The 54078-nt window shown below is 64.3% G+C and carries 58 protein-coding genes and 2 tRNA genes (2 of these 60 cut by a window edge); 16 read left to right on the top strand and 44 right to left on the bottom strand.

Annotated features, from left to right (window positions below; all coding sequences use genetic code 11):
- The 5 genes from LQ954_RS12835 to LQ954_RS12855 all read right to left on the bottom strand — a co-directional run.
- On the bottom strand, positions 1–168 hold the start of the coding sequence (locus LQ954_RS12835; RefSeq protein WP_227772633.1) for a class I SAM-dependent methyltransferase. 555 nt of this gene lie to the left of the window's left edge; only the first 168 of its 723 coding nucleotides appear in the window; the start codon lies at positions 166–168; its stop codon lies off the left edge, out of view.
- Positions 165–1478 carry a hypothetical protein gene (locus tag LQ954_RS12840; protein ID WP_231023490.1) on the bottom strand — a complete coding sequence of 438 codons (1314 nt, stop codon included), beginning with the start codon at positions 1476–1478 and terminating at the stop codon, positions 165–167. Before LQ954_RS12840 ends, LQ954_RS12835 begins: the two co-directional genes overlap by 4 nt.
- 369 nt (positions 1479–1847) lie before the next feature.
- Positions 1848–2873, bottom strand: a complete 1026-nt coding sequence (locus tag LQ954_RS12845) for an NADP-dependent oxidoreductase (protein WP_231023491.1) — start codon at positions 2871–2873, stop codon at positions 1848–1850.
- 237 nt (positions 2874–3110) lie between these two features.
- Positions 3111–5798, bottom strand: coding sequence for a bifunctional diguanylate cyclase/phosphodiesterase (locus LQ954_RS12850; RefSeq protein ID WP_231023492.1), 2688 nt, complete (start codon positions 5796–5798; stop codon positions 3111–3113).
- Positions 5799–6518: 720 nt separating this feature from the next.
- Positions 6519–6595, bottom strand: a tRNA-Arg gene (locus LQ954_RS12855).
- Between the two features lie 81 nt (positions 6596–6676).
- Here LQ954_RS12855 and LQ954_RS12860 point away from each other — a divergent pair.
- Positions 6677–7180 carry a hypothetical protein gene (locus LQ954_RS12860; RefSeq protein ID WP_227772637.1) on the top strand — a complete coding sequence of 168 codons (504 nt, stop codon included), beginning with the start codon at positions 6677–6679 and terminating at the stop codon, positions 7178–7180.
- Between the two features lie 12 nt (positions 7181–7192).
- Here LQ954_RS12860 and LQ954_RS12865 read toward each other — a convergent pair whose 3' ends face one another.
- The 7 genes from LQ954_RS12865 to LQ954_RS12895 form a co-directional block, all read right to left on the bottom strand.
- Positions 7193–7702: a DUF2141 domain-containing protein gene (locus LQ954_RS12865; RefSeq protein WP_227772638.1), complete on the bottom strand. Its 510-nt coding sequence runs from the start codon at positions 7700–7702 to the stop codon at positions 7193–7195.
- 140 nt (positions 7703–7842) lie between these two features.
- Positions 7843–7918 (bottom strand) — tRNA-Val (locus tag LQ954_RS12870).
- A 101-nt stretch (positions 7919–8019) separates the two neighbouring features.
- Positions 8020–8967, bottom strand: a complete 948-nt coding sequence (locus LQ954_RS12875; protein ID WP_231023493.1) for a winged helix DNA-binding protein — start codon at positions 8965–8967, stop codon at positions 8020–8022.
- Between the two features lie 125 nt (positions 8968–9092).
- Positions 9093–10601 carry an NAD(P)(+) transhydrogenase (Re/Si-specific) subunit beta gene (locus LQ954_RS12880; RefSeq protein WP_227772640.1) on the bottom strand — a complete coding sequence of 503 codons (1509 nt, stop codon included), beginning with the start codon at positions 10599–10601 and terminating at the stop codon, positions 9093–9095.
- Positions 10602–10698: 97 nt separating this feature from the next.
- Positions 10699–10998: an NAD(P) transhydrogenase subunit alpha gene (locus LQ954_RS12885; RefSeq protein WP_066778800.1), complete on the bottom strand. Its 300-nt coding sequence runs from the start codon at positions 10996–10998 to the stop codon at positions 10699–10701.
- A gap of 126 nt (positions 10999–11124) precedes the next feature.
- Complete coding sequence (locus LQ954_RS12890) at positions 11125–12249, bottom strand: NAD(P) transhydrogenase subunit alpha (protein WP_227772641.1); 1125 nt, start codon at positions 12247–12249, stop codon at positions 11125–11127.
- Positions 12250–12252: 3 nt separating this feature from the next.
- Positions 12253–12387: an aa3-type cytochrome c oxidase subunit IV gene (locus LQ954_RS12895; protein ID WP_227772642.1), complete on the bottom strand. Its 135-nt coding sequence runs from the start codon at positions 12385–12387 to the stop codon at positions 12253–12255.
- 128 nt (positions 12388–12515) lie between these two features.
- Between LQ954_RS12895 and LQ954_RS12900 the strand changes: the two genes are divergently transcribed.
- The gene (locus LQ954_RS12900; protein WP_231023494.1) at positions 12516–13937 is read left to right on the top strand and encodes a sigma-54-dependent transcriptional regulator; all 1422 of its coding nucleotides are present in this window, start codon (positions 12516–12518) and stop codon (positions 13935–13937) included.
- A 50-nt stretch (positions 13938–13987) separates the two neighbouring features.
- On the opposite strand, the gene LQ954_RS12905 is transcribed toward LQ954_RS12900, so the two are convergent.
- The 20 genes from LQ954_RS12905 to motA form a co-directional block, all read right to left on the bottom strand.
- Positions 13988–14389 (bottom strand): Na+/H+ antiporter subunit G, encoded by a 402-nt coding sequence (locus LQ954_RS12905; RefSeq protein WP_227772644.1) that lies wholly within the window; start codon positions 14387–14389, stop codon positions 13988–13990.
- A gap of 5 nt (positions 14390–14394) precedes the next feature.
- Entirely contained in the window at positions 14395–14664 is a 270-nt protein-coding gene (locus LQ954_RS12910) for a K+/H+ antiporter subunit F (RefSeq protein ID WP_227772645.1), read from the bottom strand.
- Positions 14661–15149, bottom strand: a complete 489-nt coding sequence (locus LQ954_RS12915) for a Na+/H+ antiporter subunit E (protein ID WP_227772646.1) — start codon at positions 15147–15149, stop codon at positions 14661–14663. Before LQ954_RS12915 ends, LQ954_RS12910 begins: the two co-directional genes overlap by 4 nt.
- Entirely contained in the window at positions 15146–16651 is a 1506-nt protein-coding gene (locus LQ954_RS12920) for a monovalent cation/H+ antiporter subunit D (RefSeq protein WP_231023495.1), read from the bottom strand. Before LQ954_RS12920 ends, LQ954_RS12915 begins: the two co-directional genes overlap by 4 nt.
- Positions 16648–17010 carry a Na+/H+ antiporter subunit C gene (locus tag LQ954_RS12925; protein ID WP_227772648.1) on the bottom strand — a complete coding sequence of 121 codons (363 nt, stop codon included), beginning with the start codon at positions 17008–17010 and terminating at the stop codon, positions 16648–16650. The genes LQ954_RS12920 and LQ954_RS12925 overlap by 4 nt, the downstream gene beginning before the upstream one ends.
- A complete protein-coding gene (locus LQ954_RS12930; RefSeq protein WP_231023497.1) occupies positions 17007–19859 on the bottom strand; it encodes a monovalent cation/H+ antiporter subunit A in 2853 nt (950 codons plus the stop codon). The genes LQ954_RS12925 and LQ954_RS12930 overlap by 4 nt, the downstream gene beginning before the upstream one ends.
- Before the next feature lie 349 nt (positions 19860–20208).
- Positions 20209–21858 (bottom strand): methyl-accepting chemotaxis protein, encoded by a 1650-nt coding sequence (locus LQ954_RS12935; protein ID WP_231023498.1) that lies wholly within the window; start codon positions 21856–21858, stop codon positions 20209–20211.
- Entirely contained in the window at positions 21846–22169 is a 324-nt protein-coding gene (locus LQ954_RS12940) for a hypothetical protein (RefSeq protein WP_231023499.1), read from the bottom strand. Before LQ954_RS12940 ends, LQ954_RS12935 begins: the two co-directional genes overlap by 13 nt.
- Before the next feature lie 149 nt (positions 22170–22318).
- The gene (locus LQ954_RS12945; protein WP_231023500.1) at positions 22319–22762 is read right to left on the bottom strand and encodes a hypothetical protein; all 444 of its coding nucleotides are present in this window, start codon (positions 22760–22762) and stop codon (positions 22319–22321) included.
- An 11-nt stretch (positions 22763–22773) separates the two neighbouring features.
- Positions 22774–23637, bottom strand: coding sequence for a flagellar motor protein MotB (locus LQ954_RS12950; protein ID WP_231023501.1), 864 nt, complete (start codon positions 23635–23637; stop codon positions 22774–22776).
- A 2-nt stretch (positions 23638–23639) separates the two neighbouring features.
- A complete protein-coding gene (locus LQ954_RS12955) occupies positions 23640–23933 on the bottom strand; it encodes a hypothetical protein (protein WP_231023503.1) in 294 nt (97 codons plus the stop codon).
- 38 nt (positions 23934–23971) lie between these two features.
- Positions 23972–24484 carry a chemotaxis protein CheD gene (locus tag LQ954_RS12960; protein ID WP_231023505.1) on the bottom strand — a complete coding sequence of 171 codons (513 nt, stop codon included), beginning with the start codon at positions 24482–24484 and terminating at the stop codon, positions 23972–23974.
- A gap of 8 nt (positions 24485–24492) precedes the next feature.
- Positions 24493–24882, bottom strand: a complete 390-nt coding sequence (locus LQ954_RS12965) for a response regulator (protein ID WP_231023506.1) — start codon at positions 24880–24882, stop codon at positions 24493–24495.
- A gap of 16 nt (positions 24883–24898) precedes the next feature.
- On the bottom strand, positions 24899–25927 hold the full coding sequence (locus LQ954_RS12970; RefSeq protein ID WP_231023507.1) for a protein-glutamate methylesterase/protein-glutamine glutaminase: 1029 nt from the start codon (positions 25925–25927) through the stop codon (positions 24899–24901).
- Positions 25924–26817: a CheR family methyltransferase gene (locus LQ954_RS12975; RefSeq protein ID WP_443026631.1), complete on the bottom strand. Its 894-nt coding sequence runs from the start codon at positions 26815–26817 to the stop codon at positions 25924–25926. Before LQ954_RS12975 ends, LQ954_RS12970 begins: the two co-directional genes overlap by 4 nt.
- Positions 26814–27308 carry a chemotaxis protein CheW gene (locus LQ954_RS12980; RefSeq protein WP_231023508.1) on the bottom strand — a complete coding sequence of 165 codons (495 nt, stop codon included), beginning with the start codon at positions 27306–27308 and terminating at the stop codon, positions 26814–26816. Before LQ954_RS12980 ends, LQ954_RS12975 begins: the two co-directional genes overlap by 4 nt.
- Positions 27305–29461 (bottom strand): chemotaxis protein CheA, encoded by a 2157-nt coding sequence (locus LQ954_RS12985; RefSeq protein ID WP_231023509.1) that lies wholly within the window; start codon positions 29459–29461, stop codon positions 27305–27307. The genes LQ954_RS12980 and LQ954_RS12985 overlap by 4 nt, the downstream gene beginning before the upstream one ends.
- Positions 29458–29823, bottom strand: a complete 366-nt coding sequence (locus LQ954_RS12990) for a response regulator (RefSeq protein WP_231023511.1) — start codon at positions 29821–29823, stop codon at positions 29458–29460. Before LQ954_RS12990 ends, LQ954_RS12985 begins: the two co-directional genes overlap by 4 nt.
- Complete coding sequence (locus tag LQ954_RS12995) at positions 29820–30140, bottom strand: STAS domain-containing protein (RefSeq protein WP_231023513.1); 321 nt, start codon at positions 30138–30140, stop codon at positions 29820–29822. Before LQ954_RS12995 ends, LQ954_RS12990 begins: the two co-directional genes overlap by 4 nt.
- Entirely contained in the window at positions 30124–31008 is an 885-nt protein-coding gene (gene motA, locus LQ954_RS13000) for a flagellar motor stator protein MotA (RefSeq protein ID WP_231023515.1), read from the bottom strand. The genes LQ954_RS12995 and motA overlap by 17 nt, the downstream gene beginning before the upstream one ends.
- A 190-nt stretch (positions 31009–31198) precedes the next feature.
- Between motA and flaF the strand changes: the two genes are divergently transcribed.
- Entirely contained in the window at positions 31199–31585 is a 387-nt protein-coding gene (gene flaF, locus LQ954_RS13005) for a flagellar biosynthesis regulator FlaF (RefSeq protein ID WP_231023517.1), read from the top strand.
- Between the two features lie 102 nt (positions 31586–31687).
- Positions 31688–32365, top strand: coding sequence for a GAF domain-containing protein (locus tag LQ954_RS13010; protein WP_231023518.1), 678 nt, complete (start codon positions 31688–31690; stop codon positions 32363–32365).
- Between the two features lie 287 nt (positions 32366–32652).
- Here the strand turns inward: LQ954_RS13010 and LQ954_RS13015 are convergent, their stop codons facing one another.
- The 5 genes from LQ954_RS13015 to LQ954_RS13035 form a co-directional block, all read right to left on the bottom strand.
- Entirely contained in the window at positions 32653–33384 is a 732-nt protein-coding gene (locus LQ954_RS13015) for a TorF family putative porin (RefSeq protein WP_231023519.1), read from the bottom strand.
- The gene (locus LQ954_RS13020) at positions 33381–35252 is read right to left on the bottom strand and encodes a putative bifunctional diguanylate cyclase/phosphodiesterase (protein WP_231023520.1); all 1872 of its coding nucleotides are present in this window, start codon (positions 35250–35252) and stop codon (positions 33381–33383) included. Before LQ954_RS13020 ends, LQ954_RS13015 begins: the two co-directional genes overlap by 4 nt.
- 113 nt (positions 35253–35365) lie before the next feature.
- Positions 35366–36094, bottom strand: coding sequence for a flagellar type III secretion system pore protein FliP (gene fliP / locus LQ954_RS13025; protein ID WP_231023521.1), 729 nt, complete (start codon positions 36092–36094; stop codon positions 35366–35368).
- A gap of 11 nt (positions 36095–36105) precedes the next feature.
- Positions 36106–36525, bottom strand: a complete 420-nt coding sequence (locus LQ954_RS13030) for a flagellar biosynthetic protein FliO (protein ID WP_231023522.1) — start codon at positions 36523–36525, stop codon at positions 36106–36108.
- Positions 36525–36761, bottom strand: a complete 237-nt coding sequence (locus LQ954_RS13035; protein WP_231023523.1) for a FliM/FliN family flagellar motor switch protein — start codon at positions 36759–36761, stop codon at positions 36525–36527. The genes LQ954_RS13030 and LQ954_RS13035 overlap by 1 nt, the downstream gene beginning before the upstream one ends.
- A 120-nt stretch (positions 36762–36881) precedes the next feature.
- On the opposite strand from LQ954_RS13035, the gene flgC reads away from it, so the two are divergent.
- Genes flgC through flhB form a run of 5 tightly spaced genes read left to right on the top strand, consistent with a single transcriptional unit; the run spans position 36882 to position 39726 of the window.
- Positions 36882–37289, top strand: coding sequence for a flagellar basal body rod protein FlgC (gene flgC / locus LQ954_RS13040; protein WP_231023524.1), 408 nt, complete (start codon positions 36882–36884; stop codon positions 37287–37289).
- 14 nt (positions 37290–37303) lie between these two features.
- Complete coding sequence (locus tag LQ954_RS13045; RefSeq protein WP_231023526.1) at positions 37304–37630, top strand: flagellar hook-basal body complex protein FliE; 327 nt, start codon at positions 37304–37306, stop codon at positions 37628–37630.
- A 5-nt stretch (positions 37631–37635) separates the two neighbouring features.
- Complete coding sequence (gene fliQ, locus LQ954_RS13050; RefSeq protein WP_231023528.1) at positions 37636–37899, top strand: flagellar biosynthesis protein FliQ; 264 nt, start codon at positions 37636–37638, stop codon at positions 37897–37899.
- A 3-nt stretch (positions 37900–37902) separates the two neighbouring features.
- A complete protein-coding gene (gene fliR / locus LQ954_RS13055) occupies positions 37903–38655 on the top strand; it encodes a flagellar biosynthetic protein FliR (protein WP_231023530.1) in 753 nt (250 codons plus the stop codon).
- 3 nt (positions 38656–38658) lie between these two features.
- Positions 38659–39726 (top strand): flagellar biosynthesis protein FlhB, encoded by a 1068-nt coding sequence (gene flhB, locus LQ954_RS13060; protein WP_231023532.1) that lies wholly within the window; start codon positions 38659–38661, stop codon positions 39724–39726.
- A gap of 26 nt (positions 39727–39752) precedes the next feature.
- Here flhB and LQ954_RS13065 read toward each other — a convergent pair whose 3' ends face one another.
- Positions 39753–40544, bottom strand: coding sequence for an EAL domain-containing protein (locus LQ954_RS13065; protein ID WP_231023533.1), 792 nt, complete (start codon positions 40542–40544; stop codon positions 39753–39755).
- Positions 40545–40641: 97 nt separating this feature from the next.
- Positions 40642–41049, bottom strand: coding sequence for a flagellar assembly protein FliX (locus tag LQ954_RS13070; protein ID WP_231023534.1), 408 nt, complete (start codon positions 41047–41049; stop codon positions 40642–40644).
- Between the two features lie 96 nt (positions 41050–41145).
- Here LQ954_RS13070 and LQ954_RS13075 point away from each other — a divergent pair, with 96 nt between their 5' ends.
- The 3 genes from LQ954_RS13075 to LQ954_RS13085 are packed head-to-tail and all read left to right on the top strand — an operon-like array spanning position 41146 to position 42964.
- The gene (locus LQ954_RS13075; protein WP_231023535.1) at positions 41146–42252 is read left to right on the top strand and encodes a flagellar basal body P-ring protein FlgI; all 1107 of its coding nucleotides are present in this window, start codon (positions 41146–41148) and stop codon (positions 42250–42252) included.
- Between the two features lie 44 nt (positions 42253–42296).
- Positions 42297–42545 (top strand): rod-binding protein, encoded by a 249-nt coding sequence (locus tag LQ954_RS13080; RefSeq protein WP_231023536.1) that lies wholly within the window; start codon positions 42297–42299, stop codon positions 42543–42545.
- A complete protein-coding gene (locus tag LQ954_RS13085; RefSeq protein ID WP_231023538.1) occupies positions 42542–42964 on the top strand; it encodes a flagellar protein FlgN in 423 nt (140 codons plus the stop codon). Before LQ954_RS13080 ends, LQ954_RS13085 begins: the two co-directional genes overlap by 4 nt.
- 295 nt (positions 42965–43259) lie before the next feature.
- On the opposite strand, the gene LQ954_RS13090 is transcribed toward LQ954_RS13085, so the two are convergent.
- Positions 43260–43682 carry a flagellar basal body protein gene (locus LQ954_RS13090; protein WP_231023540.1) on the bottom strand — a complete coding sequence of 141 codons (423 nt, stop codon included), beginning with the start codon at positions 43680–43682 and terminating at the stop codon, positions 43260–43262.
- Between the two features lie 2 nt (positions 43683–43684).
- Entirely contained in the window at positions 43685–46408 is a 2724-nt protein-coding gene (locus tag LQ954_RS13095) for a hypothetical protein (protein WP_231023542.1), read from the bottom strand.
- Between the two features lie 104 nt (positions 46409–46512).
- Between LQ954_RS13095 and LQ954_RS13100 the strand changes: the two genes are divergently transcribed.
- From LQ954_RS13100 to LQ954_RS13115, 4 genes are all read left to right on the top strand, one after another.
- Positions 46513–47547, top strand: a complete 1035-nt coding sequence (locus tag LQ954_RS13100; protein ID WP_231023544.1) for a flagellar motor switch protein FliG — start codon at positions 46513–46515, stop codon at positions 47545–47547.
- 1 nt (position 47548) lies between these two features.
- Complete coding sequence (locus tag LQ954_RS13105) at positions 47549–48220, top strand: FliH/SctL family protein (protein WP_231023545.1); 672 nt, start codon at positions 47549–47551, stop codon at positions 48218–48220.
- A 98-nt stretch (positions 48221–48318) separates the two neighbouring features.
- Positions 48319–50112 (top strand): flagellar basal-body MS-ring/collar protein FliF, encoded by a 1794-nt coding sequence (gene fliF, locus LQ954_RS13110; protein WP_443026632.1) that lies wholly within the window; start codon positions 48319–48321, stop codon positions 50110–50112.
- Positions 50109–51887 (top strand): ParB/RepB/Spo0J family partition protein, encoded by a 1779-nt coding sequence (locus tag LQ954_RS13115; protein WP_231023546.1) that lies wholly within the window; start codon positions 50109–50111, stop codon positions 51885–51887. Before fliF ends, LQ954_RS13115 begins: the two co-directional genes overlap by 4 nt.
- Before the next feature lie 191 nt (positions 51888–52078).
- Here LQ954_RS13115 and arsH read toward each other — a convergent pair whose 3' ends face one another.
- The 3 genes in view from arsH to arsB are tightly spaced (each overlapping or abutting the next) and all read right to left on the bottom strand, a layout consistent with a single transcriptional unit that may run on beyond the window.
- The gene (gene arsH, locus LQ954_RS13120; protein ID WP_041043294.1) at positions 52079–52834 is read right to left on the bottom strand and encodes an arsenical resistance protein ArsH; all 756 of its coding nucleotides are present in this window, start codon (positions 52832–52834) and stop codon (positions 52079–52081) included.
- Entirely contained in the window at positions 52834–53271 is a 438-nt protein-coding gene (arsN2, locus tag LQ954_RS13125) for an arsenic resistance N-acetyltransferase ArsN2 (RefSeq protein ID WP_052490788.1), read from the bottom strand. Before arsN2 ends, arsH begins: the two co-directional genes overlap by 1 nt.
- Positions 53268–54078: the 3' portion of an ACR3 family arsenite efflux transporter gene (arsB, locus tag LQ954_RS13130; protein WP_058733679.1), read on the bottom strand. 269 nt of this gene lie beyond the right edge of the window; the window shows 811 of its 1080 coding nt (coding positions 270–1080); its start codon lies beyond the right edge, outside the window — the gene reads right to left on this strand; it ends in the stop codon at positions 53268–53270. Before arsB ends, arsN2 begins: the two co-directional genes overlap by 4 nt.

Genomic DNA, 54078 nt, shown 5'->3' on the forward strand with positions numbered 1-54078 from the left:
GCCACCGCCAAGATCCAGAATGCTGCTGAGCCCGGAGGTCGGCAGCAAGCCTGCAACGCCTCGACGCTGAACGTCGAGGAAATAGGCGCCAGCCTCATCGCCAAACCGGCTCGCGAACGCCTCGGAAGAGGTCTCGAGATCCGGCCATGCGACATCCAGCGCGGTCATACTGCAACTTCCTTTGGATCGACGGACAACGAGAGCGGCGGATGTCCCGCGAACACGCCGGACGCGGCATGATCGCTCCAGATTGCGCCCACGCGCGTCACCGCGGGTTGGCGGGCCCACGTGATGCCCCCTGCGGACATCTGAACAACCTGAACGGTATGCCTGTAGGCGGGGTTGGCCAGCACGATAGCGGCTGCGCCAAGCAGCAGCAGGAGAGCCGTGCTCAGCACCTGCGCAAACTTTCTATCGGCACCTTGCCTCGCCAGCGTGGCAGACAGATGCGCGCGAAGCTGCTTCGCGGGACCCGCTAGGGCGAGAGCATAGATGATAGCCAGATACGGAATGACATAAGCGCACGCACCGGCTGCCTTTGAACCCATTACAGAGTGAACCAGCAGGGGAACGATCAGTAGCACGAGCGCGTGGGCTGCAAGCGGAGGCGAACGCCGCCAAGCAAACACCGCCGCCACCGGCAGGAACAACGTCAGCAACGGAGCCTGGACCCACAGGTCGCGCAGGTAGAACAGATTGTCGCCAGACACCTCACTTTCGGCGGTGGCGCTAAGCAGACTGGCTGTGACCGTGCCGATTACGGCGGGCGCGATCAGCGCGAGGAGCGGCAGGAAAACCGCCGCGGCGACGATCAGGATCGGAGTCCTGCGGGCAAAATGCTGATCGACCAACGCGCGAAGCATGCCCGGCAGACACCAGATCAGCAGCCCGAGCGCTGCGATGGCCGCGGACGGTTGAAGCTGGAACGCGATGAGCAACAATGCAGCGGCGGCGATGCGACGGCGTGTAGCACCGCCGGAGGAACGGCTGGCATCGAACAGCCACGTCGCTGAAACAAGCACCAGCAGTGTCAGAAGAGCGCCCTGGCCAGCGGAATGGGCGCCCTGCAAAGCCCAGCCCGACGGCACGAACAATATGGTCGAGATCCCAGCAACGGTGGTGCCCGCGTGCTCCCGCAACCAGACGAACAGCCATGCCGCTGCCACCGCGGTCGCCAGGATGGATGGCAGGCGAACCATCGCGATCGGCGGATCCCCGCCAAGTTCCAACAAGGAACTTGCCAGGACGGACAACAGCGCCCCTAAATCATGACTACCGCTCAAAAACGGCAACGCACCGTCGCGGGCGAGACTCATCGCCGCGACCAGCACGTCGTGTTCATCACTCCTTATCGGGGTCGCCCAGACCGTCAGGCCATAAAGAAGACCAGACCCCAGCAGAACCGCCCATGCAAGCGCCGGCCGCTCCGCAGGGCGCGTATTTCTGCCACTCGCTGACGCAGCGGCATTGCTGGCCATATCCACCCTCCGTCGGCCAGGCGGAGGAGTGGATGTCACCGCTGCGCCGGGCCACCCCCGCTCAGGAGCTTGCTGGCCACGCTGCCAAAGTTGCCAACCGGACGCATTACGGATGTGTCCCTAAGCTCCGGCGGGTAGGTTGAACGTCCTAAGTGAACGGCCACGATCTCTGGAAGGAGCTGCCAAGCCAGCCGGGCGCGCCGGGCCAGCGAGCTTGGCAGGCGATCATCGCGAGTGTGACGTCAGCGAGACCGCGAGCGCGTCATGCCCCTGAGCAGCCGCCAGCGACGCCGCGGTCCGCCCAGTTGCATCGGCAATCCGCGGGTCAGCGCGGGCTGGCGGCAGGCCGGACCGAGCGCCGGGGAGCAATCAGAGCGGGCGACCTTCCTCGTCGCTGATGCGCGCGATCAACGTGCCGCTGTTGTCGCCTCGGAAGAGCGAGGCAAATGTCTCGGGCAACTGTTCAAGCCCGTCGCGGATGTCCTCGCGATGGGCCAGCTCACCGGCAGCGAGCCACTGCGCCAGCTGCGTGGTCGCCTCCTCATAGCGGTCAGCATAGTCCGGTACCAGGAAGCCTTGCAGCCGGATTGCACCGTAAATGATCCGCATCATATCCAGCGGCGGATCACCGGCGGCGCCATCATAGGTCGCGATCTGCCCGCACAAGGCTACCCGGCCACCCCGATTGAGCCGCGCCACCACATCGCGCAACAGGGTGCCACCGACATTGTCGAAGAACACGTCAACACCCCCGGGACACAGCTGATCCAGGCGCGCCGTGACATCCTCCGACTTATAGTCGATCACGTCCGTTATTCGGCAGTTGTTGCGAAGCCAGGAAGCCTTCTCCGCGCCTCCGCAGATCGCCACCACGCGCGCACCCACGATGCGGCCGATCTGCGCCGCGATCGAGCCGACCGAACCGGCAGCGCCTGAAACCAGTACCACCTCACCTGCACGCGGCCTGGCCACGTCAAGCATGCCAAAATATGCCGTCAGTGCGTTCATCCCAAGGACGCCCAGAGCATCCACCGACGACACTCCATCGGGAATGACGCGAATACCAAGCGCCGGGTTCGCCCATTGATAGTCCTGCCAACCGGCGGTGCCGAGCACACGCGCGCCAACGGGAAAATCAGGGTCGTCGCTGGCCGCAATCCGGCAAACCGCCGGTGCCAGAACAGGGTTGCCGACTTCAATTGTCGGATAATAGCTGCTGCGATTACCGCTGATCCAGTTTCTGATCGTGGGTGCACACAACAGAAGTTCCGTTTGAAGCAAGATCTGGCCCGGCGCTGGTGGCTCCGCCGGCAGCGGTTGCTCGCTCCAGGAGAAGTTCTGCCGAGTGAGCTCACCGGTTGGGTGCGACGCCAAAGTCCATTGCCGATTAATCATGCGGGCATCCTCTCCGACTTTTCCGTTGGTCGACTATGCCACCTAATCTGCCGCAGGGGAGAGCGCGATCGATTTAGCTTGCGCAAGCTACACCTTGCTTGACCTCTGGCGAGCAGCTCCCGCGACTAGTCGCCGGCCGAGCAGCAACGACAGAGAACCTGGGCGTGCAGGCTCGGAAGACCGCGGAGCCAGTCCACTGGTTTGACCCAGCGATCGATGACAGCGGTGAGGAGGAACTCACCCGGCCGCGGCGACGGCTCCGCACGCGCGCCCCGAAAGGAAGTGCTCCACCGCTTCACCTGAGATCGGCCGAGCATAGCGATATCCCTGAGCCTCGTGGCAACCGCGTGATCGCAGACAGGCCTCCTGCCCCTCCGTTTCGACGCCTTCGGCAATCACCTCCAGGCCCAGGGTGCGGGCAAGCGCGAGAACGGCGTCCACGATGGCCAAGTCGAGGTCGTTACCCGGGAGGTGCGCGACGAAACTACGGTCGATCTTCAAGCGATCGACCCGGATGTCCTTCAGCGTGGTAAGCGAGGCGAATCCCGTGCCGAAATCGTCAAGCGCCAGCCAAACGCCCAGCATCCGCAACGCCAGCAGGTTCGCCTTGGTGCCAGCGTCGCCAGCCAATGCGACCGCTTCCGTTAATTCGATCTCGAGCGCGCGCGGTGGCAGGCCGTGCCGCTTCAACGTGCGATGCACGGTCGCCGCCAAGCCATTCGACCGTACCTGCTCGGGAAAAAGATTGACGGCTACCCGGATATGGTGGCCTGCGTTCCACCAGCGCGCCGCTTGGCGACACGCCTCGTCCAAGACCCAGTCCCCGACTGCCGCCGCTTGGCGACTTTCCGCCAATACGCCAATGAACGCCTCCGGCGTGAGGAGTCCGCGTTGCGGATGGCGCCAGCGTAGCAGCGCCTCCGCGCCGACAACCGCACCATCATTCAGCCGGATCTGAGGCTGGAAGAGAAGCTCAAACTCCCCCTCAAGCGCCGCGCGCTCAACTTCTTCCTCCAGGACACGCCGCGCCTCGTAATCCTCGCGGTCGGCCGGCGTATAAACATGGACAACACTGCCACCCGCGGCCTTTGCGCGGTACAGCGCAAGATCGGCATTGGCGAACAGCTCCTCCACATGCGGAGTGGTCCCTTCCGGCACCATCATCACACCGCAACTCGCCGCGGCGCGAAGGCTGCGCTTGCCGAGTTGGAACGGTTCGCACGCCAAGGCGCGCAGAAGTTCGTTTCCGCGATGCGCTGCCCGATCATCCTCTCGCGCGATCAAGCCCATGAACTCGTCGCCGCCAAGGCGAGCGATGATCGCGTCGGGCGGCAGGCAAGCGGCTAGCCGAGCAGCGACACGCTGCAAGAGCGCGTCGCCGACCTGGTGACCGAAGCTGTCGTTGACGTATTTGAAATCATCCAGATCGATCAGCAGCAGCGCCGCGAGACGCTGCTCCTCGAGCATCTGACGCGCCAGCGACATTGCATGTGCTCGGTTCGGCAGGGCGGTCAAAGAGTCGCTGAGCGCCAGTTTGCGCAATTCCTCCTGAGCGCGCTGCTGCTCCGTTACGTCACGGATAAAGAACATCATGCTGCCGTCTTCCACCGGCAGGCCACTGACCTCGAAATGCCCGTCCAGTCGGGGATAATTGAAGTGCAGGCTGAGCGGTCGACGCTCCAGCATTGCCGTTCGCCCCTCGTCGCCAACCGGGTGATCGGCGAGCTCGGGGAATAGCTCCCAGACCGAGCGCCCGACTGCTCCGCCCGTCAGATCGCCGACGCGGGCACGGGCGCGCTTGTTCATGAACGTAACGGTCCAATCGGGCGCGACCGTCATCACGCTGTCGTTGGTGCTCTCCAGAGCATCGAGCAGGCGCCGGTGCCGCTCGTCGTAGCCCTCGGCCAGTTCGTCATAGACGCTCGCTAGCGCCTCGAATTCGCCCCCGTCCCCGATCCGGCCTACCCGTGCGCTACTCTCGCCGCGCTGCCATGCCCTAGCCGTGGCCATGAGATGGGCCATCGGCTTTCGAACGAACTTCGCGGAAAACCATGACGTCAGCACCAGCGCGATACCGATCGTCGCGAGCAGCACGAGCAGGCGCAAGCCCGTCCGCTCCTCGACATCGGCCAGTGCCGCGTCCTTGGAACTGCCGGCGAGAACCATGAAGGGCAGATCGGAATAGCTACCCGGCGGAACATAAGCGACAATGCGCTCGCTTCCGTCGAACCACGGCATTTCCGTGACACCCGGCGCCCTAGATTTGAATGCGGCGTCGAACTGCCGTGGCAGGGTTGTGCCCACGCCGGCATTATCCGGCAGCGCCACCAGCAATTTGCGATCCGGGCCGATGATGGCGAGCCGGGTTGCAGGAGGTAATGCTGCTCGACGCAGGTCCTTGGCGAGCTTGTTCAGGTCCAGCCCCGCGACGAGAACGCCGAGCACCCTGCCCTTGCTGTCCTTAACCGGGAAGCTGAAATTCAGCGAGGGCCGGTGGAACACTCGGCCGACCACGTAACCGCCCGTTGAAAAGCGCCGCTCGGCCAGTGCTCTCTTGAAATAGGGCCGGTCAGAAATGTCGGTTCCTGGTCGCGTGCTGCTACACCAGATGCGGCCGGCAGGATTGGCGACGCCGATCGCCATGTAAATGTCGATCTGCTTCTGCAGCCGCGACAAAATAAGGCTGCACCGCGCAGTCTCCCCCCCTTGCACGGCCGGTATCTGGGCGAGAGCAGTGAGCAACTGGCGAGCGCCATCGACGATCCGCGCCTGCTCGGCCGCCGCCCGGTGAACCGTGCGGTAGGCGATGGCGGCAACCTCTTCCTGCTCCTCGCGCCGTTCGGCGCGTACCCCTACCACTTCGAGGATGGTGAGTGGAACCATCGCGAGCAGCACGAGCATCGCGAGACGCTGCCCGATCCTCATGCGACCAGCCTTTCGCACAAAGCACGCCCGCTGCCGAACATTGCCGCTCTACACCTTCCACCTTCAGCCCGGGGCTTTAGCGGATTAATAACGGCCAAGTCTTGCAAAAGCGTTGCGTCGCAATGCTTTCGCGGGAGAAGGCAATGATCCAAGCGAACGGTTCAGGCGTCAGTTTTGTCGACGCATTTGTCCCTAGCGTTCGTGCTGCTGGTCTTTCGTTTCATGCCGGTGATGCAACAACTCCGCACGGGATTTGCGTTTCGGGACCTGAGGGGATGGTCTGGTATCGCGGAAAAACGTTACGTCAGCGGTTTGCTGCCGCAGCGAACGCTTCGAGACTGCCCCATCTTGCAGTGAGGTGGCGACTTTGCGGCGAAGCTTCCGGTACATGGAAGGTTCGGTACCGGACTCCGACCAGGCGTCGATCTATCCGCCTGCCCCGAGTGGGGCCAATTAGTCACGCCGGGCCGAGTGGACGACGATCCAAAGGACCAAGGCGGCTATGGACAAAGTCGCCCGCTATGGGAGTCGATCCGGATCTGAGCCTGCATGACGGCCGACCAGACGTCGCACGCCTGTGATCGCGCAGGACCAGCCGGCCCGCGGACAGGAAACTTTGCAGTTGAAGCTGATGTCGTTGAAGCCTGCTCAATGCTAAGAGGAGCAGAAACAGCTCGGGGCGGCTTGCGCCGCCCCGTACCTGAACTTTCACTAAGAAAGTGGCGCGCCCGGAACGATTCGAACGTCCGACCCTCAGATTCGTAGTCTGATGCTCTATCCAGCTGAGCTACGGGCGCGTTGGAGTGGCGCTGATAGAAGCGACTTTCGGATTGCGCAAGAGCGTTGCGAGCTACTTTTTCAAAAAGTAAGCTCCCTGCATGTTTTTTCGAGCTTTCCTCGCCCCGCTGATCCCCGGATTGCTGATCGCGGGGTGCACCGCTCCCGCGAGCTACCCTTCCCTCCTGCCGCGTGCGGCCGAATCACAGAGCTTGGAGGAGCCCGCGGCCGCAACGGCGGAACCAAGCGCTCCTGATCCGGCGGTAGATGCGAAGGTTGCCGCTGCCTTACGAACGCTGGAAGAGCGCACCAATGCCTTTGACAGTGCGAGCAGCCGTGCCGAGCGGCTGGTAACCGCCGCAAGAGGAGCAGCAGCGGGTAGTGAGGCGTGGCTGGACGCTCACGTGGCACTGGCCGAACTGGATGCGCTGCGCTCGGCGACCTCGGAAATAGCCATTACACTGGATGATCTTGCCAGCGAGCGAGCGCTCTCCCTTGCCCCTGATTACCAGCCGCTCACCAGTGCCGCCGATCGAGTGCGCGCGGCGGTCACCAGCCAGGCAGAACGAATCGCCGCGTTGCAGGCGCGGCTGGCGCCGGCCTGAACCAGAACAACTCTAGATCGGGCGCAGCGCACCGTTCCGCAGATACATGGCTGTGATCGTGATCTCAGTGACACCGCTGCCCACCCGAACGGCAGTCACCTTCGGCGATGGCTTACGCCCGAGCACGAAATCGAGAAGGGTGACCTTGGGGTCGCCGGATGCGCCGCCCCCGTCGGAGCGGTCGGTGCCTCCGTTCCCGCTGACGTCGTGGCGAAAATCGACCGCATAGGTGCCGGGCGAGGATACAGGCATACAAAAGCGAACCGGCCCGCTTGCGGGTGTCGGCACCTCAACGCGCGTCAGCCAGCTCTTCTTCTCGAACCAGCTGGAGGTCGGGCCGCCGAACGTCCGTACCCGCAACTTGCCCGACCGGCTCTTCAGTCCGACCACGTTGACGAGAATCGCGGGTGCGTTTCCAGCCGCGCAGCGTGCCGCATAGGGCCCCAGGATGGCGCCCGGCTGGGCCGCAGCAGGCGCCGCGAGGAAGAGGGAGGCAAGGGCAATCAGCGGTAAGGTCTTCATGTGGCACGATATCGCAGCTGCTGATGGCGCAACCGTGGCGATTCGTCGGCGAAAGAGGACCGCAAAGTGTCCCCGTCGGGATCCTGCCTTCGAGCCCGCTTCATGGCGTCGCGACGTCGGGCGGGACTGGATGAAGGATATGGTGGGCGCTGACGGGTTCGAACCGCCGACCTACTCGGTGTAAACGAGCCGCTCTACCAGCTGAGCTAAGCGCCCCCTCGGGGTGACCGCCCCTTAAGCGTCCTGCGCGCGCTACACAAGGCTCGTGCAATGCATTGCCCATGTACAGCGCGACGCAGTTTCGCTGGAGGTGCCGCTCAGACCACCGGCAGCCCCAGTGCGCGCGCCATTGAAACGTAGCTGCGCATGGCACCAAGCCCACGCTCCGTCAGCGACATGAAGGCGCGCCGCCGGTCAAAGGGGTCAGGTCGACGTTCGAAAAGGCCAGCCTCGGTTAACCGAGCGATCCAGCGCAGCGCTGTTGTTGGCGCGACGGCGGCGGCAATGCACAGGCTGGATACCGAGACGTGCGCGCGCTCCAGATGGGCTGCATACAAATCCAGCATCATGTCCCAGGCGGGATCTTCAAACAGGCCCGAGCCGACGTAGCGATCCCGCAGTCGCCGCGCCCGCACGATCTGGCGGATGTCGGCGGCCGTGATTGGATGCTCACCGCCTGGCTCCGGCGCAAAGTCGCTTCTAGCGTCCGCCACCAGCCCCGCCAGCGGCTGCTCTTCATGCTTCGACAGGCGCGCAAGCACGTCAGCGATTCGGGCGACTTCGGCATTCAGCTTCGCCAGCCGAGCCGCCTCGTTCTCGCTGATCCGGTCATGCAGAGCCAGGTTGGAGACGCCCTGCGCAGTGGCAATCGCCCCGATCCAATCCGAGGGCGCAGGATCACAGAGAATCTGGTGACGGGAAAGCATCAACCCGGCAGCGGCCACATCGATCTGTTCCGAAGCGATCGCTACCACCATCGGCAAGTCGCGGCCGGCGGCCAGACCGTCGAGCCGGGACAAGGACCTGGCGAGATCGTCATCCGAAGCAGAACGGGCGTCGATTACGATCAACGGCCGGGACGCAATGTCCGCGATCCGCTTAACAGCATCACCAAGCGGCGCCGAGGTAACGATGCGACCGCCGGCAAGCGCGACCGCAGCGGCAGCCCCTGCCCCGCCGGTTTCATCCTCCCCCGCCCCATTGATCAGCACGGCATCAAACCGTGAGTTCAATTGAGCCTGATATTCTCGTTCAATCAAATGCATGCATCACTCCGATCCGCGATCGAACCCAAGTGTTTACCATTATCGGCCTATCAGTTGTCTAACATCCGAAATGGCACGGTATACATGCCGAATTGATTTTCACATCCAAATTGGACCAGCGCGGATTAATCTAAGGATTTGACGATCTCTTCGACCATCTTTTTGGCATCCGCGAGGAGCATCATGGTGTTGTCGCGATAGAAGACCTCATTGTCGACGCCGGCATACCCAACCCCGCCCATAGAGCGTTTCACAAAGAGAACAGTCTTGGCCTTTTCGACATCAAGGACGGGCATTCCATAGATGGGTGACGACTTATCCGTCTTTGCAGCCGGGTTGGTCACGTCGTTTGCACCGATGACGAAGGCCACGTCGGTTTGCGAAAATTCAGAGTTGATGTCTTCCAACTCGAACACTTCGTCATAGGGGACGTTCGCCTCTGCCAGCAGCACGTTCATGTGACCCGGCATACGGCCCGCCACGGGGTGAATGGCATATTTTACGCGAACGCCATGCTCCTTCAGCTTGTCTCCCATCTCACGCAGGGCGTGCTGCGCCTGAGCTACCGCCATGCCATAGCCGGGCACGATGATGACCTGTTCGGCCTGGCTCATCAGAAACGCGGCGTCTTCAGCAGAGCCACGCTTCCACGGGCGATCGATCTTCGCCGCACCGCCGCCGCTTGGCCCCGCTTCGGCGCCGAAACCGCCAGCGATGACGCTGATGAAGCTGCGGTTCATGGCGCGGCACATGATGTAGCTGAGGATCGCGCCCGACGAACCCACCAGCGCGCCGGTGATGATCATTGCGGTGTTGTGCAGCGTGAAGCCCATCGCCGCCGCTGCCCAGCCGGAATAGCTGTTCAGCATGGAAACGACGACCGGCATGTCTGCGCCGCCGATCGGGATGATCAGCAGGAAGCCGATGGCAAAGGAAAGCGCGACGACGATCCAGAAATCGAGTGGCGACTGCGTCAGCCAGAAAGAGAAGGAGAACCAGGCGATCATCAGCGCCACGCCAAGGTTGATCGCATGGCGCGCCGGCAACATGATCGGTGCGCCGCCCATGTTGCCGTTCAGCTTCAGGAAGGCGATGACGGAGCCGGAGAAGGTGATCGCACCGATGGCGACGCCCAGGATCATCTCGATCCGGCTCACACCGTGAATGGCGGCAAACGGCGCGCCGATCAGCGGCGTGACGACATCCGCGATGCCGAACGCCACCGGGTTTAGGAAAGCGGCGATGGCAACCAGCACCGCGGCCATGCCGACAAGGCTGTGAAATGCGGCAACCAGCTGCGGCATGGCCGTCATGGCGATGCGCCGTGCCGTGACGATACCGATTACGGCACCGATGCCAATGGCGGCCAGGATCTGGAACACTGCCAGCGAATCAACCCGCTGCAACAGCGCCGCATAGTCGTAGCCAGCGACTTCACCCACCGCGAGAACGGGCGTTACCGGAACGTGAGTGGCAAGCGTCGTGACCACGGCGATGGCCATGCCGATCATGCCGTAGCGATTGCCGCGACGGCTGCTTTCGGGGCTGGAAAGGCCTCGAAGGGCGAGAATGAAGCACACGCCCGATATCAGGTAGGCGAGCGCTACCCAGGGATTGTCCGCGACGTGTTCCACTATCCTCTTCCCCCTATCCGTCTTCCGGCGAGCGCCGGATCACCCTTTTGCGGGCGCCACTTCGCGTTCCCCGGCCGGTGCCGGGCAACGCCAGCGATCAGTGCTTGGCCGCTGCGGGCCGTTCCTTCTTCTTGTACATCGCCAGCATGCGCTGGGTGACGGCGAAACCGCCGAAGATATTGATGCTGGCGAGCACGACGCCCAGCAGGCCGAGCCACTTGGCACTCGCCGAGCCGCTGGCGGCCGCAGCGATCAATGCACCGACGATGATGACGCTGGAGATCGCATTGGTAACCGCCATCAGCGGCGTGTGGAGCGCCGGGGTGACCGACCAAACCACGAAATAGCCGACGAAACACGCCAGCACGAAGATCGACAGGATCGCGATGAAGCTCAACTTCCCCTCCTCACACGACGCGAATGTTGAGAAAGTTGAGACACCCGCGCGCTTTCTCTTCTTGCGCCTCAACTTTCGCCGCCCGCCGATCATCCCTGTGACCTAACGGCGGCGTGTAGGACAGCATCAGGCGGTCAACAGCCGTTGATTGACGACCTTGCCGTCCCGGGTCAGCCGAACCGCGTCACCGATTTCCTCGTCCAGCACCGGCCTGCCCTGTTCCTTGTCCCAGAAGGCGGACAGAAAGTTGAACAGATTGCGCGAGAACAAGGCCGAAGCGTCTGCCGCGAGGCGCGAGGGCACGTTGCGATGGCCGACAATCTTGACGCCGTGCTTCACGACGATTTCGCCGGCGACAGAACCCTCGACATTGCCGCCCTGCTCGACCGCAAGGTCAACGATGACGCTGCCCGGCCGCATGGTTGCGATTTGCGCATCGCTGATCAGGCGCGGCGCAGCGCGACCCGGGATCAGCGCGGTGGTGATGACGATATCCTGCTTGGCGATGTGCCCGGAAACCAGCTCGGCCTGCGCCTTCTGATATTCCTCACTCATCTCCGTGGCATAGCCACCGGAGCCTTCGCCTTCGATCCCGGCGACGTTCTCAACGAAGATCGGCTTGGCGCCGAGCGACATGATCTGCTCCTTGGTCGCGGAGCGCACGTCGGTAGCGGAAACCTGAGCACCCAGGCGGCGTGCGGTGGCGATCGCCTGCAGCCCGGCAACGCCGACGCCCATCACGAACACCTTGGCCGCCGAAACGGTGCCGGCCGCGGTCATCATCATCGGGAAGGCTCGGCCATATTCGGCCGCGGCATCCAGCACCGCCTTGTAGCCTGACAGGTTCGACTGCGAAGACAGGATGTCCATGGACTGAGCGCGAGTGATGCGCGGCATGAACTCCATGGCCAGGGCCTCCAGCCCGGCGGATGCATAGGCATCCACCCGTGCCCGATCCCCGAAGGGATTCAGTCCGGCAGCCACCCAGGCGCCCGGCTTCGCGCCGGCCAGCGAGGCCGGATCGGGCCCCTGTACGCCCAGGATGATATCCGCCCCGGCAATGGTGCCGGCGCGATCGCCGACTGTCGCCCCGGCATCGCGATACGCCTCATCGGCGATCGAGGCCCCGGCCCCTGCTCCTGATTCGACGGCCAGATCTGCGCCCAGCTGAATGAACTTCTTCACCGTTTCCGGTGTCGCCGCCACTCGCCGCTCGCCGTCCGCCCCCTCCTTAAGGACAGCGATCTTCATGGCTCAAGCAATCAACCAGACGACAAGGGCAGCCAGCAGCAAGCAGGCCAGCGTTCCCCACTTCAGCATTCCCATCACGCGGCCGTAGGTAGCGGCATGCGCCTTCATGTCTCCGCCGGTCGTACCATGGTCAGCCATAGCCATCCTCTTTCCCAAAAAGCTTTGTGTAGCGTCTTAGTCCGCTCGACGGCCACCCCTCAAGCCTGCTTAAGCCTGCTTTTACTTGCACGCGCTAAAGCAGGACACGGGATGGGACAGGACCAAAGATGACGCGCAACGGCCAGCGCTTGCTGATGCTGATCGACGACGAGCCTGCGCAGCGGCGGCTGGTGGCGGCGCTCGCCGCGCGTGGGGGATGGCGCACGATCTTCGCTGGCGATGCGGAAACTGCCATCGCCACGTTGGGTACGCAGGACGGGATGCGCCTCGACGCGATCCTGTTCGATCACTGGGGCGAGGATGCGGACGCCTCCACCTTGATCGCGGAACTGCGCGTCCGGCGGCCGGCTCTTCCGGTTCTGGTGGTGACAGCCAATGGTTCGGTCGCCCATGCGGTAAATGCCATGCGGGCGGGCGCGACCGATTTCCTGGTAAAGCCGCTCGCCCCCGAACGCCTGTTGCAGGCGCTGGATGCGGCGGTCGAGGGCACCGCGGCCGGCGAACTGCGGCCGCTGACGGAAAAAATCCCGGCGATGCTCGGCTTTGACGAGATCGTCGGATCGGAGCCGCAGTTTCGCGCGGCGCTGGCCATCGCCGCGAAGGCGGCCCGCGCGCGCGTTGCCGTGCTGATCGAGGGCGAAAGCGGCGTTGGCAAGGAAGTGGTGGCGGAAGCCGTTCATGCCGCCAGCCCGCGCGCCAAAAAGCCAATGCTGACGGTGAATTGCGGCGCGCTGCCGGCAAATCTGATCGACAGCGAGTTGTTCGGCCACGAGCCGGGCGCTTTCCCCGGCGCCTTCGACCGCAAGGTGGGCAAGTTTGTTGAGGCGGATGGCGGCACTCTGTTCATCGACGAGATTGCCGAATTGCCGCTCGAAACGCAGGATCGGCTGCACAGCGCCATGCAGACGGGGCTGATCCAGCCGTTGGGCGGCCGGCATGCCCGCGAAGTGGACGTGCGGGTGATCGCCGCCACTAACAAAAGGCTTTCCGAGGAGGTCGAGGCAGGGCGGTTCCGGGAAGATCTGTTCTTCCGTCTCAACATCGTTCCCGTGACGATTCCTCCCCTGCGGGATCGCGCGCAGGACATTCCGGCGCTGGCGCGGCACCTGCTCGCGCGAATCGCGCTCCAGCCCGGGCTTCGGCAGCTTGGCATTACCGATGACGCGTTGGCGCTGCTGGTCGATTATGACTGGCCGGGCAATGTTCGCCAGTTGCAGAATGCCCTCTTCCGTGCCGCGGTACTGTGCGAGGGCGACGCCCTGACGCGCACCGATTTCCCGCAGATCGCAACGCTGAACGCACGCAGGGTCCGCGCGCCGCAACCACAGCATATGTCGACATCCGGCGGGGTGACGCTGTTCCACCCGGACGGCAACTTGCGCGCGCTGCACGAGATCGAGGCAGACGTGATCCGGCTGGCGATCGGGCATTATCGGGGGCGGATGACGGAAGTGGCCCGCCGCCTCGGCATTGGCCGCTCCACGCTCTATCGCAAGCTCAGCGAACTGGGGATCGACAGCGCGGCGTAAAGGAATGATGCGAGCATAGCCCCGCATTCGCTTCCGAGCCGACCGGTCCCTTACTGCTCGAGATCGTGGCCGAAGGTGGCCCAATCCGCCTTGCCGGGCGGGAGATCGGGCATGTCCGTGAAACCGCCCGACGCAGCGCCCGTCCCTTCTTCCGGCTCCGTGCGCCGGCCGTGCAGATAGGCCTTGGCGATCAGGTTGGCGGAAATCGGCGCGGTGATGAACAGGAACAGGGCGATCAGCAACTCGTGCGCCGTCCACGTCTGGCCGTGCAGCGGGAAATACACCACCGACGCGAAAAGGCAGCTACCCACTCCAAGAGTGGTCGCCTTGGTGGGGCCGTGCAGACGGCTCATCAACGACGGCAATTTCACCAGCCCCCAGCTTCCGATCAGCGCGAACGCGCCGCCGAGCAGCAGAAGCCCCGCGATCAAGGCATCGGCGAAGACCATCATGCCGTTCATTCCACGACATCGCCGCGCAACAGGAACTTGGAATAGGCAGCCGTCCCGACGAACCCCACCATTGCGAGCAGGAGCGCGGCCTCGAAATAGATCGTCGTGGACTGTTTGATGCCGAACAGGATGATGAAGGCGATGGCGTTGATGACCATCGTGTCGAGCGCGAGGATGCGGTCCGCGGCGGTTGGACCGCGAAACAGCCGCAGGAGGCACAGCAATGTCGCTGCGGCGACACACGCCATCGCACCGGCAAGCGCGAAGGCAATCATCGGAAGATTTCCATCAGGCGCCGCTCATAGCGTGACTTGATATGGGCGATCTCGGCCTCGGGATCGGCAACGTCGAGAGCATGAACCAGCAAGTAACGGCCATCGGTCGAGATATCGGCGGAGACAGTGCCGGGCGTCAGGCTGATCGTGCCGGCGAGCAGCGTGATCGCCTCCGCCGAATCGAGGTCCAGCGGGACTGCTAGCCAGCAGGTTCGCAAATCCCGGCTGCGGCGAAAGATGATCAGGTGTGCAACATGAAAATTGGCAACGATGATGTCGCGAATAACCAGAAGCAGAAAGGCGAGAAGCGGCAGCCTCCACCGCATCATTGGCCGATCGGGCCAGAAGGCCGCGGTGTAAAGCGGCACGATGATGGCGAAGAGGCTGCCGAGCATCAATCCGCCGACGCTGATCGCGTTCAGCATCAGCAGCCAGATGAGGAGGAGCAGCGCGCTGAGCCCTGGGTGCGGAAGGATGCGCCTCATGCGCCGGTTCCCGGGCGCGCAGGAAGGACAGCGCCGATATAGGCGGCCGTGCTGAAGATCTGCCTGCTGGTGGCCTCCATATAGGCGGTGACCGGGCCAGCGCCGATTGTCAGCATCCCCAGCAAGGCGAGCAGAAAGCCAGCCGGGGCAGCTTCCAACAGAGCGGGAGGTGTACGCTCGACCGCGGGTTGCTGGCCCGTGCCGCGCTTCCAGAACAAGGTGCTGCCGCCACGCGCAAGCGCGATCACCGCCACCAGGCTGGTGCCAAGGATAACCGCCCAGATTGCCGGCCACCATGCCGAGCGGAGCGCCGCATCGAGGATGAAAAGCTTGCCGATGAAGCCGGAAAGCGGCGGAAGCCCGGCCAGCGCCACGCCGGCGGCGAAGAACAGGAATGCCACCAGCTGCCGCCCTTGATAAGCGCCGGTGCTGACGATCGAATCACCCTCTGCGCCCCGCCAGCGCATGACCAGATCGGCGACCAGGAACAGCAAGGCCGCCGCTATTGTCGTGTGTGGCAAATAGTAGAGTGCCGCTGCCATCGCACCCTCTTCGAACAGGGCCACGGCGGTCAGCAGGATCGCGGTTGAGCCGATCAGCCCGAACGCCGCCATCGAGCGCAGATGTCGCGCCGCCACAAACCCTGCGAAACCGAGGATCATCGTGGCTAGTGCCGCGGGAACCATGTACCTGCCCGCAGCGCCCGCGAAGATCAGCGGGCCGGTGCGAATGATGGCGTAGGCGCCCACCTTGGTCATGATCGCGAACAGCGCCGCAACGGCCGGCGCCGCGCCCGCATAGGCGCGGGGAAGCCAGAGGTGGAGCGGCAGCAGCGCGGCCTTCAGCGCGAATACCGCCATCAGCAGCATCCCGCCGGCGCGGAACAGGCCTTGGTCCCCCGCCCCCAAAGCTGCCCCGCGAACCGCCATATCGGCCATGTTGAGCGTACCGGTGATGCCGTACAGCAGCCCAAGCGCGATCAGAAACAGCGTCGAGCCGACCAGGTTCACGATCACATATTGAACGCCCGCGGTCAGCCGCCGCGCGCCCTGTCCATGCAGAAGCAGTCCATAGGAAGCGATCAGCAGCACCTCGAAAAACACGAACAGGTTGAAGAGGTCACCTGTCAGAAACGCGCCGTTGATCCCAAGCAGCTGAAACTGGAACAGCGGATGGAAGTGCCACCCGCGGCGGTCGAGGCCAGTAAGCGTGGCATGCACGCCCACGGCCAGAGCCAGTGCCGCGGTGAGAACCAGCATCATCGCCGCGAGCCGGTCGAGTACCAGAACGATACCGAACGGGGCCGGCCAGTCGCCGAGGGCGTAGACCGACACCTCCCCCGTCGTGGCGCGAACCAGCAGCGCCACGCCAATGACCAGCAGCACAGCCGTCGCGCCAATCGACATGCCAGCCCCTATCCAGCGCCGCCGCCGCCGGAACAGCAAGGTGGCGACGCCGGCGAAGGCAGGGAGCAGCACCGGCGCGGCAATCAGCGCGCTCATGCGCGATGTTCCCGGTCGAGCAGTTCGGGATCAGGCTCGCCATCGACCTGATCGGTTCCGGTTTCCAGAAAGGTCCGCAGTGCCAGCACAAGGGCAAGGGCGGTCATGCCGAACGAGATCACGATCGCCGTCAGCACGAGCGCCTGCGGCAGTGGATCGGTATAAGCGGCGGCGTTTTTGTCGAAGATCGGCGGGCGGCCGACCACCAGACGCCCCATGGCGAACAGGAAAAGGTTGATCGCATAGGACATCATGGCGAGGCCGATCACCACCGGGAAGGTCCGTCCCCGCAGGCAAAGGTAGATGCCGGCCGCCGTCAGCGCCGCGATGGCGGTGGCGACGAGAAATTCGATGCTCACCCCTTCGCACCCCGTAGCTTTGCAGGATCGATGTCCATCGGGCCATCGTCCTCGGGCGGCTCCTTCTGCGCGCGCTGCGCAATGTGGCTGAGTTCGGCCAGCGCTAGCATCACGGCGCCAATCACGGCCAAGGCGACCCCGATGTCGAACAGCATCGCGGTCGCCAGTTCAAAGGTGCCCATGACCGGCAGCGTCACATAGCCGAACGCACTGGTGAACAGGGGCGCACCGAACAGCAGTGACCCCAATCCGGTAAGCGCCGCGATGATCACGCCAAAGCCAATCAGCGCATGCTCGTCGATTTGCCGGCGCTGGTCGGCCCACTCGAAGCCGGATGCCATATACTGCATCAGCAGCGCGATCGAGACGATCAATCCCGCAATGAAGCCGCCACCGGGCGCATTGTGGCCCCGCAGGAAGATGTAGAGGCCGACCATCATCGCCAGCGGCAACAGGAGCCGGGCGGCTACAGCGAACATCATCGGGTGACGCTCTGGCGAGCGTGGCAGATCCGCCACCCACATTCGCAGCCGCTGGCCCGCCACGCCGCGGGCGGCTGGCTGAAGCAGCGCAAAAATGGTGAGCGCCGCGATACCAAGAACGGTGATCTCACCGAAGGTGTCAAAGGCGCGAAAGTCCACCAGCGTGACATTGACGACATTGGTGCCGCCGCCACCGGGATAGCTATGCGCCCAATGATAAGAGGAGATCGGATCGTTGGGTTGGCGCGTCATCACCGCCCAGGCGGCGAGACCAGTCGCAGATCCACCGGCAAGCGCAAGCAAGAGGTTGCGCCCGCGTTCGGCCCTGCTCGAAATCTGTACAGGCTGCTTCGGAAGCAGATTGAGCGCGAGCAACAGCAGCAGGATGGTGACCACCTCGACCGAAATCTGCGTAAGGGCGAGGTCCGGTGCCGACAGGTAGATGAAGGCGAGCGAGACCACGAGGCCAACGACGCTGATGTAGATGAGCGTGAGGAAGCGCTGCCGGGGCATCAACGCGACTGCCACCGTGGCGGCGAGCAGAAGCACCCAAGCGACGATCGCCACTGGCGGGGCGGGAAGCAGTGGGCGCGTGCCAGGCGCATATCCACCATACCACATCGCCTCGACCGCGATCGCGACCGCCAGCATGAACATGAGCGCGAGTTGTCGCTGCAGGGAGCCGTTGTGGACAGTGTCACTGATCCGGCGCGCAATACGGACGGTTTGTTCGATGGCCGCTTCGAACAGACGCTTCGCGTCTGGCAGGGCGAGCCGGTTCCACACCGCTTCGAGCGGCGCGTGCCGCCACAGCATGAACCCGCCCACGACGATCGCAACGACGCTCATCGCCAGGGTCGGCGTCGGGCCATGCCATAAGGCAGGATGGAATCTTGGCGCGGTTCCGCCCGTGATATCGGCCGCAGCCGGAATGATCAGCCAACCCGTCAGCATCGCCGGAAACAGACCGACGAGCACGCTCAACACAACGAGCAACGCGGAAGGGCTCCATAGTCCGAACGGCGGATCATGGGGCCGTGCAGGATAATCGTCGCGAGGCGGCCCGAGATAAAGCCGCACGATGAACCGCAGCGAGTAAGCAACCGAGAATGTCGCCCCCAAAAGGGCCAGCGCCGGTATCAGCCAGTGCAGCCCGCCCCAGCTGGTATGCGCCGCCTCCTCGAGCATCATTTCCTTCGAAAGGAAGCCGCCCAGTGGCGGAAGGCCAGCCATGCCGGCGGCGGCAACGATGCCGAGCGCGGACGTGACCGGCATCAACCGCGCCAGCCCGCCGAGACGGCGAATGTCCCGCGTTCCCGCTTCATGATCGACAATGCCGGCGTTCATGAAGAGCGCGGCCTTGAAGAGCGAATGGTTCAACAGATGAAATATGCCGGCGAGCGCGGCAGCCGGCGTGCCGAAGCCAAACAGCATCGTCATCAGGCCAAGCTGGCTAACCGTGGAGTAAGCGAGGATTGCCTTCAGATCCTGCTTGAACAGCGCGATCGCGGCCCCCGCCACCATGGTGACAAGGCCGGTCGTGGCGACAAGATAGAACCACCATTCCGTGCCAGAGAGCACAGGCCACAAACGCGCCAGCAGGAACACCCCCGCTTTCACCATCGTGGCCGAATGAAGATAGGCGCTTACCGGCGTTGGCGCAGCCATCGCGTGCGGCAGCCAGAAATGGAACGGGAATTGCGCCGATTTGGTAAAGCAACCCAGCAGGATCAGTATTAGCGCCACCGGGTAAAGCGGAGAAGCGCGGACGATTTCGCCCCGGGTAAGGATGTCGGTCAGTTCTTGAGATCCGGCGATATGACCGAGCAGCAGGAGCCCGCCGATCAGCGCGAGCCCCCCCCCGCCGGTTACCGCCAGCGCCATTCGGGCGCCCTGCCGTCCTTCTGCGGCATCGCGGCGAAAGCCGATCAGCAGGAACGAGGAAAGGCTGGTCAGTTCCCAAAAAACGAGAAGCAGCAGTACGTTGCCGGAAAGCGCAATTCCCAGCATCGCGCCCTGGAAGAACAGAAGCAGAGATAGGAACCGACCCATCGGCTCGTCTGCCGGCAAGTAGAAACGGGCATAGCAGACGATGAGCAAGCCGATGCCCAGGATCAGGCCCGCAAACAGCAGCCCGAGAGCATCGAGGCGCAAGGTGAAGCTCAGATCGAGTGCGGGCACCCACGAATGGCGGATCTGCTCGGGAACGCCCGCGACCACGCCGGGGGCCATGAACAATAACAAACCGAGAGCGGCCACGACATGGACGACGGCGATGCCGGCCTGAAAGTTTCGGCTCGCCCGCGGCAGTGAGGCCAGCCAGGCGCACCCCAGGAACGGGAGCAAGGCAAGCAGGATCAGGTGCAAACCGGGCCCCCGACAAGCAGCGCCGCCGCTGGTGGGCCGACGCGCAGGAGGCGGCCAGCGACTGTCGGTAAAAAGCGAATGCGGATCATCGGGGCACGGCTCTCCGGCGCTGGCGGCCCGACCAACGCACGACCTGCTCACCCCGACGCTGAAGCGAGCACCCCGGATGGTTATTGCGTTCTGAGCGCCGCGACGCAAGCGGAAGGTCGTCGAAGCTGAGCTGCTGCGCCGCCTTCGCAGGCGGCAGAGCGGCCGCTCAACGCACACCGCCCGCACCGGTCAGGGCGCGGGCGATTACTACGGGAGCGGCGAGCGCGCGGGTGGCCGCGCCCTCCCCGCCCGGCTTGTCCTAAAACTCGTTCCAGTCGTCATCCTGTGGCCTGGTGAGGGCGGAGATGGCGGCGGGTGCGAGGGGTTTGACGGGCGAGACATAGGCGCTGCTGCGCGGCTTTGGCTTCATCGCCTCGACCTGGGCGTGGATCGAGCGGCGGGCGCGATCGTCGACCTTGAAGCGGGCGGCCTGTTCGCTGAGCGCCTGAACCTCGCTGGTGAGGTTGCGGGCGGCAGCGGAGGTTTCCTCAACCATGGCGGCGTTCTGCTGGGTGGACTGATCCATGGTGCCGACCGCGGCCGAGATCTGGGTGATGGCAGAGGATTGCGCCTGATTGTCAGCTGCCATGGTCGCGAGCAGTTCATGGACCTGGCCGACGTCGCCGGAGATGTCGGCCAGCGCGCCATCCACCTTTTGCACCATCTCCACCGCGCACACGATGTCGCTCTGGGTCACGGTGAGCTGATCGCGGGCGCGTTTGGCCTCTTCCTCGGCACGCATGGCCAACGCGGAGACGAGATCGGCCACCACCGCAAAGCCGCGGCCTGCGTCGCCGGCACGCCCGGCCTCCACCGCGGCGTTCATCGCCAGCACGCGCGTCTGGAACGCGATCTTGTCCAATCCTTCGATCACGCTGTCGATGCCCTTGGCGCTTTCCGACACCCGGCCCATCGCCTGAACCGCCTGATCGGCCACTGAACGGCCACCCGATACGGTAGTGATCGCACCGTCCGCGCGCTCCACGGTGGTTGCCGCCGCCGCCGCAGACGCGCGCAGCCGCTCGTCCATCTGCGCGATCGCTGCCGACGTTTCCTCCAGGCTCGCTGCATTGCCTTCGGTGCGGCGCGCAAGATCTTCCGACGCATGCGCGATTTCGCCAGAGCCAGTGCGGATCGAGGCGATCACATCCTGAACCTTTGCAATTAGGTCGGCGAGCCCCAGGCGGGTTGCTTCGAAATCATCCCGCAGCGAGGCGAATTCGGCAGGAAAGGACTGACCGGCCGGCGTGGCGAGATCACCCTGACGCCAAGACTCCAGCCCCTGCCCCATGGTTTCGATAACCGTCTCAAGCGTCTGCGCCCGGGCTGCGCGCTCCGCCGTTGCTGCCTGCTCCATCGCCTCACGGGTGGCCTGGGCCGCTGCAATCCCGTCCAGCAGTTTGACCAGCGCGTTCGACAGCCAGATCAGCGCCGCCGCCTCGATGACGAGGATCAGCGCATGAAGCGCGATGCGGGCGAGCGAGCCGCCATCGTCGAACACCCAGGAAGGCAGCGCCAGGCCGAGGATCAGGTGATGGAGCGCGATCACTACCGTCCCCGCCAGGATGGCGCGCCAGTCCGCAATCACCGCGGTCACCGCCAGAACGGCGAAGAACAGCATGTGCAGATCGCTCTGGTACGCATAGCCGCTGAACACATACAACAGCATGGCGGGCATGGCGCACACCGTCAGCGCCATGGTGATGCGGGCCGCCTGATCGATCCGCCGGGCCAGGAAGATGCGGACGGGCTCCACCAGCAGCAGCAGCGTGATGGCCAGGGCACCCCAATCCACGGCCGGCTGGGCGAAGAGTGCGCCGCCGATTACGGGCATCGCGATCCCCGCAGCCAGCATCCCCAGCGCGCGTATCCCGGTCGCCCGGATGGTCGCAAGTGTCACTTGTTCCAACGTGTGTTCCTTTCCGGGTCGCAGCCGCCCCCGCGCGCCGCGATCAGGAGCGCGCCTGCCTCCAGGGCCGGGCCGATCAGCCGCGCGCGCTCTCCATTGACAAAATACGAGCCTTCGTAGGGACCAGGGCCCCTGAGCCGAGCGCCCGCCTCCGTTGCCCAGGCGATCGTCGAGCCCGCGGACGCGGGTCGCACCGGCAGAACGAGCATCGGCCCATCTGCCGGAGGGATGCCGGGCAGCAGCAAGGCAGCTGACAGCACCATGACCTGACGGGTCCCGGACGTGCCGCGGAGAAGGGCCGAACCAATCATCAGAGCGTAAGCCGATACTGACCGTTGCTCTTCCCGTTATAGAGGAGGAACGAGGTCTCGCTCCTTCGCGACAATATTGTTTTCGATCTTTTCCCGTGACGCCGGAGGTGGGTCGTACCTCGCAGCCATCGTTGGCGATGTCCGGTGCCTCAGGCAGGCACGGCTTGGGTGATCGCAGCAGTCTTCACGACATGAGCGCCGAATGCCTCCGGCGCGGCGGCCATCACCACGGAACGAAACACGGATAGATCGGGCAGCATGCCATCAGGCCCTGCCGCCATCGGCGTCTTGTAGGTGCGCATGTTGATGGCATGGAGCAGAAGCGGCAGGCGGGCAGTTACAAAGTCGACCTTGTCGGCAGGCACCTCAAGCTGCACCTCGAACTGCACATAGCCCGCCAGCCGGCCATCAGCCGTGACCAATGGCGCCATGACATTGGTCGCCGGAACGAAGGACATATCCCCTGTCTCCGGCTCCGGCGCAGCTTTTGCCGGCGGTGATGAACCTACGACCATGCTGGTTCCGTAAGCGGCGGCCCCGCCAACACCGGTGCCGGCGATCAAAACGCCCAGCGGCAGGAGAAACTTCTTCATGGCGCTATACCTCAGAACTTGAAGCTGGCGTCGGTGGGAAGCGACGGCGCTTCGCCGAGTACGACGATGGTGATGCGCCGGTTCTCGGGTCGATCAGGCTGGTCGGGGTAGACTGGCTCGGTGCCCGCCTTGGCCACGATTTCGGAAAACCGGTCGGTGGTGATGCCAGCGGCAGCCATCGCGTTGCGCGCAGAGAGGGCGCGTTCGCCAGACAACCGCCAGTTGTTGTCGGAAGAGCCGCCGACGCTGTCCGTATGCCCCTCGATCGCGATCATCGTGCCCGACTTCGCCAGCTTTCCGGAAACCTCACGAAGCATCAGCCGCGCAAAGTCGTTCAGCTCGGCGGTGCTGCCGCGGAACATGGATCGTTTCGCGCTGTCCATCAGAGTGATGCGAACGCCCTCACGCGATGGCTCCACCTTCATGTTCTGCCGCGCGTCCTCACCCTGCGGCAGGCTGTCCATGGACACCCGCAATTCCTGGGCAAGCACACGCATCGATGCGTCGGGCACATTGGCGGTGCCGCCACGCGCAACGCCGGCAGTCGCGGTTTCGGCAGATGGCTGTCCCGATGAGGCCGTGCTGTCCGAGCGGCTTCGGACGGTTCGTCCGCCAGCGCCCGGGTTGTCGCCGGGTGCATCACCCACGGCAGTAGACGCAGCCGCATTGGGCGCGGCCGGGGAGAAATAGTCCGCCAGCCCCTTCAACTGCTGCTTGTCGGGATTGCTGATCAGCCACAGCAGCATGAAGAATGCCATCATGGCGGTCACGAAATCCGCGTAAGCAACCTTCCAAGCGCCACCATGATGGCCGCCGGAGATCTTCTTGATCTTGCGGATGACGATCGTCGGCCGTTCATTCGGGCGTGTTGCCATGATCAGGCGGCCTTGGCGAGGGCAGCGCGCAGGCGATCCTGCACAACCGTGAGGCGCACCGGCGCGATGGCGTCATGAGATTTGGCGCCCGCCGCCATGCGATCGAGCACGGCTGCGCTTTCACCGGTGCACTGGATCAGCAGGTCGAACATCTGCAGCTGCTCGAAATGGTTGGTGGTGAAATGCTCGTCCTCCACAAGGAGCATCGACAGCTGCTCCAGGAGGGCGCCCACGTGCCGAAGCTCCTCCGCGACAGCGGCATGAAGGTGCGAGGCGAGATGATCGATCTGGTTCATGGCGTGAACGCGTCCGCTGAATCGTGGAAGATGGAAGGTCAGAACAGTTCGAGCTCGCCACCGCGCGGGGCGACGGGAACGGCGACCGGCGGTGCTTCGGCAACGACGGTGGAGCGTGCCTTTCCTTCATAGGGCAGGAATTCGACCTTGCGGGCCTGAGTGCCGCCCACATCAACGTGGCCGATCGAAATTCCCTCCGTTTCAAGAAAGCGGCGGGCGAAAGCGGCATTGCTGCTGCCGATCGAACCCAGCCCCGCCACGATATTGGCGCCACCGTAGAGGTGGGCACGAAGCCCACCGCGGGTGGCTCCCCGCTTCATCATGGCGTTGATCAGCAATTCCATGGCGTGAAGGCCATAACGCTGCAGTTCCTGGGCATTGACCCGCTGATCCTTGCCCGGCTCCCCGAGCAGAAAATGGTTCATCCCCCCGATCCGAGTGACGCTGTCCTGCAGGCACACCGCAATGCACGATCCCAGAAGCGTGGTGATCACGGTTCCAGGTTCGGACACCACGGCATGTTCGCCCTGGATGATGGAGATGCGGCGCATGTCGCGGATCAGGCCAGCGCGCCGAACACGCGCTCGATCTTCTCCTTGAGCGCGGCTGGCGCGAAGGGCTTCACGAGATAATTGTTCACGCCCAGCGCGGCGGCCTTCTGCACGATCTCTCGATCGGAAGAACCGGTCAGCATGATGAACACGGTTTTGCCGATCACGCCATCCTTGCGGACGGCCTCCAGAAACTGCAGCCCATCCATTTCGGGCATGTTGTAGTCGGAAATAATCAAGTGCACGCGATCGGACTTGACCGCCTCCAGGGCCTCGGGGGCCGTCGGCTTGTCGCGAATATCCTTGAATCCCAGGTCCTGGAGGGTCCTGCGGATCATCGCGCGCATGCTGGTCTGGTCATCGACCACCATCACCTTGATTGCAGACGCAGCGGGCATGTGACGCTCCCAATCCTTACTTACGGCACGCCGCGAGGATCGCCTCGGGCATGGCTGACAAACTCAATTCCTTTTCCACCGCGCCCAGGCCGAAAGCCGCACGGGGCATTCCGTAGACCACGCAGCTGTCGCGCGACTGGCCGAGCGTCCGCGCCCCGGCCGTCCGCATCGCGAGCAGTCCTTCGGCGCCGTCGCTCCCCATCCCGGTCAGGATGATGCCGATAGCCGCATCCCCGAGCGGGGCGACCGAGCGGAACAGCATGTCGACCGACGGCCGGTGGCCAGCGATCGGATCACCGCGACGCAGCTTGATGCGTCCGTCGATCCCACCGGCCAGCTCCATGTGACGTTCCCCTCCTGGAGCAATATAGACGGTTCCACGGGCAATCGGCTGACCATCGGCTGCTTCGACGACCCGGACACGACATTCCCGGTCAAGACGGGCCGCGAAGCTGCCGGTGAACGCCGCCGGCATATGCTGGACGACGAGCACGGGGGGACAATCCTCCGGCAGGGCAGACAGCAGCGAGAACAAGGCCTCCACCCCGCCCGTCGAGGCGCCGATGGCGATCACCATGTCACGCTTGCCGGCGCTTGCCGGCCTGTCCTTACCCGCGGGATCCTGCCTCGCGAGGGGACGAACGGCAGAGCGCGCCGCCGCCTTGACGGTTGCGCAGAGCAATTCCGCGTCGCGGATGATCTCCAGCGGGTTGCCCGATGGCTTCGCAACGCAGTCGACCGCGCCCAGCCGAAGCGCCTCGATCGTCACCTCGGCGCCGCGCGCCGTGAGCGTCGAGCACATGACGACAGGCATCGGCCGAAGCCGCATGATCTTCTCCAGGAAGGAGAGACCATCCATGCCGGGCATCTCGACATCGAGCGTGATGACGTCCGGCGACAACTCCTTGATCATCGTCCGCGCTGTGTGCGGTTCCGGAGCCAGCCCCACGACCTCGATCTCGGGATCCGCCGACAGGATGCGGTTCAGCGCGGCGCGCATCGAGGCGCTGTCATCCACGATGAGTGTACGGATGCGCCCGGTCATGTCGCCTCCTTTTGATAAATCGTGTGGCCACACGCCCGCATACGTGCCGCTGCCGGGCCGATCAGACGTTCCGAGTGGCCGATGTAGAGATAGCCACCGGGCGCGAGCAGATCGACGAACCTCGCCTCCAGCTCGGCCTTTGCCTGATCATCGAAATAGATCATGACGTTGCGGCAGAAGATGACGTCGTAGCGTTGACGCATCGGCCACGGATCGAACAGGTTCAGCACCTTGGCCGTGACAAGCGCGCGCGCCTCGTCGGCCATCTGATAATCGGCGCCGAACCGCCGCATCCACGCCTCACGATAGGCCGTCGGAACCGGCTCTACCGTTGTGGCGGAATAGATGCCGCGGCTGGTGCTTTCGACCACATGGGGCGCGATGTCCGTTGCCAGCAGCCGGAGGTCCGCACTGCGCAGCCAGCCGGGCACCTGACGGCTTTCGCCCAACAGGCACATCGCGATGGTATGCACCTCTTCCCCGCTCGAGCAGCCTGCCGACCAGATCCTGACCGGTCCGCTCCGCGCCCGCTGCTGTAGCCATGGCACAGCGGTGGCGCGGAAATGATCAAAGTGGTGCGCTTCGCGAAAGAAGTGCGTGTGGTTGGTCGTGAGCGCGACCACCATGGCGGCGCGCTCCTGCGGATCCGACTGAACAAGCCGAACATAGTTGCGGAAATCGGTCAGCCCATGCTCACGCAGGCGCCGGCTCAGCCGCGAATGGACCAGCGTGGTCTTGGCCTCGGAGAGGTGTATCCGCGCGTCGCTCTGCATGATGGCAGCGATTGCGGAAAACTCTGCGGCACCGAGTACCGGCCCCCCTGGCGCGCCCGGCACCGCCGGATCGCCGGGGGCGGCCGAGCCAGCCCGGGCCGTGGCGGCCTGGGTCACGCCGCAAGATCCATCTGGCGCGTCAGGCTGAGCGCGTTCAGGTCGAGCAGCGACACCATTTCGGCGCCCTCGCTGGCCGACATGCCTTCCGTGGTGCGTGCAGAGATCTGCACGAGCCCGGAGATGACTCCTTCCTCGCCGATCTCGACCTCGGGAGCTGCCTGGATCTCATTGTCCTTGATGAGGACGATGTCTGCCACCTCATCGACCAGGAACCCGGCCTGCTTGCCGCTGATGCTGACAACCAGGATGCAGGAGCGCGAGTGAATGGCGCTCGGCGCCCAGCCAAGCCGCTCCGCCAGGCCGACGACCGGGATCACCGTACCGCGCAGGTTGGTGACGCCCTTGATATAGCTGGCCACGCTGGGCAGCGGCGTCGGCTCCTCCCATTCGCGGATCTCGATAAGCGCGCTCATCTCGATGCCGAACATCTGCTGACCAAGCGAGAAGGTGACGATTTTGCGCTCGCCGACGCTGTCGATGCTGCTCATGCTGCAAGTCCCTTTAGTGCGAATTTCGCGGTTGATGCCGGCGAGGCGACAAGCGCCTCGATGTCGAGAATGAGGGCAATGGAGCCGTCACCGAGGATGGTGGCACCGCCCAATCCACGGATCGGGTGAAGGTTCTGGTCGAGGCTCTTGATCACCACTTCGCGGCGATCATCGATCGTATCGACCATCAGGCCGACGTTGCCGGCAGATTCGCTTTCCACGATGATGACCAGCGACTCCTCGGGATCGCGGCGGTACTTCGAACCGAAGCCGAACGTGTCCGTCAGGCGCCGCACCGGCAGGTAATTGCCCCGCAGCTCGATCACCTCGCTGGTGGGTGACATGCGGCGAACCTGGCCGCTTTCCGGTCGCACCGCCTCCACGACATTGGCGAGCGGCAGCACGAAACGCTGGTCGGCAAGCCGGACGATCATACCGTCCAGGATCGCCAGGGTGAGCGGCAGGATCATGGTGAAGGTCGTGCCCTCGCCAGGAACCGAACTGATCTCCACCCTTCCGCCCAGCGCTTCGACGTTCGAGCGCACCACGTCCATGCCGACGCCGCGGCCCGAGATGTTCGAAATCGTCTCCGCGGTGGAAAAGCCCGGCGCGCAGATCAGCTGATCGATTTCCTCGTTGGACAGCGAGGCGTCGGCGGAAACGATGCCCTTGTCGATCGCCTTGGCGAGCACGCGCTGGCGATCGATGCCGCGCCCATCATCGGCCACGCGCACAAAGATGCGCGCGCCCCGCTGCTCGGCCGACAGGCGAATGGTTCCGGCGGCTGGCTTGCCCCTGGCAATCCGCTCTTCGGCACTTTCAATGCCGTGATCGCAGGCGTTGCGGATCATGTGCGTGAGGGGATCGCCGATCTTCTCGATCACGCCCTTGTCGACCTCGGTCGCCTCCCCGCTCGTCTCCAGCAGATACTGCTTGCCGGTTTCTGCCGAGAGATCGCGCAGCATGCGGGGCACGCGGCTGAACGCCTGCTTGATCGGCTGCGCCCGCAAGGACATCACATTGTCCTGGATCTCGCGCGTGAGCCGCGCCAGTTCGGGCAACTCGACCCGCTCCTGATCCTTCGGGCTCAATCGGTCCGAGAGGATCGAGTTGCGGATCACCAGCTCGCCGACGAGGTTGAGCAGAAGATCGAGCTTGGTGAGATCGACCCGGATCGTCTGGGTCGCGGGTTCGGTGGCGCGCTCCACGGTGCGCCCTTCGGGCGTCGCAGCAATCGCCACTTCTGCGACGGGCTCCGGGCGGCCATGGATCGGGACCACAACCGGCGATGGCTCAGCTTGCCCGAATGGCGCGTTGCCCTCGGGAGGTTCAGCAACGGACCGCAGGGTCGCCGCTTCGCTGGCGCGCTCGATTGCGATCAGCGAATCCGGCGCAACAAAGTCGAACGCCTCCGAAATGGCGGACTCTTCGACAGTGCCAGGCAGCTGAAGCGTCCAGGTGAGATAGCCGTCCTCCGGATCCAGGTCGCGAAGGCCAGGCAGCGCGCTGCTGTCGACTGACGTGACTTCGCCGCCGAGCCCTTCCAGTTCCCGGATCACGAGCAGCGGCTCACTGGCATTCGCCAGCGCCTCGCGCGAGGGGCGGAAGCGGACCGTCCAGGCCGCTGGTTCGGGCGACTCCAGATCCTCCAGGATGACGCCCACCGGCTCAAAACCGAAGGGATCGAATTCCTCCACCTCGGCCGTGACGGGCGTGAATCCGAACTCGTCCGCTTCCGGCACGGGTGCTGGTGCCGGAGCCGCAACGCCCTTGGTTGCGAGCACCCCTTCGAGTGCCGCAAGAGCGGCCGCGTCGTTTGGTAGCGGCGCTGTCCCTTGCGCGGATGCGACATGGTCCGACAGCACGTCGAACGCCGCCAGCATCACTTTCGTGACCTCGGGCGTGGCGGGGATCCGGTCCGCACGGACTTCATCCAGCACATTTTCAAAGATGTGCGAGAAGGCGGTCAGCGCCGTGTGGCCAAAGGCGCCAGAGCCGCCCTTGATCGAGTGCACGGCGCGAAAGACGCCGGCGATCACGCTCGCGGAAACATCGCCGGCGGCCATCGCCGACAGCCCCGCTTCCGCAGTGGCAAGCCCCTCAGCGCATTCTTCGAAGAAGATCGCCTGGATTTCGTCGAGTTCCTCGCTCACGGGCAGACCCGGCGGATCGCCGCTCCGAGCTTGCTGGCCTCGAACGGCTTGGTGATCCAGCCGGTCGCGCCGGCGGCACGCGCGCGCGCCTTCTTCTCGTCCGAAAATTCGGTCGAGAGGACGAGGATCGGGGTGCCCCGGAACTGCGGCAATGCCCGCACCGCCTCGATCAGCTCGAAGCCATCCATCTTGGGCATGTTGATGTCGGTGATCAGGAGATCGGGGGCAACCTCGTGCATCCGCTCCAGGCCATGCTCGCCGTCATTCGCGCTCTCGATGCGGAAGCCCTGCGCAGTCAGCGAGGTCTTCAGCAGCATGCGCATGCTGGCCGAGTCATCGACGGTCAGGATCAGTTTGCTCACAGGAGAACTTCCTTTTCGGTTGCGACACCAATGGCGTCGGCCAGTCGGCAGGCAGTCACGCGATCCACGAAGGCGCGGCTGGGATTGAGGATCTCGAACGGCATTCCGTTCTGCTCAGCATCGACACGAGCCGCGATCAGCAGCTGGAGCACCGCTTGTCCGATGCTTTCGACCTGCGACGCATCGACCTCGATGCGCCCCTCGAAATCGGCGGCAATCACGAGCCGAACACGAAGGTCCTCGGCGGCAACGGTGCTGTTGTGGGCGAGCAGCCGGATCGGGCCGGCGTCCTGCGGGGCATCAAGCTGGGATAGCATTGAACTCATTCTTCGCCTCGTCGAGAGCAGTCTCGAGCTGTTGGAAAGTGGGAGCGTAGCTGGAGGGCGTCATGCGCCGGGCGATCTCGATGGCGACCTGCGTCGGCTGACCCTGAGCGTGCGCCACGACCGCGGTTTTCACGATCTGAAACGGCTTGGCGTCCGCGTCGACGATCTCCAGAAGCTTCGCGGCAAGTGGGCCAACCAGGCAGTAAGCCAGAAGAACGCCCAGGAAGGTGCCGACCAGCGCGCCGCCGATCATGGCGCCGAGCACTTCGGTCGGCTGGTCGATCGAGCCCATCGTCTTGATGACGCCCAGGACCGCCGCGACGATACCGATCGCCGGAAGGCCGTCTGCCATTGCCTGCAAGGCATGCTGGGGCATCAGTTCTTCGTGATGGTGCTTCTCGATGTCGTTATCCATCGCCTCGGCGATCTGATGCGGATCCTCGAAGTTGACCGTCATCATGCGCAGATAGTCCGCGATGAATTCGGTCAGATGATGATCCTTCAGCAAGCGCGGGTAGCGGGAGAAGATCGCGCTCTCCTCAGGCTTGTCGAGGTGTGGCTCGATCGCGGTGGCACCGCCCTTCTTGAAGGTGGACAGAAGGCCGAACATCAGCGTCAGCAAGTCGCGGTAATCGCTATCCTTCCAGCGCGGCCCCTTGAAGGAGCGCACAAGCCCCTTGCCCGCGTTTTTCACGGTGGCCATTGAATTTGCGACGATGAACGCGCCTACGGCAGCGCCCCCGATCGCCATCAATTCGTGCGGCAGCGCGTGCGGGACGATGTCCATCTTGCCGCCCGCCATGATGAAGCTGCCGAAAACGCAGCCCAGGATAATGATAAAGCCGACACCGTTCAGCATGACGCCATCCGAAACATGAAAAGAAGCGTGCGAATTGCTGGAATTATAGGATGGCTGTTGGGCGGCCGGGCTCCGCGATCGAGAAACATCGGATCGATATTGCCGTCAGGGAGAATTTGCCGGGCTGAAACCGCTTCTCCGCAGATTCTCTAAAATGGGAAACAGGAACCATCAGGAGCGTCGAGCACCCATGTCCTTGAATGCGTATCAGCGGGCCCGCAGCATCGTCGAAAACCCCCGCGCAACCGAGTTCCGCCTGATGAGCCAGATCACAGGCGACATGATGCAGGCGCGTGACGAAGGGCTCAGCGGCGCCGGGCTTGTTCCCGTGCTGCATCGCAACCGGGAAATCTGGGGCGTATTCTCCTCAGCATGCGGCGCGCCGGGCAACGAGCTGCCGGATCAGCTTCGCGCCGCCATCATCTCCATCGCACTGTGGGTGGACCGCTTCACCAGTGATGTGATCGCGGGACGTGAGTCCATCGACGAGCTGATCGAGGTAAATCGCTCCATAACGGAAGGGCTTTCCCCGGGAACGCAGCAATATCGCATGGCGCGACAAGCCGAGGCCGCTTAGAAGCCAAGCGGCGTTCAAGCACGGCCAGTTAACGGCCCCTTTACCTTGATCATGAACAAATACAGGAATTACACACTCGACCAGGACGACTGAGAGTAGCGCATGGACGAAAAGCTGAACGGTTCGACACCTGCGGACACTGGCTCGCACGAAAATCGCGAGATCGTGCGGCAGGCTGCCGTTTACGCTTCCGGCGTCTTGAACATGGGTGGCGATCCTGCGCTTCAGCAACTGGTCGAGGAAACGGCTGTGGCGTTCCGCGTCCCGATGGCCGCAGTTTCCATCATTGATCGCGATCGGCAGTGGTTCCCCGCATGCGTCGGGATGGATATGGAACAGACGTCGCGCGACGTGTCGTTCTGCGCCCATGCCATTGAGCAACCGGGCGAAGTCCTGACGGTGCTGAACGCGACGCGCGATCCGCGCTTCGCCGCCAATCCGCTCGTCACGGGCGAGGCCAACATCCGCTTCTATCTGGGCTGCCCCATTCTTGATCGGAACGGTCGAGCTCTGGGGTCACTGTGCGTGATCGACGTGGAACCGCGGGAGCATGTCGACGGCGCGGAGCTGACGCAGCTGCGCGAGTTCGCGCAACGCGCCGCGGATATCATCGGGCAGCCCGAAGTGAGCGCTAGCCACCGCAAGCATGCTCTCGACAGCATCAGCGCTCAAATCGAGGAGCTCGTCCGGGCCGGCGACGAAAGTATCGTCGACGAACTCGACGCGATGCTTCGTCGGATCGAGCGACAGGAAGACAAGGAACGTCAGCGGAAGAGCTGACCGTTTCACGAATTTCCAGGGTGATCTTCAGAAGTTAGCACGCCGGGCAGCTGTCTGCCGGGCGATCGGCCGCAGTGCAGTCCCGAATGGCGGAAAGCTGGCGTCACGATCCCGAGCTTTCCCGACGCCGCGATCCGGTGGTGCGCTGCTGCGCCGATGGCGCTACTTCCAATTTGCGACTTCGTGCCTTTGCGCCTCTACATGAGACAGGTAGCTGATGTCAGCGCAGCCGTTTGATGCTGGCCGCGCGGACGATTTCGGCTGGACCTGCTGCCGCTTGGCGAGCGTCAAAAGGAGATACTGGCGGAGAGGAGACCGGTACTTCCGGCAAAATCCCGAACGCCCGGTTCGAACGAGCTCGCTTCGGAATCGACATAATAGGCGCCCAAGGCGACGCCCTTCCAGTTGACCAAAGCGCCCACCGACCAGTCAAGCTTGCCGCCACGAAGGCAGCCATCGAAGTAGCCGCGCTCATAGCCGGCGTGAGCGACGAGCGAAAACGGCGTTCCCGCAATCGGCTGCTCTGCGTCGAGCGATACATAGACATTATCGCGAAGCCGGCCGTCCGGGGCACGCATAAGATCCTGCTTCGGCGCATAAGCGATGGCACCAGTGACGGACGCGGTGCCAAACTTTTGCGTCACTTCCGCCGTCATCTCGATGAAGTCGAGTTCACTGTCGGAGGGATAATGATAGTAGGTCACCCCGACATCGAGCGCCCCGTCACCTTCCAGTGATGCCGTGTAGCCAAGACTGATATCGACCTCGGCACGCGCGCCCTTTGCGGTGCGGGAAATGGTGGAAGACCAGACGTCGGCGTGCATTCCGTTGGCGTTCGACAGCGACAACCCGGCCTGGACGGCAGGCTTTCGCCCGCTCAGGGAAAGGCCGCGTGAATTATAGTCGGAGACCAGTGAAGCCTCGCCGCTGACCGTCCACGGTTCGGCAAGGGCTGGTTGGGCGCTGGCAAGCCCGCATACGGCGGCTGCGAGGAAGTGAATGTCGCGCATATCGATCATGCCGCCACACCAACATCGGCGCCACCCGTGAGCGCACTCACATCGCTCGCGGGCAAAGGTGCCGAGAAGTAGAACCCCTGCAATTCATTGCAGCCGCTGTCCTGCAGGAACCGGAGCTGCTCCTCCGTTTCGACACCCTCAGCGGTGACGGTCAGCCCCATCGCATGTTCGACGATCCAGTCGCCCAGCGGACCGATGAGCCCGGTTTCTTCGGCGATCGGAATCAATTGTGCGGGCGAGATTGAGCCGCGCTGTGGATGCTCCCAGCGGAGTAACGCCTCCACCCCGACCACGCGGCCGTGTTCGTTAACGAGTGGCTGGTAGTTCATGCTGAGCCCGACCTCGGTTGCCAACGCCTCCCGAAGATCCTCCTCGATTTCGCCACGGAAGCGGACGCTGGCATCCATCGCGGCGCTGAAATGCCGATGGCAGTCTCGCCCCTCGCCCTTGGCGGCATAAAGCGCGATGTCGGCCTTGCGCAGCAAATCGGTGCGCTCCGTCCCGCCAAGCGGCGAGAGGATCACGCCCATGCTGACGCCGACATGCGCCTGGTTTCCGAGCACTTCGAAGGGCTGGTTCACAGCCCGGCGAATCTGATCACAGATGCGATCTATGTCGGCGACGTTCCTGGCGCCGTCGATCAGCACGGCAAATTCGTCGCCACCCAGTCGGGCGAGCATGTCATTCTCGCCAAGCAAGCCGGACAGACGAGAGCCGAACTCCTTGATCAGCGCGTCGCCAGCGAGATGGCCAAAGTTGTCGTTGACGTGCTTGAACCGGTCGAGATCGAGCAGGATGAGCGCACAGCTTCGCCCGCGGCGCGCCTCAACAAGTGCGTGATCGAAGTGATCGTTGAACTTCGCGCGGTTGGGCAGCCCGGTCAGCGGGTCATGGAAGGCCAAGTGATGCGCCTGGGCCTCGCTGGTTTGGAGACGCATGATCGCGGCGTGAAGCTCGTTCGTGCTCGCGATCAGACGGCGGCCAAGCACCACCATCAACAGCGCGATGATCGCTGCGGACAAGCCACCGAGCGGCAACAGCACGGACTTGATGGCCGATCCCGGAAGCTCAGGATACCAAGATAGCCAGGCAATCACTCGGCCGGAGCGATCGCGCAGGGGCAATGAAGCTTCGCCTTGGTGCATCACATTGCGGGTGGCGAACTTCGGGTGCGCCAGCAGGTAATCCCGAGCCAAACCGTCCTGGAACGTGCCATCCAGATAGCGGACGCTCAGAAGGATCGGTCGAGCACCGGGCCGGTCGGCCACGGCCGGCGTGAGCGGGAGTACCAGCATTGCGCTCACCGCGGCAGGATGGCCGTCCACCATGAGCAGGTCGGACACGAACGGGGCTTTCACAGACGCATCGTTCGATCGCGACTGAGTTGCGGGTAGCGGTCGATCCTTGGCACGCAGCGATGCCAGCAGGCGGTGAAGGCCGGACGCGTTCTGATCGTGCAGGCTTTGCTGCACCCGCCGGCCGTCGACCATCGCGTACACAAGCTCGTCACGCCCATTCAGCACGAAAACGCGGTCGTGTCCGAACAGCTTGTGCAGCCATTCGCCGACATTTGCGTCGATCCAGTCCAGATCAGGCGCCGGTGCCCGCAAGTTCACGACAAGATCGTCCCAAACGGCGACGGTCTGCTGGTGCAGCTGGATGTCCGCCAGGCTGGTCTGAACGGCGCGCTGAACGGTTCGCACTTGCCTGCCGACCGAGACAGTATCGCTCCGGCCCGCGGACCAGAACAGGCCGAAGCCGACGATCGTGATCGATATGATGGCGGCAAGAGCGATGGGCAGGAGGATCCGCCGATTGGAAGCGGCTGTAACTCGCATGCTCTTCAGCGGATACTTGGCGGCGGTCATAGCCGACACTTGGCGGCGGGAGTCTTACCTCCGACTTGTGGATGACCCCCGTATTTTCCCTGATCACTTAACGGCGACAGAGCGAGCCAAGCCGTCGTGCAGCTTTGTGGTGCTCAACCGCTTCCGAAACTTCGCACCAGCGAGCCGGCAACCAATGCCCAGCCATCGACCAGTACGAAAAAGATGATCTTCATTGGCAGGGAGATTGTCGGCGGTGGCAGCATCATCATGCCCATCGCCATCAATACGGCGGACACTGCCAGATCGATGATCAGGAACGGCAGCAACAGCAGGAAGCCGATTTCAAAGGCGCGCTTCAGCTCCGAGATCATGAAGGCCGGGATCAGCGTGGGCAGCGGGGTTTCGGCCCGCGCCACCGCGGGCTTGCCGGAGAGTTGGGTGAACAGGCCAAGGTCACTGTCGCGCACCTGACTGAGCATGAACCCCTTGAACGGTGCCGCCGTCCGATCGAACGCCTGTTGCTCCGTAATCTGCCCGGCGGTGTAGGGGCTTACGCCCTCGTCCCACGCCTTCTGGAAGGTCGGCGCCATGACGAAGAACGACAGGAACATCGCCAGGCTGATGATCACGGGGTTCGGCGGCACGCCCTGGGCCCCGAGCCCCGTGCGCAGCAGCGACAGGGCGACGACGATGCGGGTAAAGGAGGTGATCGTCATCAGGATGCCGGGCGCAAGGCTCAGCACCGTGAGCATCATCACCAGCTGGATCGCACGGCCGGACATCGAACCGCCGGCCAGATCAATCGTCGCGCTCTGGGCCAGCGCGGCAGATGGCAGCAGGAAGGCGCCGGCGACGATCGCCAGCCGAACCAGTCTCTTCATTTCGGCGGTTCCTAGATCGTGTCGCTCGTACGGATGCGGCCGGCGCTGGCCCGCTCCACCATCTGCCCAAAGGATTGTCGAACGGCGGCGGCATTGGCCCTTGCCTCCGCCTGCCGCCCTCGTTCGGTCGCGGCGCGCGCTTCGGCTGCCACATCGTCAATCGCGTCGCGCAGGATGCAGCCTTCGATCAACTGCGGTCCTTCGGGTGCGAGCAAGAGAAGATGCTCGCGCCCATCGCGACGAATGAGTGCAACGGAGCGCCGCTTGTCCAGGGGCAAGCGCTCCACCAGCTCGAGACGCCGCTCTGTGCCTCCAGCAATGCGGCCGGGAAGCTTCAGATCGTACCGACGCACGACCCACAAGGCGATGCCGAGCAGCCCGAGAACGACGCCAAGCCCGCCTAACATGCGAAGGATAGAGACAAGCTCCATCAGCCGCGGCCCCGCTTCACGATCTCGGTGATCTCCAGCGACATCTGCTCTTCGTTGACGAGCACGCGTCCTTTGGCGACCAGCTTGTTGTTCACATATACAAGCGTCGGATCGTCATGCCCGCAGTCCAGCGGGATCATGGCGCCCCGGCTCATCTTCAATATCTGTCGGATCGGGATCTGGGCAGAGCCCAGCACGATCGACATTTCGATGCTGATATCCTCTAGAACAGACATGAGCTGCTCCTTTCGTGAGGAGTTATAGGAAGAAATTTCCCCCTCTCGGGCCGAACTAGGAAATTCTTGCCTACAATGGAGGTGCGAGCAGCCGACGTGCTGCTTACGGAGACCTTCTGAATGGACCTCAAGACTTCGGTGCAGGTGTCTGCAACCGGCCTTCGCGCGCAATCGTTGCGGATGCGGGTGATTGCGGAAAATCTGGCAAATGCCGATTCAGTCGCGGCAACGCCGGGCGGCAATCCATATCGCCGACGCGTCGTCAGCTTCCGATCCGAGGTAGATCGGGCGAACGGCGGCATGGGCGTTAGCGTCAAGGGCATCGAAGGCGACAAGAGCGCCTTCCAGCGCACCTACCAGCCCGGCAGCCCGGCGGCGGACGCGCAGGGATATGTGTTGCAGCCGAACGTCAACGGCCTCGTCGAGACCGCCGACATGAAAGCGGCGCAGCGTAGCTACGAAGCCAATCTGAACGCGATCGAAGCGGCCAAGGGCCTGACGATGCGTACCATCGACCTCCTCAAGTAAGGACACAATCAATCATGTCCATTGGCGCTCTTGATGCCGCAACGGCGTACGGCCGGGCAGTAGGAATTGGCAAGTCGGGTGGCCTTGGCGGTGTCGCGGCCGGCACCGGTCCTGAACAAACCGGCGGCGGTTTTGGCGATCTCGTGTCGCAACTCGTCTCTGATACCGCATCCTCGCTTCGCGCGGCGGAGACCGCCAGCGCAAAGCAGGTTGCCGGCAAGGGCGATCTGATCGACGTCGTAACTGCGATCGGGGCCGCGGAAACGGCGCTCGACACGGTGGTGGCCGTTCGCGACCGGGTAGTCGGCGCCTATTCCGACATCATGCGCATGCAGATCTGACAGACGTGACCCCGTTCGACGCCATCCAGATCGCACGCGCAGCCATGGTGCTGGTGTTGACGATCGTCGGCCCGATGCTGCTCACGTCCCTGATCGTCGGCGTGGTCATCGGCCTTGTTCAGGCGCTGACGCAGATACAGGAGATGACGCTCACCTTCGTGCCGAAGCTACTAGCCATGGGTCTGGTGCTGTTGCTGTGCCTGCCGATGATCGGCCACGCCATGGCAGACTTTACTCAACAGATCAGCGACCGGATCATCCAGGGCTAAGCCATGGACCAGTTCCCGGTCGAAGCGACCGCCTTTCTGATTATCTTTGCACGGGTGGGAGCGGTGCTCATGCTGCTTCCCGTCTTTTCCGAAGATTCGATCCCGCCGCGCATCCGGCTGATGATGGCATTCGGCATGAGCGCCGGCCTTTGGGGGCTGCTCTCGCCGCACACCATGGGTCCCGCGCAGAACGAAGCGGCGCTGCCGGGGATCATCATTGGCGAACTGCTGGTCGGCCTCGGCCTCGGTGCCATCGTGCGCATCATGTTCCTCGCGGCGGCGATGGCCGGTTCGATCGTCAGCCTGCAAATCGGGCTGACCTCCGCCATCGTTTTCGATCCATCGCAAGGTGGCCAGGCCGCGCTCCTGTCACGCTTCGTGAGCGTTGCCGCGGCCGTTGTGTGCATGGCGATGGCCGTGCATCATCTGTGGATTGCCTCGATCGTACAGTCCTACCAGCAATTTCCGGTCGGCGCCCTGCCCCCCGCCCCCGACTTCGCGGCACTGGCCCTCAAGGTCACTACCCGGTCGATGGCCCTTGGCCTCAGCCTGGCTGCGCCGCTGATCGTCTATGGCATCGTCTTCAACGTTGCCCTGGGCATGTCGGCCCGCCTGGCCCCCGCCATCCAGATCTTCTTCATCGCGCAGCCGCTGAACCTGATGCTTGGTTTGGCACTGCTGGCCACTGTATTCGGCGCCATGCTGACCGGCTTTGCCCAGGCCATGGCGGCCTGGATGCAGGCGGGATGGAGCTGACGCATGTCGGGCAGCGACAAGGATCAGAAGACCCACGATCCGACGGAGAAGAAGCTCCAGGACGCCAGGGCAAAGGGCGACATCGCCTCCGCACCGGAGATGCGCCACGCTGCCATGTTCGCGGCCGCTCTTGTGGTGGTCGGCGGAATGGGCGTGTGGACCTTCGCCCGTCTAGGCCACATCCTCGTGCGGCTCTGGGGACGCGCGGAGGATTTCTCCTTGGAGCCGGACGGGGCGCGCCATCTCGCCAGCGGCCTTATGGCGCAACTGTTCTCCGTCATGAGCCCGCTGCTGGGCACCCTGTTCGCCTTCGCGATCCTGGGCGGACTGATGCAGGGCCGCCCCTCCATCGCCATGTCACGGCTGGCGCTGAAATGGTCCAAGCTGTCGCCCGTTTCCGGATTCAGCAGATTGTTCGGCATGAAAGCTTTGGTGGAGTTCGCAAAAACGCTCGCCAAGCTGATCCTCGTCACCTGCGCGGCCTTGCTGGTAGTCTGGCCCCGCGCCGTCGGCCTGGACAATCTGATCGGTGCCAGCCCCGTCGAAATCGGCAATGCGGCGGGCGGGCTGATCATGGCCATGATCAAGACGGTGGCGGTGCTCGTCGGCGCGCTCGCGATGTTCGACTTCGTCTACCAGCGCCGCTCCTGGCTTAGCCGGATGCGGATGTCGCTGCAGGAGATCAAGGACGAGCACAAGGACAGCGAGGGTGACCCGAAGATCAAGGCGAAGATCCGCTCGATCGGGATCCAGCGATCCCGCAAGCGCATGATGGCCGCGGTGCCGAGCGCCAGCGTGATCGTCACCAATCCCACTCACTTCGCCGTGGCCCTGAAGTATGATCACGGCAAGATGGGCGCCCCGGTCGTGGTGGCGAAGGGCGTCGACGCCATTGCGCTGAAGATCCGTGAAATCGCGACGAGTGCGAATGTGCCGATCATCGAGAACCGTCCCCTCGCCCGCTCGCTATATGCGACCGTGGAGATCGATCACCCGATCCCCGCAGAGCATTATGCCGCGGTGGCGGAAATCATCGGCTATGTGATGCGACTGGCGAAGACGCCGCGATAGCGCCCTGCTGTAAGATAGATATCAGGTCAGACTGCGTCGGACCGAAAGGAGTCAGCCTCACTGGCGCTTTCCGCAAGCAGCGATGCGGGCAGTCCACCCAGGGCAGGCGCCCCCACGATCTCTCCGGCGATGTAGCGGAACCCGAAGCCGCGGAGCTTGAGCGCGTCCGCCTCGGAATCGATGCCGCCAGCAATCAGCCGCGCGCCGTGGCTGGCGCCAGCGATCCTGCGGGTAAGGTTCTCCACCTGAATCCGCCGTGCCCAACTGGACGCGAGTCCGCGCGTCTGCTCGGGATCGATCTCCACGAAATCTGGTGGCAGACGAGTGAGACGCTGAAACTCGTCGTCCCCGCCGTGGAACGGGCCATAGAGCGTCGCGCAACCATGTTTTGCGTGGGCGTCGAGCAGGTCCGCCAGCCTTGAGGAGGAATGCCGCTCGGGCCGCTGCACCCGCATCACCAACCGGCGCGGCACGATTCCACAGGCATGCGCCGCATCGATTACCGGGCGAAGCTCCTCGAAGGGATCAGCGACCAGTTCGAGCGGCAGGTTCAGGATAAGTCGAGCACCACTCGCGACAAACCCGTGGCTCGCAGCGCTTCTGACCGCAGCCAGGCGAAACCGGGCTTGCAGCCCGCCGAGCGCCTGATCGTCCATGCCGGCGGTCTGCGCGTCCACGGCGGCGCCTTCGCGCGTCCTGAGCAACGCCTCATAGGCGAACACCCGACCGGACTCGATTTCGGCGACGGGCGCAAATGCCACGGCATAGCTGGCGCTCGACGCGGTCACACCCGCTTGCGCATGTTCCGGCTCTTCCACGACGATCCCTTTGCCGAGCTTTGCCCGGCTTCATGGCGCAAGCCGAAGCAAAAATCATCAAACAATGGCGATGCTCGCCGGCAAGGTCCGGCGACGGTCAGACGTGCATCTCGTGCTTCGCGAGTTCGACCCGGACCCGCAGCTCGATTTCCTGCATCAGGCTGGCAAGCTCGGCGTCTTCCGGCATTTCGAACGTCTCGAGCCAGTTCTCCAGCCCGCGCACGGCCTCCACGCCCGCGGGCGGAACAAGGGTTTCCGCATGCAAGCGCTGAAGCAGGGCGAGGCCACGACCGGCACTTTCCGCGATCCTGCGGCGGCGTTCGACGGAAACATCGGCGGCGGCCATTTGCACCAGCATCTGCACCGACGTGGCCGGCATTGCGGCGGGATGCGGTTGGGCCACGCTGGACGGCGCGGGAGAATCCACCTGTGGCAGAGCAGCGCGAAAGCCCGGCTCCGCCTTCGGCAGGATCGCCAGCAACTGCTGCTGCAGCAAAGCGGACATGGGGGAAATGCGCACTTTTGACCTTACCGCCCAAGGAGGAGCTCCAATCTCTCTATAAGAGATAAGCGGAAACTTTCTCATGGAATCCCCACGATTATGCGCAAGCCTCGACTTCGCGTCGCAGCATTGGTGCTGGCGGCGGTGCTCGCCGGAACCGGTCCGGCGATCGCCGGGCCACGCATCAAGGACATCGTCGATGTGGAGAATGTCCGTCCCAACCAATTGGTAGGCTACGGCCTCGTGGTGGGCCTGGCCGGGACCGGCGATCGTACACGCAATGCTCCGTTCACCGAGGAGTCGATGCAGGCGATGCTCGAACGGATGGGCGTCAACGTTCGCGGAACGCAGATGCGGACCCAGAATGTCGCCGCTGTGTCGATCACGGCAACCATGCCGCCGTTCGCCCGGGCCGGATCAAAGATCGACGTTCAGGTATCTGCGCTGGGTGACGCAACCAGCCTGCAGGGCGGTACGCTTCTCGTCTCTTCGCTCCGCGCCCTGGACGGCGAGATCTACGCCGTTGCACAGGGGCCCGTCGCCGTATCGGGCTTCAAGGCACGCGGTGCGGGTGCCAGTGTCAGCCGCGGCGTCTCCACGTCGGCGCGCATCGCGGAAGGTGCGATCATCGAACGCGAAGTGCCGTTCGCGCTGAAATCGGCCACCAGCCTGAAGCTGGCGCTGAAGAACCCCGACTTTACCACCGCCCAGCATATCGCGGGTGCGATAAACCGCCAGTTTCCGGGCGCCGCAGAGGTGCTCGATCCCGCAACCGTGCAAATTGCCCCATCGGGGGGTGGTGGCCTGATCAATCTTGTATCCCAGATCGAGAACCTCCCTGTCGAGGTCGATCAGCCTGCCCGTATCGTCATCAACGAGGCCGCTGGAACCGTGGTGATGGGTACGGACGTTCGCGTCAGCCCGGTTGCCATCGCCCAAGGCGGTCTGACGATCAGCGTGTCGGAAAGTCCGATCGTGTCGCAGCCGGCGCCCTTGTCGAACGGCCAGACGGCCGTCGTTCCGCGCACTCAGATCGCGGTCGATGACGGCGGCGGCGCATCGCTCGCGATGGTGGGCGGCGGCACCTCGCTTCAGTCGCTGGTCAGCGGCCTGAACGCTTTGGGCGTATCGCCGCGTGATCTCATCACCATCCTTCAGGCGATCAAGACGGCTGGCGCCCTGCAGGCTGAAATAGAGGTTCAGTGATGGACGATCTGCGGATTGCGACCCCTGCCGCCCCAGCGCCCCGGATGCCTGCCGCGGGCGGACCGGCGGCGCAGAAGACCGCCAAGGATTTCGAGGCGGTATTCATCGGCCAGATGACGCAGCTCATGTTCGAGAGCGTCGGGGAAGGCGAATTCAGCGGCGGGCACGGCGAACAGATGTTTCGCGGCGTACTCGCGGAGAAACTGGGCGGCGCCATCGCCGAACGGGGCGGCATCGGCCTTGCCCCCAAGGTGCTGGAGCAGATCATCAAGCTGCAGGAAGGAAACAAATGATCGAGGAACTGCTCGACAACATGTCGTCGCTGACGGCGATCATGGAAGAAGAATCGGACCGGCTTGTCGCGCCCGGCCGTGTCCCCGATCTGTCCGAGATGGCTGTGGCGAAGAACCGGCTCGTGGGATTGCTGGAGGCGAAGCTCGCCCAACTGTCGCGCGAGCGCGCTGACTGGATGGAGCTGCTGGACGAAGCAGACCGCAGCCGCCTTGCTGCCGCAGTCGCCGTGCTGCGCGACGCATCATTGGTGAATGCGGATGTACTTGAACGCCAGATCGAGCTTTCAACCGAACTGATGGCAGCAATCGCGCAGGAAGCGCAGCGACTGATGGGCACCCGGCAGGCAACCTACGGCGCCCATGGTGGGCTGCTGGGCATGGACCTTCCCGCGCCAATCTCGCTGAACGCGCGGCTCTGACGCTCCGCTTCCGGCGAGCGAGGCAAGCAGCAAAGCTCGAACGAGCTCAGCCGGTCGCGCCGCCCAGCCCAAACCGTCACCAGCATGAAATAGCGGCCGCGAATTGAATTCGCGGCCGCTATCACCGGGCAAAAGCGGGCACGCCTCTACAATCATCGCCTGGAGCCTGCCGGCGCCGTCCTGACGCGCGCCGGCCAGTCGTTGCGCGTGCGGACCGCGCTCCGTTTCATTTGCCCGTCGCGCCCACGGCCGAGCGCCCGATAGTCGCTCAGGCCAGGGCACTTGAGCCGGCCGCTTACCCCCCCTTGCCCAGTGCAGTCTTTAACAGCGCCTGTTGCTTGCGGTAGAGGTTTGTTATCGCGGCGAAATCCGCCTGCAACTCGCCCATCTTCAGCAGCTGGTCTTCGAGCGTGACGTTGTTCCCGTCCGGCTTCGTCTCGCTGACGTCCTTGTCCATGATGATGTGACCGGCGCCCGGTGCACGGGCGCCCAGCGCCGCCATGCCGCTGGTGATCGTCACGCTCGGTCGTCCGATCCGCACGCCGGAACTGCTCCCGGTCTGTTCCAGCAGAGCGCTGAAATCGGGTGCTTCCACTTCACGCGCCTTGAAGCCGGGCGTTTCGCTGTTGGCGATGTTCTGGGCAATTACCCGCTGGCGCTCGGCGAGATGCTTCATCTCGCGTCCGATACCAGCGATCAGGGCAGGAGCATTGGGCATGATCAGAATCCAAGAATGCCGGTGTTGGAAGAGCCTGAGGACAGGCGGGTGAGCGCCGCGCGATATTGCGCGAGCTGCGACTGTTCGCGGACGGTAGAGCCACCCGCCTTGCCGGTGACGCCACCTGCGAGAGCGGCCTTGCCGTCATCCCAGTAGAGCGAGCGGTAAGCCGTCTGGCTCATCGAAAGCGCCTGCCGGATCCGATCCAGCGCCACTGCTGCGTCCGCGGCCGTGGACACGTTCAGCGCCTCGTCCAGATCGAGGCCAAAGCTGCCGCCCGGCCTGACCGATGGTGCATTCGACGGAAGTGGCGCCGGTGTCGAAAGCCGCTGCGGCTCGATACCGAGCTTGGAAAGCGCATCCTTGCCCGCCCCGCCGGCGATCAGTTCAAGCGACGAGCCCGCCTTTGCCTCCAAACGAAGGGCATAGCCGGTGTCCGTCTTGGCGGACATCACGATCGCCTTTGATCCCGTCAGGAGCCGCACGCGCTCTGCCAGCGAGGCCAGGGTGTCATCGGCTCTGATCGTGACCTTGCGCGCGCTGCCACCAGCGACCTTTATCGAAAATTCGTCACCCGCCCGCAGGCTGGTTTGAGAGACGAGCTTGGTAGAGTCTTCCGGCGTCAAGACACCCCGGCGGAGCCCAAGCACACCCAGCGTACTCGCGCCGCCAGGGGCCGCCACAATCCGCACCGGCTCCGTCCGCTGCGATGCTTGCCCGAACTGAGTCGTGGAGAGAAGCGCGCCGGTTGCCGTATCCACACGAGTGACGAAGCCGTCCACCGCCCCCTGCGGTGCACCATTGAGGGCGCCGGTAGTGCGCCCACCAACGTACAAGGCGCCGTTCATGAAAGTGACGCTGTCGACCTGATCGTCGCCATCGGACGCCAGATAGCTGACGCTCGATCCGGAAAGGTCGGCTGCGACGCGCGCCACAAAGCCGTCTCTTCCCTCCCCACGCGCATTGATCTGTTCACCATTCAGGGTTGAACTGGTCGCGCCAACCACCGCGATGCTGCCTGCCGGATCCACAGCAAGCGCCCGCGCGTCTGCCGATCCCAAGGCCAGCATTCCCAGATCATTGGAAAGGCTCCCGGAATCTAGCCGCCGCAGCACGGCGCCCGTGCCCTCGCGTGTCAGCGCCAGCAGAGCGCCACTTCCGTCCACGGCAAGGCCGGTAACATTGTCGCTACCGCCGGAATCGATCGTCCGCCGCTCCTGCAGCCTGCCAGTGCCGTCGAGCCGGGCGACAAAGGCATCACCGCCGCCGCTGGACGTGCGGCCGCCAACAAAGATCGCGCCATCCGCGCCAACCGTCACGGCACTGGCAGTGTCATTTCCCAGTGTACGCACCAGGCTGGCAAACTTTTCGTCGCCATTGGCATCGAAGCGCGCCACCAGCATGTCGCCGTCGCTCGATGCCCCGTCGAAACTGCCGGTCACGGTGCCGGCGAGCACGACGTCGCCGGTCGGCGCTATGCTCACCGCGGCCCCCTTGGCCGAGCCCGCGGCACCAAGCGTGCGCTGCCATACCGTGCGGCCTTCGCTATCCAGCTTGGTGAGGAACAGGTCTTCGCTGGCGGTCAGGTTCGACCCCAGATCACCCGTGGTGGTGCCAACGACGTAGCTGAAGCCTTTTGCGTCGGTCGCAATCGCGCTGTTGCTCGTCGTCGCCAGCACTGGCGCAGCGGCTCGCGCGCCGGTCGGCGCCGTCAGCTTGGCGGCAGCGGTTGCTTCCGTGTTGACAGCAGCGATCTGCGAAAGCGTCCGTCTCTGCGCGGCGCCGGCGGGATCGTCCAACCGCATGATCCGGGTCGTGGTGGGCGCATCCAAAGCCGTAACGCCACTTGCCACCATTAGCGCATCCTTGGCGCCGACCTGATCGATCTCGACCTTCTCATAACCGGATCGCTTGACCGAAAAGCCCCATTGCTCCCCCGTCTTGGCGGGAACAAAGCTGACCTCCCAACGTGGAACTGGTTCGCCGCTCGTACCCTGCACCAACGTCCCGTCGGCGTTGCGCAACGGAATGGCCGCGATCGCCGAATTGATCGCGTTCGCCATGCTGTCGAGGGTTGGCGGTTGCTGCGTGGCTGAAAGATCGACCGACACGGTATCGGTGGCAGTCCCGCTACTCAGGCGGATTTGAAAAATCTCATTCCCGCTCAGACCCGGCAGAGCAGCGTCGCGCGACGCCACGATCCCGATCGGCGGTATCTCGCCCGTGTTCAGCGAACTCGGTGCGATCGTCGAGACGCTTTCCGCACGGCGCGCCGGGCCGGCGAAGGCGAGGTTCAGCTTTTCGGACGGTGCGCTGACAAGATAGCCCTGCAGGTCGGCAAGGCCTTTGGCGAAGCTGGACTGGAGCAGGGTACGCTCCGCGGAGGCTGTTGACTTTGTGGCGGCGGCTTCGGCCAGCAACCGCAGCCGGTCCAGCGCCTTGTAGGCCGTGAAAGCCGTCTCGACGTCCGCGGGCAGAGCGTCCGATCCCCCCGTCGGCTTGTCGATGATGGTCGTCATTCGCTTGATCGCGGACACCTGGGTCGAAACGGGCGCGCTGTTTGACGCTTCCTTCCAGGGCGGAGTTGTCGCCGCCATCGTGAACAGCGCCTTTGCCTGGCGCACCGCGCGGCTTTCCGACGTGATCGCGGAGGAGAAGATATCAAAGCTGTTCGTGCCGGTCAGCATGCTGAGACCGACGAGACCATTTGAAAGATTTATCGTCATTCCCGCGTCGTCCCCGCCGACCCCCTCGCACTTCTTCCTATAATAGGCGGGTGGCGGCCCTTCCGGCGCGAACTGGCCGCGGAATCTTCCGGAGCTTCCCTTCGATGACGATGATGATGCCGATTGCCGAGCCAGCAGAGCTGAAACGCTACACCGGCCCGCAACGGGCGGCTGCACTGATGCTCGCGCTTGGCAAGGAACATGGCGCTGCCATCTGGGAGCAACTGTCGGTCGACGAGATAAAGGAGCTTTCCGGCACGATCGCCCAACTCGGACGCGTTCCCTCGACAGTGGTCGAACATCTGCTCGTTCAATTTTCGGGCGAAGTATCGAGCATGGCGTCGCTCCACGGCTCCTTCGAGACGACCGAACGGCTGCTTGGCGGCATCCTGCCGGAGGACCGGGTGAAGGAGATCATGGAGGACATCCGCGGCCCCTCCGGCCGGACGATGTGGGACAAGCTCTCCAACGTCAGCGAGGCCGTGCTCGCATCCTATCTGAAGAACGAATATCCGCAGACCGCCGCGGTGATCCTGAGCAAGTTGCGCTCGGACCATGCCGCACGCGTGCTGGCCGTGCTGCCGCGCGAATTTTCGGTGGACGTCATTCAGCGCATGTTGCGCATGGATGCGGTGCAGAAGGAGGTGCTGACTCAGATCGAGCACACGCTCCAGAGCGAGTTCATGAGCAACCTTGCCCGCTCGCAACGAACCGATCCGCATGAATCCATGGCCGACATCTTCAACGCCATGGATCGCTCCACAGAGGAAGCGATGTTGAACGCGCTCGACGAACGCGCGCCTGATTCCGCCGAACGGATCCGCTCGCTGATGTTCACCTTCGAGGACCTGGGGAACCTGATCCCAAGCTCGGTTTCCGTCATCGTCCGTCAGGCGGACAAGCGGCAGATGGCCCTGGCGCTGAAGGGAGCGCCGGAGGAGATGAAGCAGCTGTTCTTCAGCTCCATGACCGAACGCTCGGCAAAGCTGATGCGGGAGGACATGGCCGGCATGGGCCCGGTGCGTGCGCGGGACTGCGAGGAAGCGCAAAGCGCGCTTGTTCGCCTGGCGAAGTCGCTGGCGGACCGCGGCGAGATCATGCTCGTCGATCCCAAAAGCGACGATTCCATGATCATCTGAGATGACGATGATGCATACGTCCTCCCACATACGGCCATTCGTCTTCGACAGCATCTTCGCGCTGCCGGAAACCGACCCGGCCAAGGTTTCAACTGATGAGTTGAGCCTGGAGATTGCGGCGCTGAAGGCCGACCTCGCGCTGATGCAGCGTGATCAGGAAACATTGATCGCAGCCGCGAAAGCCGAAGCGTTCGAAGCCGGTCTGGCGCAGGCACGTGCGGAGCGCGACACCGCGCTCCTCGCCGCGGTCGATGCGCTTCACGCCTCCATCGAGATCCTCGACGAGCGGATGGACGAGATCGCCAGCCAGGTCGCGCGTGACGGGGCCGAGGTTTCGCTCGCCGCTGCGGACCTCCTGGCCGGCCGGGCGATCGCGCACGATCCCGGGCTTGCGATCGATGAGGCAATCGGCCGCGTGCTGAAGCAGGTGGCGCGCGGTCAGGAACTGCTCGTGCGGGTATCGCCCGCGCTGAAGGAAGAGGTCGAGGGTCTCATCGCCACGCGTCAGGCGCAAGACCGACGTCGGCTCAATCTTCAGGTGGTCTGCGACCCGAACCTGGCACCTGGCGACGCCTACATCGAATGGGACCAAGGCGCACTGGCGCTGGACGCGGGTGCTCGTCGGCAGGCGATCTGTGCGGAACTGGAAGCACTCCTTCCCTGCCAGCAGTAACCCGGCAAGTTTTTCCCACCGGCAGAATCTGCCGCCTCTTTCCCCTCCTATAATACAATCGTGGGGTGAAACCCCGGTTTGTAGACGAGGGGCGATCCTTGAACCAGTTGCGGACACTCGTGGCCCAGATCGGGGCGCGAAGGCTGATGATCATGGGCGGGGTCGCCGTGGCCCTGCTGGCGGTGCTCGCAGCCGTTGCCCTGCGCGGCGGGTCGAGCTCGATGGGGTTCCTTTATACGGATCTCGACCCGGCCGCGGCGCAAAGCATTTCCGAGAAGCTCGCCAGCCAGAACATTCCCTTTCAGCTATCGGCTGACGGCAGCTCGATCCTGGCTCCCCAGGACAAGCTGGCCGAGCTGCGCATGAGCATGGCTGGCGAGAAGCTGGGCGGCAAAATCGGTTACGACGTTCTCGACGAAGAGGAACCGTTCGGGATTTCCGCGTCGCGCGCCAAACTGAACGAGACCCGCGCCATCGAGGGCGAACTCTCCCGATCGATCGAAAGCCTCCAGAACGTAAGCCGCGCGCGTGTCCACATCGTCATGCCGGAACACACGATGTTCTCCACCGAGAGCCGCAAGGCGACGGCGGCGGTGACGGTGAAGACGCGGGGACGGCTGACCGGAGAAGCGGTGCAGTCGATCCGCTACCTCGTCTCCTCCTCTGTTCCCGAACTCGCCCCGGAAGCCGTCTCGATCGTTGATCAGACCGGCGCTCTGTTGGCGCGCGCCGGTGAGGCCGGGGAAGCGGGCGCTGGCTCCGCCGATGAGCGTCAGCAGGCGGTTGAAGCCAAGCTGCGCGAGGAAATCGAAGCGCTGCTCGAGCCGATTGTCGGTGCCGGCAAGGTCCGCGCCGAGGTTTCTGCCCAGATCGATCGTGATCAGACGCGCGAAGAGTCCAACGTCTTCGATCCCGACAAGCAGGTGATCGCTCGCCAGGTCACGGTGGAATCCAACGACCAGAATAGCGAAAATCAGGCAGCAGCCCAGATGGCGACCGTCGGCGCCCAGCTGCCCGAGAACCAGAACCAGCCCGGCGGCCAGGGCGACAGTCGCAACGCGGCCCGCACCGAAACGTCCGAAGACACGACCTATGCCAACAGCCAGACCCGCAGCGTCGTGGTGCGCGCACCTGGCAAGATCAATCGGCTCAGCGTCGCGGTGATGATCGACGGGGGTGTGAATGGTTTGCCCCAGCCCAAGATCCAGCGGCTTACCCGACTGGTCGAGAATGCTGTCGGCATCGATGCCGAGCGCGGTGACAGCGTCGTCGTCGAAAGCATGCAGTTCGCGGCCGACGACAGCATGGCCGACAAGGAAGAAGGGATCTTCTCGCTCGTCACGACCGATCAGATCCTGAGCCTTGTGAAGCTTCTGGTGATCGCGGGTGTGGGCCTGATCGCGCTGCGCATGCTCAAGCCCAAGCGCGTCTCCGCTGATGCTCCGGCGGCTGCCGCCGAAACGCTCCTGACCCCTCAAAGTCCTGAAATCGCGCGATTGACGGCTCAGGCGGCGCAGGGAGACGCGGCAGCCATCCAGCAGCTCGAGGCCATACCCGACGGCAGCAATGGACAGTCAGTCCAACCCGCGATCTCCGCGACGCCATCACAGGAAGCAGCCAAGGTCTCCCTACCCGCGCCCGCACCGACAGCACGGCTGCCTGAGCATGAGATCAATGCTCGCGCCGGTCACATCGGGCATGAGATGGGCGTTGCCATTGCAAAGCGGATCACCAGTGGCGGCGAGGAGCTCACCGTGCGGCTCAGCCCAGGCGAGTTCGGCAAGATCGAGGTTCGCATGGCGTTCGACGATGGCGGGATACTCCGCGCGGTGGTCGCCGCTGAACGAACGGAAGCGCTCGACCTGTTTCCCCGCTCAACCAGCGCCGCGTGAAGCCGTCCGCCGTCGAGGCGATGGCCGACGACATCGAAGCGCACGGACTGTTGCAGAACCTTGTCGCCTATGAGGATGAGGGACTGTTGTGGGTCTTTGCCGGGGGGCGGCGTTACCGCGCGCTCAAAATCTTGGTGAAGCGCAAGCGGATCAAGAGCAGCGACACCTTCCCGGTCGAGTTGCGGACCAAGGAAGAAGCCATCGAGCTGTCGCTCGCCGAGAATTTCCAGCGCGAGGACATGCACCCTGCCGACAGCATCCGCGCCTTCGCCGCGCTCCGCGACACGGGCATGGACGCCGAGGAGATTGCGGCCCGGTTCGGTCAGGCGGTCAGCTTCGTCTACAAGATGCTGCGTCTCTCCGCGCTCGCCCCGGCCCTGATCGACCTGATCGCCAAGGACCAGTTGAGCCTTGAGGCGGCACGTGCGCTCACCCTCACCGACGATCACAGCCAGCAGATGAAGGTCTGCAAGGCCGCGAACGGCCACGCGCACACTATCCGCCGGATGCTCACCACCGAGAAGGTGGACACGACCAGCGGCGCGTTCCTGTTCGTCGGGCGGGAGGCTTACGAGGCCAAGGGCGGTACGATCACGGTCGACCTGTTCAGCCAGGGGGCCGAAGGCTTCGCGGACGATCCCGAGCTTGTGCGAGAATTGGCAGAAGAGAAGCTGGACGCACTCGCGGACGAGTATCGCGCTATCGGGTGGCACGAGGTGCACGCGGCGGTCGAACGCCCTTACGACCTCTACATGAAGGGCAGCATGTACCCGGCGACGCGCGGGCCGACCGAAGCCGAGTCGGAGCGGCTTGCCGCGATCGACGCCGAGATCGAGGCCATCGCAGAGGCCGAGGGCGAGGACAGCGAGCGGATCGACCCGCTATCGGACGAGCGCGACGCGATCACCGAAGGCTTGCGCGCCTTTAATCGCGAGCAGGTTGCGGTGGGCGGCGTGGCCCTTTGGGTGTCGCATGACGGATCACTGGGCAAGAGCTTCTACCGCGCCAAGGCCGAGCCGAAACCGAAGGCGAACCACGACGGTCCCGTCCCGCTTTACAGCAACAGCCTGTTCGCCGACCTCACGCGCATTAAGACACGGGTCGTGCAGGAGGCGGTCGCGGCCGACCCGGCGCTGGCACTCGACATCGTGCTCGACAGCCTCGCGGGCCAGTTGCTCCACGGCGCGCACAGCCACCAGATGGCGATCGAGGTTCAGGCCAAGGCCGTCGCGACCGACGTGGCGCAAGAGTTGATGGCGACGAGCGACGTTCTTGCCGTGGAGGACATGATGGCGACCCGTTTCGCCGCCATTCCCGCCGAAGGCCGGTTCGAGGCGATCCGTGCCATGGGCAGCGACGACAAGATGGCGTTGCTGGCCGGGCTTGTCGCGATGACGGTGGACGGCACGGTGTTCGCGGGCGGCTCCCCCGGCCAGCGCCACCACCAATTCGAGCAGATCGTGCGCGCGAGCGGCGTGAACATCGCGTCGCGCTGGACCGCCCCCATCGGCCTGTTCGACAAGATGCGCCGTGCTGCGATGATCGACCTGTTGCGCGAGGAAGTGGGCGCGTCGAGTGCCGAGAATTGCGCCACCATCAAGAAGAAGGCGGACCTTGCCGTGAACGTGTCCGAGCGGTTGCCCGCCCATTGGCTTCCCGCCCCGCTGCGGATCGGTGCCTTTGACCGAGCGGAGCGCGAGCCGGAGGAATGCGACGCCGACATGGACGAGGACGGCAGCGAGCAGGAGGGCATGATCGACGAGGAAACGGCCTGAACAGCAAAGCTGGGGGTCCGGTGATAATCGGACCCCCTTTCCTCTCCTGACGAGCGCAAGGCGGCCCGTCGCCCCGGCGCGCCAGCCCTGGCGGGCTGGCGCGCCGGCTGCCCTTTCAGGTCCGCGTCGCGCCGCCCGACACGAGGTCGGGCGGCGCCGTGGCGACTTCCTTGCCGATCGGGTGGTGCGGCTCACCGCCAGCGGCCTTGTGGCGCGGTCGCGATGCTCGACAGGTCCGTCGTCGTGTCGACCGGCACGCCGGCCTGTTTGCGCTCCGAGTAGCGTTCTACGAGCTGCGTCGCGTGTGGCCGTAGCAGGACCGTGAAGCGGACCAGCTCCTCCATCACGTCGACGATGCGGTCATAATAGCTCGACGGCTTCATGCGTCCGGCCTCGTCGAACTCCTTGTAGGCCATCGCGACCGACGACTGGTTCGGGATCGTGAACATCCGCATCCAGCGGCCGAGCAGCCGCAGCGTGTTGACGGCGTTGAACGACTGCGATCCGCCAGACACCTGCATCACCGCGAGCGTACGGCCCTGGGTCGGGCGCATGCCCTTCATCTCGAGCGGCAGGTGATCGATCTGCGCTTTCATGATGCCGGTGATCTGGCCGTGACGTTCCGGGCTGCACCAGACTTGGCCCTCGGACCACAGCGCCAGTTCGCGCAGCTCATGGACGGCCGGGTGATCGTCTCCGGCCACTTGGTCGGGGAGCGGCAGTGTCGAGGGATCGAAGATCCGCGTTTCCGCGCCGAATAACTGCAGCAGGCGTGCCGCTTCCTCCGTGGCGAGCCGCGAGAAGGAGCGCTCACGCAAGCTGCCGTAGAGCAGGAGTATCCGAGGTGCCGGATCAAGCGGCCCGAGCCCTGTGGCGGGCCGCGCGCGGATATAGGCTGGATCGAGTGCCGGCAGGAGGTCGGGATCGGTGAGCGTACGAAGCGGCATCAAAGAGCTTTCACGAGAAAGGTGGCCGACGCCGGGCAGAGCGCGGTGAACTCGCGCGAGGCGGCAACCGCAGGCGGCGCCGCAGCGCGATCGGCCTCTGCATAGCCGTTCACCCGGAAAAATGGCGCCGCGGTGTCGGTCAGAAGGTGGAGCCGCTCGGCGCCGAGCCGGCGCGCCTCGCCCTCGAGCAGCGCCAGCATCGCACCGCCGATGCCGGCGCCCCGGCGATCGGCCAAGACCACCAGCGAGCGGAGCAGGCGGTCCGACCCTTCGCCCTCGATCCCGCCGAACCCGACCAACCCAGCGTCGTCGTCGAAGCGGACGAAGGCGCGGCCGGGTTCGGCGAGATCGGCGGTCGGCAGCTTGGCGGCTGCCAGCGCGCCGGCCAGATCATCCAGCTCGCCCGGCGCGAGACACGTGACGCGGAGGCCGGTCATGCGTGCGCCCCGCGCTCGTACCAGCCCCGGGATGCTTTCACGATCGAGACGACCGACAGCATCACGGGCACCTCGACCAGCACGCCGACGACCGTGGCCAGCGCCGCGCCCGACTTGAGCCCGAACAGCGAGATCGCGGCCGCCACGGCCAATTCGAAGAAGTTGGATGCGCCGATCAGCGCCGCAGGCGCCGCCACGCACCAGGCAACGCCGAAGCGGCGCGAGAGCCAGTAGGCTAGACCTGCATTGAAATAGACTTGGATGAGGATCGGCACCGCAAGCAGCGCGATCACCAACGGCTGCGCCACGATCGCCTCACCCTGGAAGCCGAACAGCAGGACGAGCGTCGCCAGCAGCGAGACGAGCGACACCGGCCCCAAGCGACCGAGCAGCCGGTCGAGCGCGGCTTGTCCGCCGTTCGTCAGCACGACACGGCGCACGAGCTGGGCGGCGATGACCGGCACGACGATGTAGAGCATCACCGAGATCAGCAGCGTGTCCCACGGCACCGTCACCGAAGCGACGCCGAGCAGCAGCCCGACGAGCGGCGCGAACAGGAACACCATGATGACGTCGTTCAGCGCGACCTGGGACAGCGTGTAGGTCGGCTCGCCCTCGCACAGGTTCGACCACACGAACACCATGGCCGTGCACGGTGCCGCAGCGAGCAGGATCAGGCCAGCGATGTAGGACGGCCCCTCCCCTGCGGGCAGAAGCGGCGCGAACAGCCAACCGATGAACAATGTGCCCAGCGCTGCCATCGAGAAGGGCTTCACCGCCCAGTTGATGAACAGTGTGACGCCCACC

The organism is Sphingomonas sp. IC-11 (assembly GCF_021043365.1).
Lineage (GTDB): Bacteria > Pseudomonadota > Alphaproteobacteria > Sphingomonadales > Sphingomonadaceae > Sphingomonas.

What these genes read in the sequence shown, in the direction of transcription:
- LQ954_RS13075 (WP_231023535.1), top strand. Translation starts at nt 41,146, where the DNA reads ATGCGCAAGCCTCGACTTCGCGTCGCAGCATTGGTGCTGGCGGCGGTG.
- LQ954_RS13090 (WP_231023540.1), bottom strand. Translation starts at nt 43,682, where the DNA reads ATGCCCAATGCTCCTGCCCTGATCGCTGGTATCGGACGCGAGATGAAG.
- LQ954_RS12900 (WP_231023494.1), top strand. Translation starts at nt 12,516, where the DNA reads ATGACGCGCAACGGCCAGCGCTTGCTGATGCTGATCGACGACGAGCCT.
- LQ954_RS12910 (WP_227772645.1), bottom strand. Translation starts at nt 14,664, where the DNA reads ATGATTGCCTTCGCGCTTGCCGGTGCGATGGCGTGTGTCGCCGCAGCG.
- LQ954_RS13030 (WP_231023522.1), bottom strand. Translation starts at nt 36,525, where the DNA reads ATGGAGCTTGTCTCTATCCTTCGCATGTTAGGCGGGCTTGGCGTCGTT.
- LQ954_RS13020 (WP_231023520.1), bottom strand. Translation starts at nt 35,252, where the DNA reads ATGACCGCCGCCAAGTATCCGCTGAAGAGCATGCGAGTTACAGCCGCT.
- LQ954_RS12875 (WP_231023493.1), bottom strand. Translation starts at nt 8,967, where the DNA reads ATGCATTTGATTGAACGAGAATATCAGGCTCAATTGAACTCACGGTTT.
- LQ954_RS13100 (WP_231023544.1), top strand. Translation starts at nt 46,513, where the DNA reads ATGACGATGATGATGCCGATTGCCGAGCCAGCAGAGCTGAAACGCTAC.
- LQ954_RS12850 (WP_231023492.1), bottom strand. Translation starts at nt 5,798, where the DNA reads ATGAGGATCGGGCAGCGTCTCGCGATGCTCGTGCTGCTCGCGATGGTT.
- LQ954_RS12895 (WP_227772642.1), bottom strand. Translation starts at nt 12,387, where the DNA reads ATGGCTGACCATGGTACGACCGGCGGAGACATGAAGGCGCATGCCGCT.
- LQ954_RS12915 (WP_227772646.1), bottom strand. Translation starts at nt 15,149, where the DNA reads ATGAGGCGCATCCTTCCGCACCCAGGGCTCAGCGCGCTGCTCCTCCTC.
- fliP (WP_231023521.1), bottom strand. Translation starts at nt 36,094, where the DNA reads ATGAAGAGACTGGTTCGGCTGGCGATCGTCGCCGGCGCCTTCCTGCTG.
- LQ954_RS12845 (WP_231023491.1), bottom strand. Translation starts at nt 2,873, where the DNA reads ATGATTAATCGGCAATGGACTTTGGCGTCGCACCCAACCGGTGAGCTC.
- flhB (WP_231023532.1), top strand. Translation starts at nt 38,659, where the DNA reads ATGTCGGGCAGCGACAAGGATCAGAAGACCCACGATCCGACGGAGAAG.
- LQ954_RS13070 (WP_231023534.1), bottom strand. Translation starts at nt 41,049, where the DNA reads ATGTCCGCTTTGCTGCAGCAGCAGTTGCTGGCGATCCTGCCGAAGGCG.
- LQ954_RS12860 (WP_227772637.1), top strand. Translation starts at nt 6,677, where the DNA reads ATGTTTTTTCGAGCTTTCCTCGCCCCGCTGATCCCCGGATTGCTGATC.
- LQ954_RS13085 (WP_231023538.1), top strand. Translation starts at nt 42,542, where the DNA reads ATGATCGAGGAACTGCTCGACAACATGTCGTCGCTGACGGCGATCATG.
- LQ954_RS13095 (WP_231023542.1), bottom strand. Translation starts at nt 46,408, where the DNA reads ATGACGATAAATCTTTCAAATGGTCTCGTCGGTCTCAGCATGCTGACC.
- LQ954_RS12920 (WP_231023495.1), bottom strand. Translation starts at nt 16,651, where the DNA reads ATGAGCGCGCTGATTGCCGCGCCGGTGCTGCTCCCTGCCTTCGCCGGC.
- LQ954_RS12950 (WP_231023501.1), bottom strand. Translation starts at nt 23,637, where the DNA reads ATGGCAACACGCCCGAATGAACGGCCGACGATCGTCATCCGCAAGATC.
- LQ954_RS13045 (WP_231023526.1), top strand. Translation starts at nt 37,304, where the DNA reads ATGTCCATTGGCGCTCTTGATGCCGCAACGGCGTACGGCCGGGCAGTA.
- LQ954_RS12945 (WP_231023500.1), bottom strand. Translation starts at nt 22,762, where the DNA reads ATGAAGAAGTTTCTCCTGCCGCTGGGCGTTTTGATCGCCGGCACCGGT.
- LQ954_RS12865 (WP_227772638.1), bottom strand. Translation starts at nt 7,702, where the DNA reads ATGAAGACCTTACCGCTGATTGCCCTTGCCTCCCTCTTCCTCGCGGCG.
- LQ954_RS13015 (WP_231023519.1), bottom strand. Translation starts at nt 33,384, where the DNA reads ATGATCGATATGCGCGACATTCACTTCCTCGCAGCCGCCGTATGCGGG.
- LQ954_RS12980 (WP_231023508.1), bottom strand. Translation starts at nt 27,308, where the DNA reads ATGAGCAGCATCGACAGCGTCGGCGAGCGCAAAATCGTCACCTTCTCG.
- fliR (WP_231023530.1), top strand. Translation starts at nt 37,903, where the DNA reads ATGGACCAGTTCCCGGTCGAAGCGACCGCCTTTCTGATTATCTTTGCA.
- LQ954_RS12995 (WP_231023513.1), bottom strand. Translation starts at nt 30,140, where the DNA reads ATGCTATCCCAGCTTGATGCCCCGCAGGACGCCGGCCCGATCCGGCTG.
- motA (WP_231023515.1), bottom strand. Translation starts at nt 31,008, where the DNA reads ATGCTGAACGGTGTCGGCTTTATCATTATCCTGGGCTGCGTTTTCGGC.
- flgC (WP_231023524.1), top strand. Translation starts at nt 36,882, where the DNA reads ATGGACCTCAAGACTTCGGTGCAGGTGTCTGCAACCGGCCTTCGCGCG.
- LQ954_RS12955 (WP_231023503.1), bottom strand. Translation starts at nt 23,933, where the DNA reads ATGAACCAGATCGATCATCTCGCCTCGCACCTTCATGCCGCTGTCGCG.
- LQ954_RS12890 (WP_227772641.1), bottom strand. Translation starts at nt 12,249, where the DNA reads ATGAAGATCGCTGTCCTTAAGGAGGGGGCGGACGGCGAGCGGCGAGTG.
- LQ954_RS12960 (WP_231023505.1), bottom strand. Translation starts at nt 24,484, where the DNA reads ATGCGCCGCATCTCCATCATCCAGGGCGAACATGCCGTGGTGTCCGAA.
- arsN2 (WP_052490788.1), bottom strand. Translation starts at nt 53,271, where the DNA reads ATGACCGGCCTCCGCGTCACGTGTCTCGCGCCGGGCGAGCTGGATGAT.
- LQ954_RS12905 (WP_227772644.1), bottom strand. Translation starts at nt 14,389, where the DNA reads ATGATGGTCTTCGCCGATGCCTTGATCGCGGGGCTTCTGCTGCTCGGC.
- LQ954_RS12940 (WP_231023499.1), bottom strand. Translation starts at nt 22,169, where the DNA reads ATGATTGGTTCGGCCCTTCTCCGCGGCACGTCCGGGACCCGTCAGGTC.
- LQ954_RS13035 (WP_231023523.1), bottom strand. Translation starts at nt 36,761, where the DNA reads ATGTCTGTTCTAGAGGATATCAGCATCGAAATGTCGATCGTGCTGGGC.
- LQ954_RS13080 (WP_231023536.1), top strand. Translation starts at nt 42,297, where the DNA reads ATGCCTGCCGCGGGCGGACCGGCGGCGCAGAAGACCGCCAAGGATTTC.
- LQ954_RS13105 (WP_231023545.1), top strand. Translation starts at nt 47,549, where the DNA reads ATGACGATGATGCATACGTCCTCCCACATACGGCCATTCGTCTTCGAC.
- LQ954_RS13010 (WP_231023518.1), top strand. Translation starts at nt 31,688, where the DNA reads ATGGACGAAAAGCTGAACGGTTCGACACCTGCGGACACTGGCTCGCAC.
- LQ954_RS12840 (WP_231023490.1), bottom strand. Translation starts at nt 1,478, where the DNA reads ATGGCCAGCAATGCCGCTGCGTCAGCGAGTGGCAGAAATACGCGCCCT.
- LQ954_RS12965 (WP_231023506.1), bottom strand. Translation starts at nt 24,882, where the DNA reads ATGCCCGCTGCGTCTGCAATCAAGGTGATGGTGGTCGATGACCAGACC.
- flaF (WP_231023517.1), top strand. Translation starts at nt 31,199, where the DNA reads ATGTCCTTGAATGCGTATCAGCGGGCCCGCAGCATCGTCGAAAACCCC.
- arsH (WP_041043294.1), bottom strand. Translation starts at nt 52,834, where the DNA reads ATGCCGCTTCGTACGCTCACCGATCCCGACCTCCTGCCGGCACTCGAT.
- LQ954_RS12970 (WP_231023507.1), bottom strand. Translation starts at nt 25,927, where the DNA reads ATGACCGGGCGCATCCGTACACTCATCGTGGATGACAGCGCCTCGATG.